Raw genomic sequence first — 57671 nt, 5'->3', positions numbered from 1 at the left:
GCGATGGAAAGGGCAAGGCCCTCCTGCGGCAGGTTGTGATCCTCCATCGCCACAAGGGGCGCCTGACCGGCATGAGCCGGCTGCAGGGCGGCATCCGCCGCGATGCCGTTGACCGACAGGGCTTCGATCTCGACACCGGCCTCGGCCAGCGCGGCGCCCGGAGCGCCCTGCGTCGTGGCGCGCAGGCGCACGAGTTCCGCGATCCGAAGGTCCAGCGGTTCGGTCAGCGTCACTTTCAGCACGAGGCCGGTCTCCGTTTCCGACATCTCAACCTGGGTCGAGCGCGGCAGGTCGGCTCCGAACATGACGTCGCGGATCGACACCGTGTCCGTGTCGTAGTGGATGGCGAGCACCATTTCCGAGAGGCCGCCGTCGCTTTCGATGACCAGCGGGATGTCGATCTCGTGGGTCGCGGCCGGATTGCCGGTGCCGGAACGCGGAAGCGCCACGAAGCCGAAGCCACCGAAGTTCGTCGTCTCGGTGGAAGACGTTCCGAAGGTTGTCGGGCTGGTGTCGCCGAAGCCCGAGGGTTCGAAAGAACCGGCGCCCAGCGGCTGGCCGAACCCGCCGAAACCGGATGTATCTTCGGCGGCGGCTCCGAAGCCGTTCGCGGGGTCGAAGCCGGCGAAACCGCCCGGGGCGCCGCCGACCGCTCCGAAGCCACCCAACGGGGTCTCCTCGACGCTTTCGGTCGGTTCGAAGAGGACGGGGTCAAAGGCGCTGAACGGGTCCGTGACCTCCAGCGCCGACGCGCCCGGATGGGACGCATCGAAAGTCACCGCGAGGTCCGGCACGTCCGGGATCGCGTCCACGTCGATGCCGAAGGCCTCCTGCCCGATCAGGCTGGCGTCGAAACCGGTGATCGCCCCGTCGCCATCGACGTCGCCGATCAGCAGCGGATCGATCCCGCCCTGCCAGGCGACAAGGGTGGTATACTGCCCCACGTGGAACTGGTTGGCGACGCCGAGATCGCTGAACGTCAGCATCGCGTCGCCATCGATATCGCCGATGTAGCCGACGAGCACGGTCATGGTCGCGACGTCGGAGGCGATCGCCACGCCGTCCACCTCGGTCACCTCCGCGGTGACGTCCTGCAGGCTGCCGTAGGGGGCGGCGTCGCGGACACGCAGCACCAGATCGGCGAGTTCGTAGGTGCCCGCCGCGATCGGGCTGGCAAGGGTGATGCGGAGCCGGTCCAGTCCCAGCAGCTCAACCGTGTCGCCGGTGCGGGCCCCGGCACCCGTCACGGCGCCGTCAATCTCGAACACATCGCCGTCGAGGCCGAGCGCGACGATGATCTGCGACACACCGGCATCGACCGTCAGCGACAGCGGCACGCCCGTGATCGCCGGTCCGGGCTCCTGCACGATCTGGCCGGGCCCGGCCACGACCGGGCCGGCCTGAAGGGCGACCGAGGCGGTGCGGTCGATGGTGTCGTCCAGAACGGTGACGATGAAGCTCAGCTCGGCCGAGCCGCCGGCATCGTCGCGGACGACCACGGTAAAGCCCTGTTCGCCGGAAAAGCCGGTGCTGTCCCAATCGAGGTCGCCGCTCTCGGGGTCGATTGTGGCGCCCTCCGGCGCCTCGCCGAGCGAGAAGGTCAGCCTATCCCCGGGGTCGGCGTCGGTGGCGGTGACGGTCAGCGCCAGCTGGTCCCCCGCGGTCAGCGTCCGGTCCGCGACATCGCCGATAAGGGGATCGTCGTTCACCGGGTTGACGGTGATCGAGACCGTGGCGGTGGCGCTTTCCAGCAGGCCGTCGTCCAGGCGATAGGTGAAACTGTCGGTGCCGTTGGCATCGGGATCGGGCGTGTAGGTATAGGTCCCGTCGGGCTGTGCGGTCAGCGTGCCGGCGGCGGGGCCCTCGATGATCTCGACGATCAGCGGATCGCCCTCGTCATCGGAGTCGTTCGCCAGCAGGTCGATCGCGACCGATACGTCCTCGTCGGTGGTGGCGGTGTCGTCGACCGCGATCGGAGCGGTGTTGGACCCGACCCCGAGCAGCCGCACGTCGTCGACCAGAACCGAGCTGTCGGCAGCCCCCAGGCCGATCAGGTCGAACCCCAGAAGCAGCGCGTCGGGACGCTCGGCCAGCTGGGAAAGATCGACGGTGACGATCAGGTCGCCGCCGGTCATGACATGGGTGACGCCTGCCGCCGCATGAATCGTGCCGTCCGGCTGGATGTTGAGAAGCGCGTCGGTATTGCTCAGCGCCGCGATCGGAGCCAGTACCGCGGCCCCGGTCCGGGCGTTCAGCAGCGCCACTTCCAGCGCGTCGGGCGCGGAGCCGTCGGACTGGTTCAGCGCGAGGTCGCGGAGCGTGAACTGCAGGCCGGTCGCTTCCGTCGGCAGGGCGAAGGTCTGGGCAAGGCCGGACATCGGCACCAGCGTCTCGCGCAGGGCGGCCGCGCCGTCCTGCGGCGTGACATCGCCGTAGGTTGTCCAGCCGGCGAGGCCGGTCGTGAAACGCCCGTTGGTGAACTGTTCGGGATCGCCGGTCAGCACGTCGTAGATCGGGCCCGTCGGTGTGGTCGTGTCCCCGTCTTCGCCCGTGGCGGTCTGCTGGACCGGCCCCGTCGGGTTCAGTTCCTCGGGGGTATCGGGCAGCGTGAAGTCGCGGATATCCGTGTTCGACGGCAGGCGCCGCAGATCCGTGGGCAGGATCGGGGTCATGGTGTAACCCGGCGCCGAGGGATCCTGGAGATCGTCGATCCCCATGGCATTGCCCATCTCGTGCAGCATGACCGTCAGCAGGTCGATCCGGTCTTCCGCCAGATCGCCGACCGTGGCAGTGAAGACGTGATCCTCGGCCCCCTGTTCGAATTCCTCGTTGTCCAGTGGCGTGGCGTCCACGAACCAGCCGTGCCCCGCGGCAGTCGCATCGAAGGTGACCCTGCTGCCCACCACGTGGGCCAGCGCGGTGCCATCCAGGTCGCCGACCGTGATTTCCAGGTCGTCGAGGTGGTGCAGAAGGCTCGGCACCAGTCCGCTGTCCGCCCAGATCCCCCTGGCGATCTCGGCCAGCGCCTCGGCCGCCTCGACGGTGAGGGCGACACCCCCGCCGGCGCCCTCGGCTTCGGCGTTCTGGAAGGCCGTGTCGCTCGAGAAACGGACGTTGTCGATCAGCATCATGGTCGAGAAGACATCCCCGAGCGAGGCGAACTCGTCGATCATGCGCAGCTGATCCTCGAGCCCGTTGGTCGGAGGCACCTCGGTCGTCAGACCGCTGTTCGAGATCGTCATGTTGGCGACCTTGCCGGCGAAGCCGCTCGGGATTGCGAAGCGCACCGTCTGGGAAGAGAAGATGCCCTCTTGCAGAACGGCCTGCGAGCTGCCGGTGTTGCCGTCGATGTCTTCGAAGGTGACGGTCATCGTCAGGTTGTCTTCGGTGTTCATCGGCAGGAAGGCGTCGAGCTCGACCGACTGCATGCCCGCGGGGATGTACATCCGGTTGTGCGTCACGCTTTCCGGTGCCGGCAGCGTATCGAGGATGCCCTTCACGATGTCCCTGAGCGACTTGTTCACCAGCGGCAGCGGCTCGGACGGCAGGACCCGTTCGATCAGGTTCACCAGCGTGGCCTTGGAGGCCATGATCAGCTTGAAGTCCGGCGCCGTGTCGATCCCGAACCAATGCGCCAGCATGACGTTCAGGTTCTTCGCGAGGAAGTTCGACGCATCGTCGATGGCCGCCTTGCGGGCTGCCTTGGCATCGTCGGAATTGTCCTCGGACGACAGGAGCGTGGCCAGCTTGCCGATGTTGTTGATGTTGCTGAACAGGCCGCCGTTGTCGACCGCCTTCAGATTGCTCTTGATCACCGGCACGTTGAGCATCGCGGTCAGCAGACCGTCGAAGAGCTGCGCCATCTTCAGCATCACGGTGCGTTCGTCGATGAAGGTGGTGACCCCCTGGGCGACCAGCGTGGTGAGATCGTCGGCCGAGATCAGGGTCTCGATCGTGCCGTCGTCGCGCGTCCGCCCGATCGAGCCGTCGGCCTGCTTGGTGCCGCCGAAGGCCTTGGCGAACTGACCTTCGAGATAGCTTCCCGTCTCGGTGGAATCCATCCCGATCGAGTTGGTCAGCTTCTCCTTGATCTTGTCGAACATCAGCTTGAACGCGGTCTCGAAGGCGAAGCCCGCGATGTCCATCAGGTTCCCGGTGAGCGACGTGTTCACGAGGAACAGGCCGGTCACGTCGACCGGGCCGCCGATGAAGGTGTTCTCGAAGATGTTGAAGGTGTAGGACCGGCCCTCGTCCTCGCCGGACAGGCCGCTCGGGCCTTCCTGGATGCCGCCGTGCATCGACCAGCCCGGCAACTCGTGGTTGAGCGGGAAGCGGCCAAGCTCGGGCGGCAGGTCGGGGATGAAGGCGTTGATGGCGTCGATACGCTGCGTGAAGCTCTTGGGCGGGGTGACGACCTCGGCCACGGCCTCGTCCAGGGGCACGTCCTCGGCCCGTCCGTAGCGGTCGATCAGCTTGCTCGCCGCGGACTTGATCAGCCAGCGCGCGTATTCCGACATGGCGTGCCGGGTGCCCTGCTGGAAGTCTCCGTTGAAGACCGAGGGGACGGCGGGATAGCTCTGGCCCGCCGGCAGTTTGGGCCGCGGCACCTCGGTATTGTCGAAATCCAGCTTGGTACGCGGCAGGCCCGGCGTGTCCGGCCGGAGTTCCGGCGCGCCGGCGACGGTCGAGAAATACCAGCCCGAGCCGATGGCCTCGGTCCGGGTCGAGGTCGTGACATTGCCGTCGACCGGCCCGCTGTTGGCCTTGCTGAAGTAGCTCTGGAAATGGGTTTTGACCGATCCCCAGGTGCCGCCGAATGCCACCGGATCGACGCCGTACCAGGGCTGCTTGGTGAACTCCTCGCCGAAGAGTTCGATGAGCGAGGCGAAGCCGCTCGGCTCGTCGGGCAGGTTCAGCGCGATACCCTCGTCCCCGAGGGACCGCGGGATCGCGGCGGAGCCCACGTAGAGCGAATTGACGTCCGCGGTGCCCATGTACCACGAGATCGGGCGCGAATGGGCGGTGGCGGCGAAATCGTCCTCGATGAAGCCGGGCACTCCGGCCGGCGTGAAGTGCAGTTCGATGTCCGGCACACCGGTCTGCAACGCCTGGCTGGCCGGGGTCGCGAAGGCGTCGTCCTTGATCGTCGGGATCTTGGTGCCGTTGGGGGTCGTGTCGGGGATCCAGTTGGCGTCGGGGTTCTGGAACAGGTCGACGGATTCGTTCGCGACCGACTGATAATAGTTGTCGGCGAAGGTGACGTTCTTCCAGACCTGGACGTTCGGGTCCTTGAAGTCCGCGAACGGCAGGACCCGGGTCTGGAGACCCACCAGATCCGCAAGCGTCTGCATCGTCTGGATGAAGGTGGACAGCCCGTTGAGCACGCGGATCGCCTTGGCCGCGACGGCCGGGTTGATCAGTGCCGAGGCATAGGCCACCGCTTTCGCCGCCGAGATCCAGTTCTCGACCAGAGACTGGAGCCGGACATTCAGCGACTTCTGATTGAAGTCATGCGGATCGAGCGAGGTCATGTGGATGTTCAGCGCCTGGCCGCCGGCATCCTTGGGCACGTGCACGCCGAGGCGCTGGATGATCTCGGAGTTCACCACCGTGCCGCGGCTGTGGCCGATGAAGTGCAGCGGGCTCTTGAAGATCGCGCCGCCCGTATCCCTGTCGAGGTTGTAGATCGAGGCAAAGAAAGCGTCCGCCGCCGCTTCGGCAAAGCCGCTGTCGGAGATGTTGCTCTCGCGGTACCAGTCGAGCACCAGCGTGATCGCCTTGCCCCGGTCCTCGGAGGTCGGCGTGTAGGCGATCTGCGAGATCTTGTTCCCGTCGGATTCGTTCTCGTCGTACTTGTGCCAGTTGCCGGTCTGGCGGTTGTAGACCAGCACGATCCCCCCGCCGGAGGCCTCGGTCAGGATATGGCCCATCTGGAGCCAGCTGGCGAGGTTGTCCTCGCTCAGCATGGTGTTGCCGTAATCTGGCGACAGGGCGAAGGGCTGGAACCCGTGCGTCACGACGTTCACGGCCGAGAACGGCAGGTTTTCCTCGACCACGGCGGGCGTGGTGAACGAGGCATCCTCGCGCAGGCCGACATCGGTGATGTCGACACCCCAGAAGTATTCCTGGCTGCCCGTCAGCGCCCGCGTCAGACCCTCCGAGGCCTTGATGATGACGGCGTGTTCGACCGGGGTTCCGTTGCTCACCTCCTCCTGGGTCAGCTTGCGCTCGACCGCGACCGTGCCGTCTTCCTTCAGCTCGTAGTAATAGCCCGAGCGGAAGGCGTTGCGCCCGATCTGGTCGACGCTGCTGATCAGGCGGTAGCGATGATAGTCGCTCTGCTCGCTCGGGTTGGAATGCGCCGAGAAGAAGCTGCGCGCCCGGTACGGATCGTCGGGGAAGAGACCGTGGCCCGGCTCCTGCGTGCTGACGTAGAGGTCCATCCTCCAGTAGGTCCGGTCGATCTTGCCCGGATCGAGATGCACCTCGAAGGTCAGCATGTCCTCGCGACCCTCGCCATTGACCTGCGTCTCGGTGATGGGGCGCACGAGGTCCAGTCCGGCCTCGTTCTGCACATCCAGCCCGCGGCCCCACGTCACGACATCGATGCCGGGATCGTAGAGGCCCTCGCGGATCTCGGGTGTGGCGAAGGGATTGAGCGGGTCCAGAAGCCCCGTATATTCAAGGTCGATCGGCAGCTCCCGCGTCTTGCTGAGATCGTCTAGCTCGACGAGGTCCTCGATCACCTCGTGCAGCTTTTCGGTGTTGAGCGTGACGAGCTGTCCGGTCTTGCGGAAATTGGCGAACAGCTGGGAGCCATCGGGCCGCAGGGCGATGTCCTGAAGGAACTGATCCGGGATCGGGGTGGTCGATGCCACATGCGCGGCACGACCCCATTCGGCGTCGATCCCCATCTCCTCGTATTCGCCGGTGGTCAGATCGAAGGGATTGCGGATGATGCCGATGTTGTTGCCGAGGTTGTGGCGGCGCTCGAGCTCGTAGGCGTAGACCGGGTCCCCGACGAGCAGATAGCGCGACAGGTCGTAATCCGCGACATAGGCGTAGGAGAGATCGCCGGCGATCGCGAGGCCGGCCGCGTTGCGGATGTCGAGGTCGTAGTCCTGGGAACTGATCTTGGCGTAGTCGTCGATCAGTATCGGCGCGTGGAAGTATGTGTTGAAGACAAATCCGGTGTACTTGACGCCGACCGCCCCCTCGTTCAGCTGCAGGGGCGCGCGCACGTCGCCCGGTTCGGACGAGGTCGAGCGCAGCGACCGGACGCTGGCCGAGTAGCTGCCCGCCGTGTCGCCGTTCGAGGACACGTCGATGATGTGGAAACCGTCGCGCAGCTCGCCGCGCGAGGTGAAGGCCAGCTTGGTCGGATCCGAGGTCGCCTCGATATCCCAGGGCTCGTTGAAGCCGTTGAGCTGGGCGATAACGGTGTGATAGCTCGAATTCGGCTCGGGTCCGTCCGGAGCGTTGGCGGGATTAACGTTGACCACGAAGATCTTGCCGTCCTTGCCGGGTCCGCGCGCCCAGCCGTCCTCGCCGAAGGACGAATTGTAGGGCACGGCGACATAGACCTTCTTGCCGTCCGGCGTCACCGCAAGATCGTTGACACGGCCCATCATGCGGGCCACGGCGTCCGCGTCGTTGATCGGCAGGCTGATGGCCATCGGCTGCAGATAACTTGCGGACCCGGGACGGTTGTCGATGACATAGAGCTTGCCCTGCCCGCCGGCGAACAGACGGTCGCGGGACGGGCTCAGGGCGATCGTGTCGACGCCGCCGGGGATGTTGATGATGTTGACGCCCGAAGCGTTTGGATCGGTGTCGAACTGCTGCAGCGTCAGCATGTCGACGATGGCGATGCCCTTGTTCGTCGCGACATAGGCCGCCGAGAGGTCAGGCGCCATCAGCACGTCGTTGGGCCAGGCCGTGAGCGGGTCGTCCCCGTCGAGCAGCATGACATCCGCCACCAGTTCCGCGACTTCGGGCGCGCCTCCCAGGCCGGAGCCGCCGTCGCCGGTCCCCTGCTCGAGATTGGCCGCGACCACATCGAAAATCTGCAACATGGTCTGGTTCGCGTCGCCGACGTATTTCGAGCCGCCGACGGCACCGTAGCCGCGGGTGTTCTTGACGTTGATCTTGCCCGATGTCGATCCGCCGGTCGGGGCGTACCAGCCGCCGGTCACCGCGGGATCGCCCGAGGTCGCGGGGCGGTTGCCCGGATCGGGGCGTTCGAAATAGATGTCCGCCTGCGTCAGCAGGACGTCGTTGGGAATTGCGACCTCGAGCGTGCCGCCCCGGGTGTCGCCGTTGTAGAGGAAGGTGTCGGCATATTCGGTGCCCATGATGTACCGGCTGCCGCCCGCGAACTGCAGGCGCAGGCGCGTGTGGATGATGTCGTTGCCGAAGGAGGCGCCGTTCGCGTCTTCCGGGCCGTAGTACATGTTGGCGCCCTCGATCCGCAGAACGAGGCTTCCATCGTCGCCGCGCACGACCTCGGCGCTGGTGATGCTGGGATCCTCGCCCGGCGCCGGGTGGGAGGGCGGTGTGGGATAGGTCGGCGTGATGTTGAGACGCCCGTCGAGGTTGTCGGGCGCGGTCGGAACGTCGGCAACGAAATGCTCCCACTTGGCCTGGAAGGCATCCTCGGCGGCGCCCCCGGATGCGCCGGTGTATTCCTCGATATACGAGGTATAGGTGTCGATCTTCTGGACGGCCGAATCCATCTTGAAGGCGAGGAACGTACCGAAGCCCGCGGCCGCGCCGCCCAGGGCCGCGCCGAGGGCCGCGCCCGCGACACCGCCCGTCGCCGCGCCGACGGCAAAGCCGATCGCCACACCCGCCGCGACCGCGTAGAAGCCGCGCGCGACATAGGGGATGGTCAGCGACCCGTCCAGCATCGGCCGGCTCATCTTGGTGACAAGGACGTTGCCCTTTTCGGTCAGGCCCGGATAGGGCGGCGAGGCCGTCCGCGCCACGCCCTGCGCATCCACGCGCCCGGTGTCGACAAGCCGCCAGATCTTGCCGTACTTGCCGCCCGAGGGAATGGTCAGGTCGTCCTGCACGAGGAAGGCGACCTCGTCGCCTTCCTGGGCGAGCGAGGGATCCACCTTGGCCCCGAACTGGACCGGGCCGTTTAGCTCTCCACCCTGGATGTCGAAACTGGCCGCCGCGAGGTATTCGAAATTGTCGGGAACCTCGACCTCCAGACCCGCCTCGTCGATGGTTTCCAGCGTCACCACCGGATTGTCGCCGGTGATCTGGCCCGCCCCGAAGGCGGCGCGGATGCCGTTCGGGTTGACGATGACCCCGCCCTCTTCGCCGATCTGCGCCGAGCTGGCCTCGACCGGGTCGGCCACCTTGACCGTCAGCACCTCTTCGGCGCCGCCGTAGATGACGGTGACCTTGGCCGCGCCCTGCCCGACCGCCTGGATCAGCCCCTCCGCATCGACGGTCACGATGTCGGTGTTGCCCGCGATATAGGTGACGCCGTCCGCGGCCCCTTCGAGGAAGATCTGCTGGTCGGTGCCCAGGGTGGTCACGATCTGGCGCGTCCCGCCATCCGCGACGATGGTGACCGTATCGGGATAGGCGTCGATGCCGAACATCTGCGCGATGGCGGCATAGTTCGTCGAGCCGTAGCCGACCGAGGCGGCGGTCGCCGCGGTGAGCGTCCCGCGCGAGGCGGTGACATAGGTCTCGCCCTGACCGACGCCGCCGATCAGTCCGTTCTGCGTGATCCGCACCACGTCCTCGTCCGCCGAGGCCACGGTGACGTAGTCGAAGGGCAGGATGACGTCGGCCTGATCCTCGAACTGCCCCACCACGACAAGCTCTCCCACCTCGCCGGGGGCGCCGAACCGGTACTGGCGCGTCAGGAAGGTGAGATCGGTGAGCGGCGCATCCGAGACCTCGACGTCGAGGGTGATTTCCCCGGATGTCGTAAAGCCGTCGTCGGCCACCACGGTGATCGTGCCGTAGCCGGAGAACCCGTCGTCGGGACGGATCCGCAGCGTCTCGCCGTCGGGGCTGAAGCTGGCGGTGACGTTTTCGGTCGAGACGATGCGGAAGAACATGCGGTCGCCTTCGGCGTCCTGCGCGATCTCGTCCAGCGCGACCTCGACCGGCAATTCGACATGGGTGAAGACCTCGGGCAGGGTCTCGACCTGCACCGGCGCGCTGTTGCGCATGAGGCCGTAGTTCACGTTCAGGACCTCACGGTCCGACCGGTCGGTCACGCCGTCGCCGGTCACGTCGGTGCCGGCGCCGCCCGCGCTCAGCGCGAGGCTGTCGTCGGCGTCCACGTCGCCGTCGAGGTCGATATCCCCCGCGACCGAGATGGACAGGGTCGTCGCCTGCGCCGCCTCGAGGTCCAGGCGATAGTAGCCGGCCCTGTCGAAGGAGTAGAGCGCGACCGTCCCGCCGCCGTCGCGTTCGAGGCCGAGCAGGCCGGCGCCGGCGATCTCGGGCACGGTCGATCCGTCGCCGAGTGCCACCCGGAGGATCAGGCGTCCGCCGGCCGCGGAGCGGATCTCGCTGTCGCGGAGCGTGAAGGCAAAGGCGGCCTCGCCCCCCTCCGGCGTCACGTCGAAGACCTGTCCGGTCATCTGGTTCAGACCGCCGAGGTCCGCGTCGATCTGTTTCCGCGTGACGGTGCCGTCGTCGCCATAGCTGATGCGGATTCCCGCCCCGCCGATATCGGCCAGCATGGTCAGCCGGCCCTCGGCATAGCCATAGCGCGCGCCCGAGCCGTCATCCAGCGCCCGCACGCCGTTCAGGTTGCCGGCCTCGTCATAGGTGTAGACCAGCGTCCGGCCCTCGGGCGTCGTGGCGCGGGTGATCCGGCCCTCGTCGTCGCGCAGGAAGCTGAGCACGTCGCCCGCCACGGTGCTGATGCCGCTGTCGCCGACGAAAATCCGCGCGCCGCCGGGCTTGCGGATCTCCTGCAGGTCGCCGCTGGTGTTGGCGATATAGGTGGTCCCGTCGGGACCGGTCAGCGCGAAGGGCTGCGCACCGCCGATCAGCGGGTCCGTGGGATTGTACGGCAGGCCGTCCTCCGAGGTGAAGAGGCGGTTGCCGGACTTGCGCAGCAGGATGTCGGTCGAGACAAGGGTCCAGCCGTCGAGATCCGACACCCATGCCGGACGGTGGAAGGTGAGATTGCCGACCTCTTCGTCGCTCGGCTGGAACGAGAAGCCGATCCGCGTGCCGTCGGGCGCGGTGAGGTAGAGCCGGTCGCCGTATTGCAGCGGGTTGTAGATGCCCTGCGCCTCGCGTCCGGTGGCGGGCACCTGGGTCTGGATCGCCATGTCGAACCCGGCGGACCAGTTGCCGAAGTCCGACTGTCCGGTCGAAATGCTGTCGTAGCGGCGGGTCAGTTCGAAGGTCTCGCCGTCGAGAATTACGACCAGATCGGTGCGCGTCTCCATCGCCTGACCGATCTTGTCGGCGGTCCGCAACTCGATGCCGACCTCCTGGCGCGTGTACCGGCCACCGATGTCGGCCGCGACGAGGCGCAGGGTGTAGAAGCCGTCGACATGGCGGCCCGCCTCGAAACTCGCGATACTGCCGTCGATCACGCCCTCGCCCTCGCCCAGCACCTCGACGACCTTGCCGTGCGGACCGTCGAGCAGCTCCAGCCGCCAGAAGTCGAGATTCTGATCGAAGATCGTGCCCTCGATATCGGTCGTGCCCTCGATCAGCGCGTTCTCGAGATCGGGGTCGAAGGCGACGACCGGCGCGGTCCGGTCCGCGGGATCGCGGACCTTGAGTGTCAGGGTCTCGGTGTTTTCGAAACCGTCGGCATCGACGGCATGGGCCACGACGTCCAGTTTGCCCGGGTGATCCGGTACGATGATCGCGCGGCCGAGCGCGTCGAGCAGGACCGGCTGGCCGTCGATTTCCAGCGTGATGCCGGTGATGTCGGCCAGGCTGTCCGCGACGACCGTCACCAACACCTCCTGTCCCGGAACCGCCGGGAAGGACGGGGTGAGCTCGATCCGGACGAGCGGCGGCACGGGCTCCAGCGTGGCGCGCATCACGATGGTCTGACGCGATGTCAGGTCGCCATCGTCGGCGAGGAAGGTGACGTAGTAATCGCCCGCCTGCCCCGGTCCCGGCGTCCATGTGACGATGCCGGTGCCCGCATCGAGCGTGGCGCCCTCGGGCAGGTTCAGGGCCCGGAATGTCAGCGGATTGCCGTCGGGATCGGTGCCCTCCAGCTGAAAGCTCTTTTCCTCGCCGATGAGGAAGGCCCGGTCCGAGGCAACCAGATCCGGCGCGCGGTTCACATCGGCGATGGACAGGTCGACCGTCATCGTATCGGTCAGGCCGCTCGCGTCCTGCACGCCAAAGGTGACCGAATACTCGCCGCTCTGATCGTATTGCGGGATCCAGGAGAACTGGCCCGTCTCCTCGTTGAAGTTCGCGCCCTCCGGCAGGCCGGACAGCACCGACATCTTGATCGCGTCGCCGTCGGGATCGTTGGCGATGACGGTGAACCGCATTTCGGCGCGGTCCCGGCCCAGCTGCGTGACCATCGGCACGAAGACGGGCGCGCGATTGGTCGGATCGATCTCGATCACGACCTCCTCCGTGCTTGTCCCGGCGCCGTCGGACACCTCGAGCGTGAACGAGAAGGTGCCGACCTGACGCGCGGTCGGCGTCCAGCTGAATTTGCCCGTTTCGCGGTCCAGCGTCGCGCCGACCGGAAGATCGCCGGCGGTGAAGGTGACGGCGTCGCCATCCGCGTCCGATGCCTCGAACCGCTCGGTGAGGGGCGCCCCGGCCTCGCCCGAGAGGGTACCGATCGGGTTGAGGACGGGGGCCACGTTGCCGGCCCTGACCGTGACACCGAACCGCAACTCGGTGACGGCCGGGTCGGTCAGCCCGTCCGCGCCGGTATCGGTGGCCGTGACCACGGCCTCGTACGTGCCGGCATCGCCGCCGGTCGGCGTCCAGGTCAGGACAGCACGGCCGTAGATCAGCGGATCCATGGTCAGAACCGCGCCCGACGGCAGCCCGGCAAGGCCGAAGGTCAGATCGTCGGCATCCAGATCCGTGGCGTCGAGTTCGATCGAGACCGTATTCCCGACCGGCGCGACGATATCGCTCTGATAGGCGAACTGCGGGGGTTCGTTGTCCGACAGGACGTCGATGACGAAGGTGTAGAGATCGCCACGCTGGATCCCCTGGCCGCCGCCGTCGTCGAACGCTACCAGGCGCACGGCGTGTTCGCCCCGGTCGCCTACCCCCGGTTCGATCCGGATGAGCCCGGTGCCGTCGCCGTTGTCGGTGAAGGTGATGAACTCGGGCAGCGGGAAGCCCGGCTGCTCGTTCTCCAGGATGAGCGTGATCGGATCGCCGTCGGGATCGAAGGCCGAGACCGGGATCTCCTGCACCTCTCCCCGGGCGATCTCGACGTTCTGCGGGTCGGTTAGAACGGGCGCGAGGTTGAGCTCGCGCACTTCGATCGTGACGGTTTCGGTCACCTCGAGCGGAACGCCGGTTCCGGCGCCGTCGTCCGTCGCCCTGAAGGTGATTTCGTAGGTGCCGGCCTGGCTCGCGCCCGGCGTCCAGGTCAGTTCCCAGGTCTCGGGATCGAAGGTCGCGCCCTCCGGCAGATCGCCGACCACCTCGATATCGACGGTCCTCTCCTGTCCCGGCAGGGCGACCACCTCGCCCTCGGCGTCGCGGAAGGGTGGCTCGTAGAACGGATTGTCGGGATCGCGGGCGAAGGCGCGGAGCATGAACAGCTGGCCTTCGTAGGTCTGCAGCCCGTCGAAACTGTCGAAGACCGGCGCGCCGTTCGCGGCGACCACCTCGATCTCGACCATCTGCATGGCGATGCCGTTGCCGTCGGAGACAGCGAACATCACCTCGTAGGTGCCGGCCTGGATGTAGTTCGGCGTCCAGTTGAATTCGCCGGTCTGCTGGTTCAGCGTCGCGCCGAACGGCAGGGTGTCGTTGAACACGCCGAACGAGAGGTCGGCCCCCGGCTCGGCTTCGGCCTCGAGCACGAAGCGGATGCGGTCGCCTTCCACCACGGTCCGGTTGCCCGGGTTCTTCAGGGCCACCGGGCGGGCCGCCGGCGCGACGAGGACGGTCAGGTTGGTCGCCACCTCGCGCAGCCCGTCCGAGGCGCGGACGACCAGATCGTAAGTCCCGGCCTGTTCGTATCCCACCTGCCAGCTCAGGATATTGCGGTTCGGATCGAAGCTCGCCCCTTCGGGCAGGTTGTCGATCCAGACGACCACCTGGTCCAGGTCGGGATCCGAGGCGATCAGCTCGACCTCGGAGAACTGGCCCTCGGTCAGGCGCATCTCGGACGGGGCCGACAGGAAGACGGGCGCGCGGTTGCCGCCCTCGACATCGAGAACGAGCCGCAGCAGACCGACGGCGCCGCGCGGGTCGAAGGCCTGGACGACGATGGGTGTCTTGTCGTTGGCGGACCCGCCCGGGGTCCAGACTATTTCACCGGTGGTCGGATCCAGCGTCATGCCCTCGGGCGCGGTGAGCAGGTTGTAGATGACGGTCTGACCGTCGGGGTCCACGGCATTGACGGTGAACCGAAGCTCTTCGCCGACGGTCGCCCCGCTCGGCACCTCGCCCTCGAATTTCGGGGCGAGGTTGGGGGCGAGTCCGCCGATGGCGCCGGTCGAGAAGAGAACGCGCTTGCGGTCCGGCGTGGCGACCGAGACCGTCTTGGCCGAGGACGTCTCACCGGCCATCAGCCGCCCGTTCGTCAGCGCGTCGGACAGGTCGATCAGCCAGAGGCCCTGGTCGCTCTGACCGGCGGTATCGAGGGGCAGCCCCTCGTAGCCGCGCTGCGGATCGAGCGTCAACAGCGCGGGCAGGATCAGGTCGGTATCCGACGCATTGGTGATCTCGACATCATAGGAGACGGTCCCGAGCGAGCGGTCGAACCGCGTCGAGACAAAGCGGATGTCCAGCAGGGCCGAGAGGTCCTCGATGCCGGTGAAGGTCGTCACATGATCATCGATCATGCGCATGCCGTTGGTCGAGGTCACCGACTTGCTGACGGTCATCGTATAGTCGCCGGCCAGCAGATTGCTGAACTTGACCAGCGCGGTCCGGGTCGTCGCGTCGTAGACCACGGCGACGGGCGAGACCTCGCCCTGGTTCTCGCCGACGAGGGTGTAGTTGTCGATGTTGACGACAGAGGCGCTCGAGCCGGGGTCGCCCGCGAACATGTCCTGGTCGTAGCGCACGGTCATGACCGACAGCGGCAGCGGGACGACCGCGTCCTCGGGCGGGTTGGTGGCCACGATGCTCGGGCTGAAGGCCGGGGCGATGACATCCACCTGGTTCGACTGCGAGATCAGCACCCGGCCATCGGTGGTGGTGATGACCACGTCACCGCGCGTCCCGCCCTCGGCCACGTCGATCCGGCGGCGCGTGGCCTGGTCGATCATGGTCAGCGCCGAGCCCTCGGCCACTTCGCCCGTGTCCGAGATCGCGCCGGTGTTGTGGCTGACGAAGATCAGGTCCTCGATCGCAGTGCCGAGCTGGCCGAAGGCCAGACTGTCGATCTCGCTGTCGAAGGTGTATTCGATCTCCGCCCGCTGGCGGTCGGTGAAGCTGACCACCTGCTTGCGGTCGGGCCAGGTCACCGCCCAGAGCTTGCCGTAGTTGTCGAAGGCCAGCGAGCCGACGCGCAGGTTCTCGTCCCGGCTCCACTGGGTAAATTCCTCGGTGTCCGGGTCGAAGGTGACGATGCCGGAGTTCTTGCCGACATAGATCAGTCCTGTCGATTCCTCGATGGCGAGCCCCATGGTGACGCCTTCGCCATAGGCTTCGATGACGCCGCCCGTGGCCATGTCGAGCTTGAGCAGCGCGCCGCCGCCGGTGGTCGCCCAGATGTTGCCGTCTGCATCCTCGGCGAGGTTGAAGATCGGCTGGTCGAGCTGCGCCAGCAACGTCGCCGGATCGTTCGCCGAACCGCCGTTTCCGTCGAAGACGTAGAGGCTGCCACGGTTGGCGCCGCCCGAGACGAGAATATCGCCGGTGCTGAGTTCCAAGAGCGCCATCGGCGCGATGCCGGCGTTCGACGCAGGGATATCTGTGGCAAAGCTGTTGGCCACGAAGGGCCGCAGCACGCTGTCGAATTCGGACGGCCGCGTGAGGGGATCCGCGCTCGGGATCAGTTCTTCGGAGATCGCGAACAACTCGTTCGACGAGGGTTCCAGCACCGGTTCCGGCGGGCGCCCGAAATTGGGCGGAGTCGTCCCGTCGACCGTCGCCGGCGCACCGAGGTTCACCGGCGCGCCGTCCGCCGTGACAGCCGAGCCGTCGCGCGGTTCCTCGCGGTTGCCCGCGACATCGGTGGCGAGCGCAAGGAACTCGTAGGTCTTGCCGGTCTCGCCCGCGAAGATCTCGATCCCGGAGGCGGATTCCACCCGTCGCTGCCAGATCTTGAAGTCGCCCCCGTCCTCGGAGACGTAGATCGTCACGTGTTTCACGCCCGATCCGGTCGCGTCGTCCTCGGCGCTCCAGCGGACCTCGACATCGTCTGTGCCCTCGATCGTGGCGGTCACGAGCGTGGTGGTCGGACCCGTCCCGTCGACGACCTGGACCAGTTCCATCGTCTCTTCCGGCGCGGCGCTGTCGAAGGAGACGACGGCGGAGGCGGAGATGCGGGTGCCGGTCGCCACGTCCTCGGCCGGACGAACGGTGTAGGAGACGAAGCCCTGCCCCTTCCCGCCGCTGTCGTTCGGCGGGAAGAGCCCGCGCGAGCCGTCCTGGATCTGTTCGCCGGTCAGCGGGTCGATGGCCTGGATCACCCACCTGGCAGCGGCGGGGTCCTGGTAGATGTCGATCCCGGCCGACACCCGGACGAGGAAACCGAGCGTGTCGGTAAAGTCGATCTCGTCCTGATAGAACCAGCGGCCGTCCGGCACGTCGATGGTGATGTCGCCGACCTTGATGTCGCCCAGCTCGAAACTGCGCGGGTCGAGATCGGTATCGAGCTGGGTGACCACCTCGATCCGGTTGGCGTGGCGGGTGCTTTCGGCGTCATTCTCGAACTTGACCGTATAGGGCAGCGGTTCGGTCGCGGGCAGCCAGCCCATGGTATCGAACGTCTGCGGCCCGACGAGCGAGGCGAGACGCCCGGAATTCTGCGGATCGGCGAAATAGTCCGAGAAATCCAGCGCCGAGAATCCTTCCCCGTCGACCGGGCCGGGGGCGCCGGAGATCAGGAAGTCCTCGGGGAGCGCCGCGCCGCGTTCCTCGAACGGGACCCAGGGGCTGTAGATGCGGACCGCCTCGAAATGCGTCTCGTTGGTGAGGCCGAGGTCGTAATCCTCGAACTCCGGCAGCGCCGCGAAGGGGATCTCGCCCGTGTAGCAGTCGCTCATCCGTTCTTCCCAGAACTCGATGTCGGCCATCAGCGTCTCGTCATGGCCGTAGAGCGTGCGCAGCTGCTCGAAAAAGCCCAGGATATCGGCGTCGCCGCGGATGTCCGTCCCCGCGGGGCCGAACAGCAGGCCCGAGGCGATCACCGACATCAGCGACAGGATCTCCTGGCGTTCGCGGATCGGCGGCGCCTCACCGTCGGGGCGGAGGATGCCCGCCTGCTCGAGCGCCGCGAGGTAGAGGTCGACCCATGTGTCGGCGTCGGCGGCCAGGGCCACAACACCGCCCGGCGCGTCATCCGCCGCAAGGATGGCGTCGCGCAGGTCGAGCGCCTCCTGCGTCTGGTGCGCCACGAATTCCTCGCGGGTCATCGAAGTCGAGGCCGCGAAGATGTGGAACCGGAACGGGATGAACGGGATCTCGCAATCGCCCGGCTTGGCGACGTTCTTGTTGTAGAGGTCCTCGAACGGGAAATTGGCCAGCGCGCCGCCCAGACCGGGATCGATCTCGGTGGCTTTCTCGACCACCGCGTCGAACCAGTCGCCGATGGCGCCTTCGCCGCCCTCTGCCAGGATCGGATCGAGATCGGGCAGGACATTGGCCATGCGCGCCCGGAAGGCGCCGAAGGCCTCGTCATGCAGGGCCTGCAGACCGGGATAGGTGGCGATGTTGAAGGTGAAGCCGGCGAAGCCGTCCGCCGGCAGGTCGAACAGATAGCCGCTGGTGGTCAGCTGACCGTCGGTATTGACGATGCTTTCCAGCCCCGCCCAGAACACGTCTTCATTCGGGGTGCCGGCGGCGCCGTCGGGGGTGCCGCGCACATTGGTGAAGAACTCCAGGAACGGCAGGCCGTAGACATAGGGGTTGAGGTGCAGCTCCGGCACACCGACCTCGAAGAAGGTATAGGGCGCGTCGGTGTTGTTGAGGTTGTGGAGCCCGACCGAATAGGTCTCGGTCTCGCCGGGGAGGATGACACGGCTGCCGCCGATGCCGATGGTCACGTCGCCCTCGATGGCGCGTTCCACGAGGAAACGGTAGGGCAGCACGGCCTGCGCGCCCGAGGGGTTGGTGACCTCGATGTCGTAGAGGCCCTTGGGGGCGTCGGACAGGTCCCAGACCGCGATGATCTCGGTCGAGTTGACCACGCGCCAGTCGACCGGCGCGAATTCGGCGATGTCGGGGCGGACCAGCTTGACGGTGGCGTTCTCGGCGAACTGGGCGCCCTTGATCGTCGTGGTGACGAACTGGCCGTCCCCGCCGCGGTCGCTTTCGACGCTCGTGATCACGAGCGGCAGCAACTCGGCCAGCAGCGTGATCTCGACGCCTTCGGGCGGGCCGGAGTAGTTGCGGACCGACACGTAGTAGACCCCCGGCTCGGTATCCGGGACGACGGCCACGAGGTCCGAGGACAGCGGCCCCTCGTAGGTGGCGTCGAAACTGTTCGGCGAGGGCAGCGCGTCGTGGCGCAGGAAGATCTCGTTGTTGGCGGTGTCGTCGGACGACACCAGCGTGACGCGCAGGGTTTCCTCGGGCGGGACCACGATCCGGTAGAGCCGTTCCTTGCCCAGCCCGAGGCTCGTGGTCAGCGGCGTGCCGATCAGCATCTCGTCCACGGCCACGTCGAGCACGTCCGCGCTGGCCGTCGTGTTGTTGGCCTCGTCGACATCCTCGAACACCTGGTCGAAGATGTCTGTCCGCACGATCACGCGGTACCCCCCCGGCGTCGAGGCCGGCATGGTCGTCTGCAGTTCAAGCGTATAGCTTTCGCCGGGGTTGAGGGCGCCGGACCGTTCCACGCGCCCGACGGGCCGGTCCCCGATATCCCATGTCCCGTCCGTCGACAGGAAGACGGAATCCGACCAGCGCCCTTCGGCGACGACCGAATCCGACCTGTTGGTCACGGTCCACTTGATGGTGATCGGCTCCCCTGCCCGGGCATTGGCCGGGATCTCGATGGACGAGACCTCGATATCCGTCGGCGGCGGAAGCTCGACGATCATCTGGACGTCCGAGCGGCGGTCGTTGTCGGCCTCGGCCTCGCCTTCGAAGACGGTGCCGCGGCCGCCGTAGCGGTTCGGGTCGGTCACGACGAAGACGTAATAGGCCTCGGTCGGGAGGTCGGTCGGAACGCCGAAGGTGCGTTCCACGTCATAACTCTCGCCCGCGTCCAGGCCGCCGGTATGGGTGATGCTGCCGAGGAAGCGGTCGGCCTTGAGGTCGAGGAAGGCGTCGCGGCTGAGGTACACCAGATCCGTCCAGCGGTGCTGCTGGAACGGCACGTCGCCGCCGGTGTTCGTGACGGTGTAGGCCACGTCGAAGTCCTGGCCGCGCACGGCCCGCAGGCTGGCGTCCAGCGCGGTGATCTCGAGGTTCGGCGGGACGTAGGGGCCGACCGTGACGGCCTCGAAGGTGGTGTTGTTGCCTTCGCCCTGGAATTCGCGCACCTCGCCGTCGGCCGCCCCCGCCAGTCCCGGCAGGCGCGACGAGATGGTCGAGCGGGCCCGCCCGCTGTCGCCCAGGTCGCTGTCGGCCACGGCCAGGACGTGGAAGTCGCCCTCGATCTCGAAAGGCAGGGTCACGGTGACCGTGGCGGTATAGCTCTCGCCCGGCTCGAGGATGCCCTCGCGCTGGTGAACCGCCTGGATTTCCCGGTTGCCTTCCTCGCGCCGGAGCAGGAAGTCGCCCTCGTCCAGCGAGGGATCGAGCGACAGGTAGACCCGGTCCACCCAGGCCTCCTCGCGCGTGGCGCGGTTGCCGACGTTGGTGACCTCGAAGGTGATGTCGACGGTCTGCCCGGCCTGCAGATCCGACGGCACCTGAAGGTCGGTCACCTGCAGATCGGGTTCGGCATAGACCACCGGCAGTTCGGCGCGCAGCATCGTGCCGGTCGGATCGTCGAAGGCGTAATTCCGCAACCCCTGGGTCTGGCCGGCGATGGAACCGTCGGTAAACGGCCAGCCCCGGTCCGCCTCTTCAAGGCCGCCTTCGGTGTTGGAGAAGACGTAGATGAAATAGTCGCCGTCGATTCCCGGCGGCAAGGTGCCTTCGATCGTCCGGGTATAGCTTTCGCCGGGCTGAAGCACGGTCGCGTTGGATATGATCTCGGTCCTGAGAAGGGTCGCACGCGACCGGACGAAGACCGGATCCTTCGACAGGTAGACCTCGTCGCGCCAGAACTTGGTGCCGTCCCAGATCGCCACCTCGCCCTGGTTCTCGACCGTGTAGCTGATTTCGAGCTTTTCGCCGGACATGGCGACTTCGGGCGGATTGACCGCCGTCACCACGAGGTTCTGATCGGGCGAATGGACATCCGTGGCCGCGACGTCCTGGTCGTTGCTGGGGTCCGTGTCCCGATGCAGGCTGACCTCGGCGATGATGTACTTGCCGTCCACTCCCGGCGGCAGGTCGAAAGTCTTGTTGAACGCCAGGGTGCCGCCCTCGGCCGTGATGGTCTCACCGCCGAAGCGCCCCAGAAGCCAGCGCTCCTGACCGCTGGCGTTCAGCGCCGGGGTCCCGGTCAGGTAAAGGTGGACCTGATAGCCCGAGGCCGGGCCGTCCCCGTTGTTGGTAAGCGTATAGCTGACCTCGAATTCGTCCTCGCCCGGTATGCCCGCCCGTGCCGAGGGCGTCACCGCGTCGATGACGATGCCCAGTTCGGGCGTCACGATCGGCGGCGGGTTGCCGATGATCTGGATCACGCTGCCGTGCTGGCCGATCACGTCCGAGCCGCCGGCCTTGTAGTTGTTCGAGTTGTTCTCGGTCGGATCGTCCTCGTTCACGTTCACCGCCAGCGTGTCTTCCAGCAGCGTCGCGTAGGGATCGACCCAGGGCGTGATGTAGTAGTTGCCCGAGACCAGCGTATCGGGCAGCGAGACGGTCAACTGGCGGTCGTAACCCGCGCCCACCTCGAGAATGCCGCCGGTATAGTCGAGCGTCTTGAGCAGGATGTCCCCCTGCCCCGGATGCGGCCGGTTCTTGTCGAGCGTCAGCCAGATCTGTTCCTTCCAGGCGCCCAGGTTCGTGTCCCCTGCCCCGCGGTTGGTGACGGTGTAGTTGACCGTCACCTCGTTGCCCTCGAAGGCCTGGAACGGCGTCACCACGTCATGGACGACGAGGTCGGCAAAGGGGATCGGCTCGACATAGAGTTCGTGCACGCCGAGGTTGTTGTTCTCGTTCGGCCATTCCGAGATGCGGTCCCCGCTGTCGGTATGGACCAGCAGATAGACGGTGCCGCGGAACCGTTCCGGAATCTTGTAGAAGACTTCCTGACTGCGGTACTGCTCGCCCGTTCCCAGGGCGGCCTCGTTCGAGAAGCTGCCGAGGCGGATGTCGTCGAAGGAGATCTTTTCGTCCAGCGACAGATAGACACTGTCGGTCCAGTTCGGGCCGGCCGCCTCGGGGCCCTGGTTGATGACCGTCCAGAACAGGCTGCCGGTGGCCCCGGCGGTGAGTTCCTCGGGCGCCTCGAACCCGGCGACCTGCAGGTCGGGACGCGGCAGGACCGAGACGAGGATCTGCGTGTCCGAGACGCTTTCGTTGTCGTCCTCGTCGGTGTGCTCGTAAACGTCGTCGTTGAAATCCGTGATGACGATCAGGTCGTAGCGGTCGTTGGTCTCGACCGGCAGGACGAGCTGTTCACGCCGCGTGTACGAGGTATTGGCCTGCAGGGGGCCGTTGAAGGTGTAACTGCCGACGAGGATGTCCCTCTCGTTCGCGGCGGTGTCGGCGTTGCGCAGATACAGGCGGTCGGTCCACGACCCCTCGGCCGGGCCGGTTCCGTCGTTCATCACGGTCCAGGTGACGTCGATGGCGGTTCCCTCGGGCGCGGTCGCGGGCGCGGTGACGTCGGTGACGATCAGATTGGGCGGCGGTGTCAGCGACACCTCGACCGCCTCCGAGGCGGCCGTGTTGTCCTCGCCGGTATAGATGAATTCGTAAGGGCCGGACCTGGCCGAGGAGGTGCCGGGGGTCTCGACGAAGAAATACGCCGGGCCGGTCCAGCCCTCGGGCAGGGTGACGCTGGCTTCGCGCGTGTACGAGGCGTCGGGCGCGAGGAAGCCGAGGTGGTCGAAATTCCCCATCAGGACGCGGCCGTCACCCTCGGGATTGTCGGCCAGGTACACCCGGTCGTGCCAGCGAGAGGTGTTGGTCAGGCCGATTCCGTCGTTGAGGACCGTCCAGGACAGCGTCATGGGCTGGCCAGACTGCGCGGTGGCCGGCACCGTGACGCCGGTCACCTTCATGTCCGCATAGGGGATCGGCGTGACGTCGAAGAACCCGGTAAGCGTCCTGGTGTTGTTGGCCTCCTGCCCGTTCTCGAAAACGGCGTCGGCGGAATCGGTGGTGACATACAGCGTGAACCGGCCGGTCAGTTCCGCCGGCAGATAGACGGATTCCGTGCGCTCATAGCTCTCGCCCGCGTCCAGCCCGCCGGTCCGGGCAAAACCGGAGAGCAGGATGTCGTCGCTGTCGCCCAGGATGTCGTCGCGCGAAATCCAGATCTGGTCCACCCAGTCGTCGGTGATCCCGCGGCCGGTGCCTACGTTCTCGACCGTCCAGGTGAATTCGACCCGGGCGGGATCGTCGACCACGAGACCCGGCGCGATGACGTCGGTCACGCGAAGGTCGGCATAGGGCGCCAGCGCGATCTGGAGGGGCGCGGCGGCAATGTTGTCGTCCTCGTTGCCGGTCTCGATCACCGTGTTCGTGGCGTCCGTCTGGACGAGGATGTACCAGTTGCCCGACAGCTCGATCGGCAGGTCGACCTCGAGCGTCCCCGGCGCCTCGGCGCCGATCCCGAAGGGCAGGTCCGCGTCACTGTCGCGCGACCCGAGCAGAACATCGCTGGCGTCGAGCACCTCGTCGCGGCTGAGCCAGACCCGGTCGGCCCAGCCGTCGGTCGCGGCGCCGGCGCCGTCGTTGGCGACCCCCCAGTCGACCCGGATCGTGTCACCCGACTGTACCGCATCCGCCGACAGGACCGGCGTCGAGACCGTCAGGTTCGGGTGGCGCAGCGACAGGGGATCGTCCGAGGCGCTGTTGTCTTCGCGCCCGCCCTCGAAGACGTCCGAGTACCGATCGGTCAGAACGGTGATCCGGTATTCCTCTTCGGCCACGTCCGGAATGGTGACGGTCCGGGTCACCTCGTAGCTCTGGCCGGCGGCCAGGTCGAAGACCCGGTCGATCCGGGCCAGCATCCGGCCGCTTCCCAGCCCCGGTCCGGTCAGCCGGATCTCGTCCGTCCATGGCGCGCGCGCCACCGCCTCGCCGGTGTTGGCGATCCGGAAGGTCACCTCGACCACCTCGCCCGGGACGATGCTGTCGGGGCCGTCGACGAGCGTCACCTCGAGATCCGGCGACGGGGCCGAGATCAGTTCGAAGCTTTCGGCGGTGGCGCGGACATTGTTGCCCGATACGCCGCGTTCGAAGACGGTGCCACCGGCATTGGTCTCGACGACGATGAAGAACGTGCCGACGAAGCCCGGCGGCATCGCGATGTCCTGAACCTGGCTGTAGCTCTGCCCGACGGCCAGTCCGGCGGTGCGGGTGTAGCTGCCCAGCGTCGCGACCGAGCCGGCCAGCGTGCCGTCGGTCGACAGATGGACCACATCGGCCCAACCACCCGCCGGCGCGACGAGCGCATCCGGCCCGTCGTTGACCACCCGCCACGAGATCCGGCCCACTTCGTTCGCGGTGACCGTTCCGGTCGGGCCGGTGAGCGTCTGGACCCGCAGATCGGAATAGGGCGAGCTGACACTCACCAGTTCGCGGTCGGTATTGTTGGCGAAGGTATCCGGTTCGATCACCGCCCGGTCGGCATCGGTGACGACCAGCAGATAGACATCGCCCTCGATCCCGACGGGCGAGGTCACATCGGCGCTGCCGGTATAGGTCTCGCCGACCCCCAGATCGCCGGTGCGGGCGAAGCTTCCGATCTCGGTATCGGTCTCGTCGAAGACCGTGTCGGTCGAGACGTAGATCCGGTCGGTCCATCCGCCCGTCGCCGTCGCGCGGTCGCCGATGTTCTCGACCTGCCAGCTCACGGCCGTCGGCGTCGCGCCGTCCAGGGCCGAGACGGTGCCGATGATGCTGGCCACGAGGTCGGGATAGGGTGTCGCGACCGAGGTGACGTCGACCGAGGCCGCGTTGTTGCCTTCGGCCTGGTTCGTGGTCAGGCCGGCGCGGGCCTCGTTCAGCGTGTCCTGGCCGTTCCGGCGCTGATCCGCGCGCACCTCGACCCGGATGGTGCCGACACCGGCATTGCCTTCGGGCAGGGTCAGCGTCAGCGTGCGCGTATGGTCCGCCCCCGCCACGAGGGGCATGTCGGCGTTCAGCACCTCGACATCGTGCAGCCATTGCCCGGTCGCGACATTGCGCACCAGAACACGGTCGTACCAGTCGCCGGCCGTGCCCGCCGCGCCCCGGTTGCTGACGGTCCAGTTGATCGTCAGCGGGCCGCCGGCGGTCGGCGCCGCCTGATCTAGCGTGATCTCGGAAACGACCAGGTCGGGCGCGGATGCGATGACCCGGCTCTCGCTGTTGTTGGTCTCGCCCGTGCCCTCGGGATTGCTCTCGAATTCCTCGCCCAGGGCATCGACCACCACGTCGAAGCGGAACTGGCCGGTGCTGTCGACGCCGGAGGGCCAGGCGAGGGCGATGAACCTCTCGCGCGCCTCGCCCGCCGCCATGTCGGTCTCCGCCTGCTCCCGCAGGTCCTGCGACAGCACGATGCGCCCGGTCGACTGGTTGGTGACGACCAGCCGCTCGGTCCAGGGGCTTGTCGCGGCGTGGGTGCCCGCGTTCGTGGTGGTCCAGCTGACCAGAACCCCCTGCCCCGGCGCCCAGCCCCCGGCGGGATCGACGGTGATGTCGCCGGCCACCAGATCGGTATAGGGGGCGAGTTCGGTGGTGATCGGCAGGTCGGCGGCGTTGTTCAGCTCGGCCGTGCCCTGCGGGTTCTGTTCGGCCACGTTGTTGTTGATGTCGATGCGCAGCGCCACGGTGAGATCGCCAACGGCCGCGCCGCCCTCGGGGAGGGTCAGGTTCGCGGTGCCGGAGATGGTACCGTCGGGCGCCACCCCGTTCGCGCCGGTCGCGTCGTAGGGCACGACCATGTCGGCCAGGACCAGACCGCTGTCGGCGCGGCGGATCGTGACGCGGGTGTTGAAGGCGGCATCGACCGGCGCGTCGCCGGCATTGCGCAGGGTCCAGCGCACGGGAACCGTGCCGCCGGAAAGAAGCGGGTCGGCCGTGTCGAGCGCGAACTCCTCGACGACGAGATCCGGGGCCGGTTCGCCATCGACCGCCAGTTCGACGGGCTCGGTGACCGGGTTCGCATAGACGTTGAACCCGAAGTTCTGGTTGCCGCCGACATGGACCCGGCCCTCGATCAGGATCGTGTAGGTGCCGGTCTCCTGCAGGACCGTCGTATCCAAATCGGTGGCGAAATAGGTCTCGTGCAGCTCGCGGCCGTAGGGATCGAGGATCCGCCAGAAGACATTGGAATTGCCCGAGGTCGCGTCGAAGAAATAGCGTTCGCCCGCCTGCGCCTCGAACTGGTAGATCTGGGTTTCCGTCGCGGGGGCGAGTTGACCGCTGACCGGCGTGCCGATGGTGATCTGCTGCGCGCCGCTCGCGTCCAGGACGGCCAGCGAATAGGTGCCCGTCCGGCCGCCGGTGGTCGTGACGTCCAGACTGTAGTCGCCCGGGACCAGTTCGAAGAACGGCGGATAGGAATTCGCATTGGCATCCGACTGGCCGAAGTTCCGGCTCGAGACCTGGCCGCGCGGGCCGGTCAGGGTCCAGCGCCAGTTGTTGTCGTTCGGCCCCTGGATGTCGACATAGATCCGCCGGGTCTCGGTCAGGGAGAAGGTATAGGCCGCTGTCTGGCCCGGCAGGTCGAGCGTTTCCTCGATCCGCTCGCCCAGGGTCAGCTCCTCGGTCGAGCCGGCCAGCGGGATCAGCCGGAACGAGTGGGTGCGCACGTCGGTATCGTAGACCTCGCCCTCGATCATCAGATAGAAGGTGCCGTCGGCGTTCAGCGTCACCGACTGAATGTCGCTGTAGACGTTGTCGTTGCCGTTGGTGACGAGCGAGCCGTACTGGTTCACGATCTTCCAGTGGCCGTCGAGGTTGCCGCCGGCGAAGTCGAGGTAGAACCGATCGCCCTTTTCGCCCGAGAAGGTGAAGATGCGGCTCATGGCGCCGGGGTCGTAGGTGGCGTCGACCTGTTCGCCGATGGTCAGCGGAACCGCATCGTTCAGAGACCGCACCACGAAGCCATAGCTGGTCGCGTTCGTGGAGGTCTCGTCCAACGTGATCCGATAGCTGCCCGCCTCGACCCAGATCACGGTCGAGTCGCTGCGGAACGTGCCGTCGGTGCGACGGATCTCGTTGTCGTAGAGCGTGCCCGAGGGGCCGGTCAGCCTCAGATCGAGCGAGCTGGAATTGGTGAAGCCGTCGATGTGGATGAACCCGGGCTCGGTCACCTCGAAGGTGTAGGTATCGCGGTCCCAGTACCGGTCGATCTCTCCCTCGACGACCTCTCCGAATGCGATGGCGGTATCCGCTCCGTAATCCGGGGCGAGGACGCGGAACCGATAGGCCGTCGCGTCCGAACGGTAGTAGCGCGGCTCGGCCAGCAGGGTGTAGGTGCCGGCCTGGGCGAGGGTGCCGGCCTCCCAGTTGTTGGAGCCGTAGAGACGCTGGAACACCGTCTCGCCGGTCGGAGAGATCAGCCGGTAATAGAAGTCGGCGCTTCCCGACTCGATGCCGGTGGCCATGTAGAACGGCTGATCGCCCGTCCAGTCGAACTGATAGATTTTGGTCCCGTTGAAGGGGGAGAAGGTATCCTCGATCAGCGTATCGAGTTCGATGGTTTGGGCCTCGGCCTCGACGTCGACAAGGCGGAACCCGTAGGAGCCGGTCGACGCGTTGCTGGTGTAGACCGCGAGGCGGTAGTCGCCCGCCTTGAGGACGGGAAGCACATCGCCCGTATCGTCGTAACTGTCGGTACTGGTGAAGCTTTGCGCCGAGATCGACGTCGGGCCGCTGAGGCTCCAGTACATGCGGCTGTTGTTGGTGAGGCTGTCGAAATAGACCCGCGTGTCCTCCGTCAGCGTGAACCGGTAATAGTCGGCGCCGTTGCCGGTCAGGATGTCGCCGGTGACCTCGTCCCCCAGGTCGAAGCTCAGCGGGGCCGCGGCCTCCTGCATGTCGATGGCGACGTTGTCGATGGTCAGGCCGGCCGTCTGCGAGGTGCTCTCGGCCATGATGGCAAAGCGCGCGTCGGCAAGGTCGAAGCCATCGGCCGGCGCATCCGTCACGATCTCGTGGCGGGTGCCGTCCACGATCAACGCGAGGGTGACCTGCATCCCGTTCTGGACGGAGGTGAACTCCATGTCGAACGAGACGGGGCCGTCGACGAGATCCTGGACCGTCAGGCCGGCGTCCGCCAGGTTGAAGGTGCCGCGGTTCGTCGTGTTGTGATAGAGCGAGATGTGCGGCGTGCCGGTCAGATCCAGCCCGGCGGAAAAGGCATTGTTGAAGGACGGATCGACACCGGCCCAGGGAATGGACCCGACCTTCCCGAACGACGCCGACCGCGCCAGCATGACGCTGAACCCGCGCCCCGGATCGCCCGAGGCCGGAGCCTCGAGATCGAAATCGAACCGGATGCGCGCGCTGTCGTAGGGGCCGGAGGCCGTCTGCCCGAAGGCGATGCCGCTTCGCGTGTTGGCCTTGAGCGGGTCGAGCAGCCGCAGGACCGTCTCTGCGCCCCGGACTTCTTCCGCCGGGGCATCGCCCGCGGCGCTGATCAGGGTATGGGCGATCGAGGACCCGGGGCCGAATTCCTCGCGCGTGTCGCCGGTCGCATCCGCCGCGGTCGGGCTGTGGAGCGTGAAGCGGAAGGGATTCGTGGTGGTGCCGTCCCGGCCGTTGCCTTCGACGAAGAACAGATAGTCGCCATCCTCCTGCAGAACGATGCCGGTCTCGTCCAGCAGGCGCCGGCCCGAGATGACCTGCGAGCCGGAGGCGCCGATCAGCCGCCAGCTCGTGTAGGTGTCGGGCCGTTCGATCACGTCGAGGTCGAAGCGCTGGAACCGTTCGCCCGAGAGCTTGTAGATCAGCGTCCCCAGCCCCTCGGCCGGAAGGACGCCCTGCGTCTCGTCGTTGAAGAACAGCTCGCGCGTGGCGGCCTCGGCATCGACATCGAGCAGCCGGAAGGTGAAATCGCCGGTGCGGTCGGTGGTGGTGTAGACGGTCAGGACATAGGTGCCCGGCCAGCCCTCCAGGATCGGGTTTCCGCTGTGCCGTTCCGCATCGGTCTGGTCAAAGCGGCGGTCGGACCCGGTCAGGTAGTTTCCACCCGGCCCCTGAAGCGCCCAATAGATGTCGGAGCCGTAGGCGCTCAGCCCGTCCATGACCAGGCGGGTTTGCTCCGTCAGATCGAATTCGAAGCGCCGGAAAGCGCCCGGCTCGTCGATCGAGGCGGTCGTGACCTGGCCGAGGACGAGGCCGATCCGCTCCGGTTCGCTCCGTTCGTGGATGCTGAAACTGTAGCGCGCGCGGCCCGCGTGATGAATGTCGCCCTCGACCATGAAGACATATCGGCCGGCGTAGGGCAGATCCAGCCGGGTCAGGTCGTTGGGCGAGGTGTCGTGCAGCAGTTCGCGCCCGTAGGGGTCGATGATCCGCCAATCGGTGTCGCCGGACTCCAGCAGTTCATTCACGAAGACCTGCGTCGCCTCGGTGATCTCGAAGCTGTAGATCGCCGTGGTGTTGGCAGAGTCCAGGTCACCGCTGACGATCGTGTCGAACCCGATCGGCGTGGCGTCGGCGAGATCGCGGAGCACGAGGTTGTAGTCGCCGGTGGAATCGCCGTCGGCTTGGATCAGCAGCCGATAGTCGCCGGCGTGCAGGTGCATGGCCGGGTTGTCGCTGCGGCTCGTGGCGTCGAGTTGCTGGAAATGCCGGTCGAGATAGGTGCCGTTCGGGCCGGTCAGCCGCATGCGGATGTCGGTGCGGTCGGTCAGGGAATCAAAATAGATCAGGCGGTCTTCGGCCAGGGTGAACGTATAGGTCCGCTCCTGCCCGACGGTCGAGATCGTGCCGGTTATCCCCTCCGCGGCAAAGTTGCCGATCGTGGCGTCCAGTCCGTTCGGCCCGGCGTCGGGCGTTGTGGCCCTCGCAGTCGATTGCAGCGGCAGGTAGAGCAGCAGGTCGTCCTCGTCGCCCAGCAGGGCGGACTGATAGGTATCGGCGATCTCGCCGGAGGTGCGCACGTCGCTCCAGGCACGGATATCCGCGATCTTGCCGGTATACATGCCGTAGCTCGTCGAGATCTCCTTGCTCCAGCCGACGAGGAACGGCGCGTCGGCGCCAAGGCTGGGGGCCGGCGTGGTGCCCGCGCTCTCGGACCGGACCTCGACACCGTTGACATAGATGCGCTGCTGGCCGGCGGTCTTGTCGAAGACGGCGGCAATATGGGCCCAGCTTCCCGGCACGATCTGGCCGCCACTGGTCTGCGCGGTGTCCGCCGTCGTGGTGCCGTCGCGAAGGGAGCCCATGTAGATCGAGCCGTTGCTGTTCAGCCAGACCGAATAGGTTCGGTCCGTGCCGTCCGATTTCTGGATCAGCGGCGTCCAGGTGTCGTCGAAGAAGTCGATGTTGACCCAGGCTTCGAGGGTCAGGTTGCCCGTGTGGTCGATCGCGGTATCGCCCGCGATTTCAAGATATTCCGCGCCGCGCAGGTCGATCGCACCGGTCAGCGAGCCCTCGGGATCGGGGCCCTCGACGATGGGGGCCGTGCCGCCGGGATTCTGGCCGCCGATGGTCACGGGCTGCGGCGTCGTGACGATCGGGTTGATCGCGAAACGATAGGTCAGTGCGTTCTGCACCTGGTTCTGCCGGTCGCCCTCGAGGATCAGCGTATAGGTCCCGTCGAGCGGCAGGTTCAGCCCGTCAACGTCCCCCGCGTCGACGGCGCCGTGGATCTGCTGCCCGTAGGGATCGAGCACGCGCCAGGTCGCCCCCGAGGTGCCGACGCTGATGCTCTGCATGTCGATGAAGATGCGGTCCCCCGCGCCGGCATCGAAGGTGAAGGCCCTGGCGCCGCGCTGCGTCGCGATCTCGCCTTCTATGACGGTGCCGTCCGCGGGGATGTGATCGGCCTGGGCGAGGTCCAGCAGCCGCAGGCCATAGGCGCCCTTGAAGGTGTTCCGGCCGTCGAACGTCAGGGTGTATTCGCCCGGCGGTGCTGTGAAGGCATAGTTGCCGTCGTAGTTGTGCGCGGCCGCGTCTTCCAGTTCGCGCGAGATGTTGACGCCGCCGGGGCCGCGCAGGGTCGCGATGATCTCGCTCTGATAGGCGTGGGTATCCCAGTAGAGCAGACGCTCTTCGGCCAGGGTGAAGGTGTAGACATCCACTTCGCCCGCCCTGTCGAGGCGGCCGGTGATCAGGCCGGGCGTGCCGTCCGACATGTCCTCGACCGTGACCGAGACGTCCAGCGGGCCGACATCCGCCGGATCGGTCACGTAATCGCCCTCGGCGCCCCCGTCCCGCATCGGCAGGTCGATCAGCTTGTTCACCGCGACCGCGTCGCCCGCGAAGACCGAGGCCGCCTGCGCATCGTCCAGAGCCCCGTCCCAGTAGACGAAATCGCTCAGCGCGCCTTCGAATCCGGTAGCGCCGTTGCCGCCGATGTAGAGCGGCCCGGTGCCCGAGGGGGCGTTGCCGTTGATCCCCGTCGTCGCGCGCAGGACGCCGTTGACGTAGGTGCGGATCTCGCCGTTCGTGCGGTCGAAGACGGCCACCGCGTGGTTCCAGTCGTCGAAGGTGATCGACCCCGAGGGCGTGTTCGAGAAATTCTGACTGACGGAGGTGTAGCTCTTGGTGGTGTGCAGATAGGCGCTGTCCTCGATCCAGAGCGAATATTCCCGCCCGTAGTCGAGATCGGCGTCCGCGCGGAAGATCAGCGGCGTCCAGGCCTTGCGCACGGTGTCCGGCTTGAACCAGATCGAGACCGAGAAATCGCCGTCGTTCTGCAGTGCGGGGTTTTCGACCCTGATCCGTTCGAAGCCGGTATGTCCGAGGGCCGTGTCGCCCTCGCCCCCGCGCCCCTCGACCACGGTAAGGCCGGACTGTGTATCCGCGGACCAGAGATCGACATCGAAGTGCTGGACGTCGCTGTTCTCCAGCGTGACGTCGTACGAGATCGTGCCCGCGCCCTCATAGACCCGGCCCTCGATCAGCAGATAATAGGTCCCGGTGCGGGCGAAGGTATGGATCTCGCGATCCTGCAGGTAGGTCGGCGAAATCTCGTTGGCGCCCCGGGGGTCGATCAGGCGCCAGTAGACGCCGTTGCTCGAATTGGCGACGCTCGCCACGTCCATGAGGAAGGATTGCCCCGCCTCGGCTTCGATCCGGTAGATGTCGGTGATCTGCTTGGGATCGAGCACTCCGGTGATGCGGTCGCCCAGCTCGACGTCGGTCGCCTCATCGGCAAGGTCGCGGAAGGCGAATTTGTAGCCGCCGGTTCGGGACCCCTCGATATAGACCGTGATCGTGTAGGTGCCGGGCAGGACCTCGATCGTGACGTCGCCGGTGTTGTCGATGGAGTCCGAGTTGCGCGCCCGGTAGTTGCGATCGATGCCGCCGGGCCCCTGGATGCGGATGCGTTCGGAGTGATCGTTGACGAAGTTGTCGAGGTAGAGGGTCGTCGCCTCGGCGACCTCCATCGTCATCACATGGATTTGGCCGACCTTGCCGACCGTCCCCTCCACCACGTCGCCGACCGCGACCGCGCGGGGTTCCGGGTGCTGCGGGTCCTGCAGCGTGAACCCGTAGGTGATGGTGTTCGCCGGGTTCTCGTGGGGGTATGCCTCGATCATCACCGTGTAGGTGCCGGATCTCGGGACGGTGAACTGATCGCGGGCGGCCAGACGATGAGAGTCGATAAGCTGACCGCCAAAGGGATCGACCAGCCGGAAATAGGCGTTGTAGCTGCCTCCGGTGTTGGTGACATCGGTGATCGCGAAGACCTGGCCGGCCTCGAGGTCGATCTGGTAGAGGTCGGTTTCGGTTCCCGGGTTCAACGTGCCCGAGACCGCCTCGTCCCGTGCGATGACCGTCGCGTTGGCCGCGACGTCGATGAACCGGAATTCGAAGGCGGGCGCCTGATTGCCGTTGTTCGAGGTAACGCGGACCGTGTAGTCGCCCGCCGGCAGCGACACCAGCGGCGGGCTGCTGTTGAACGTGCCGTCGACGGTGCGGAAGGTGTTGGAATAGCTGAAGCCCGCCGGCCCGTCGATCGTGAAGCTCGCATAGGAGCTGTAGAGCAGGGAATCCAGCGCCACCAGCTTGGCCTCGGTCAGCGAGAAGGTGTAGCTCGCGCTGTCGTAGGGCGTCGCGAGAGAGCCGGAGACGGGCGTGTCCAAGGTCATCGTCTCTGTCGTGTCCGAGGTCGAGCGCAGGTTCAGCGTGTAGTTCACCGTGCGGCCGGCCGGATCGTAGATGCGCCCTTCGACCAGAAGCGTGTAGCTTCCGGCGCCGAGGCTGAGAGGCGTTCCGCTTGAGATGTCCTGCGGCGACCGGACCTGCCGGCCCCACTGGTCGAGGATCCGGTAGTGGAGCGAATAATATTCCCCGCTCACGCCGACCTCGTCCAGGAAGACGCGGGTCTGTTCCGTCAATTCGAAATCGTAAAGATGGGTTTCGTGGCTCGGGGACAGCTCACCGGAAAAATCGCTGTCCACCGTCAGTGTTATGGTGTCGGCGAGGTTCAGAAGCCGGAAGGCGTAGTCGCCGGTATTGTTGCCGTTCCTCTCGATGCGGAGGCGGTAGGTTCCGGCGGGCAGGTCGATCGCGGGGGAACTGGACAAGTCCAGTGCGTCCGAATTGAAGAAATTTCGTTTGGTGATCAGCTCGCCCTGCGGACCGGCCAGCGACCAGTAGGTCGGGTTCGACGGCGTGTAGAGCGCGTCGAAACAGATGCGGGCGTCCTCGGTCAGCGTGAACAGGTAGTCGTCGACCTCCTGCGCCTCGGCGATCGTGCCGGTGACCGTGTCGCCGACGACATAGGGCAGCCCTTCGAGCGGCGCGGGCGGGGTCGATCCGCTCTTGATCAGATTGAACGCGAAGGTCTGGGCGCCGGTCGGCGAGGCCGAGTTGAACCCCTCGACAAGGAACAGGTATTCGCCGTCGGTCGCCAGGGTCCTTGTGCCGAACTGCGACTGATAGCCTTCGAACAGTTCGATGCCGGCGGGAGAGATCAGCCGCCCATAGGCGTTGCCGGTGATCCGCTGGATCTGGATCTCGTCGCCCGCCTCGCCGGTGAACACATAGGCCGCGGTCGCGTTGCCCGGATCGAGCGTGACTTCCACCGTGTCGCCGTCATCCTCGGGATCGTCATAGGCGATCGCGGTCGCCGTCGCGGTATCGAACAGGCGGAAGGCGAAATCGCCGGTGGTCGACCCAGAACCATCGACGATGAGCGTGTAGTCGCCCGCGATCAGGTCGATGATCGGAAACGAGATCGACGAACTGTCGGACTGGTCGAACCTGCGTCCCGACACTTCGGTGCCGCGCGGTCCGACGAGCGTCCAGGTGAGGGTCGAGCGGCCGGTGAGAACGTCGAAATAAAGGCTCGCATCCTGGGCGAGGCTGAAGGAATAGGCCTTGCGCTCGCCCAGCACGTCAAGCGACCCTTCGGTCGGCTCGCCCACCACGAGATCGAGCGCGTCGGTGCTTTCGGGCACGAAGAGCAGCGAATAGCTTTCCGCATCCGCCTCCTGGCCATAGCCCTCGATCAGGATCGTGTATTCGCCGTCGTCGGGAATGACGAGCCCGTCGATATCGGCCATGTTCTGCGAAGCGCGGAACGTGCTGCCGTTCGGAGCCAGGATGCGCATCCGGACACTGCCGGTGTCGCTCGCCGCGACGACCATGCGGTCGCCGGCATTGGCGTCCAGCTTGTAGATGTGGGTGCCCGTGGCCGGACCGGGCTGGAACTGCGCTTCGGGACCGCCGGCCACTCGGTTGACCAGGCCCGCGTCGGCGGTCTCGTCGAAACCCAGGTTGACCAGCAGGCCCTCCTCGTCCCCGGCCAGCTTGGCCCCCAGGGCGCCGGCGATCTCGGCCTGCGTGCGGACGTCGGACCAGAGTCGGAACTCGTCCATGTAGCCGCGATAGCTGTAGCTCGAGAAATGCCCCCCGAGCTCGAGGAACCGGTCGGCATGGTTCACGTCCTCGGTGATCGCGTTCTCGCCGACCAGTTCCCCGTCGAGGTACAGCTTCATCATGCCGGATTCGTAGGTCGCGGCGATGTGGGTCCATTCGTCGTTCGGCAGCGGTGCCGCGATGCGGACGTCGGGGTCGTAATACCGGTTGATGAAGAAGACGAGGTTGCCCGACCCGTCGAGGTAGAGCCCGTAACCGTCGTTCCAGCCGGTGCTCGACGACCGCATGGCCAGCACGTCCCATTGGCCGTGCGCCCTGGGCTGAACCCAGCCTTCCAGCGTGAAGGCGTCGGAATTCAGCGCGGCGTCGTTGGCCACTTGGACGGTGGCGCCGCCGTTGAGGAAATTGGCGGATCCGCCCGTCCCGTCCTCCAGCGGGGCAGAGTGGTCCGACCGGATGCTATAGGTCTCGAACCCGGCATCGTCGAGCACGCGGGTGACCTGCTCGCCGACCGCCAGAGCCCGGGCCGAGGCATCCGTGAGGATCTGGAACCCGTAGATGCTCCTGTTGTCCGAGGTCCCGCCGATGGTCAGCGTATAGTCGCCGGCCACGAGGTTCATCACCGGGGACCGGTTCGCCCAGTCGGCGTAACGCAGATCGACGTTGGAGAAGACCGCGCCCTGCGGCCCCGTCAGGCTGACCCGCAGGTCGTCGAAGACGCCCAGCATGTCGAAATAGGCCTGCGTATCCTCGGTCAGCGAGAATTCGTAGATGTGCCGCTGTCCCGCCTGGCCGATGGTGTCGAACACGGGGCTGTCCAGTTCGAGCGTCGCGGTCTGATCGACCACCTGTTCCACCGTGAAGGCATAGGTCGTGTCCGAACTGTTGCGTATGTAACCTTCCAGCAGGAGGGTATAGGTCCCGGTCTTGCCGATCGTCAGACGCGCGGGATCGGCGTTGGTGTGGAAGTTCACGTTGCTGAAGACGGCCGATCCTTCGGGGTCGATCAGCGACCAGTAGGCGGTGCCGGAGGAATACTGCTGCGCGTCGAAGAAGAGTTCGGTGCCCTCGACGGCATGGAACTGGAACAGGTCCGTCTCGCGTCCGGCACTTTCCAGGGTGCCCGTGACCTGCGTCCCGAAGTCGACGGGATCGGCGTTGGACAGGTTCAGCAGGCGGAACTGGTAGTCGCCGGTATGGTCGCCGTTGCCGTCCACGGTGAGGGTATATGTGCCGGCATCCAGCGCCAGGATCGATCCACCCTGGGCCCCGTCCGCACCGGTGAGGGACTGGGCCGAGACGACCGAACCGCCGGTACCTTCGAGCGACCAGGTGAAGTTGCCGTCGGGGGTGAGCGCATCGAAAACGACCTGGCGCTCTTCGGCAAGTTCGAAGGTGTAGTAGTCGGTCTCGCCCGGCACTTCGATCGTGCCGGCGACCGGCATGAGGTCGGCGGAGAGCAGGATCCGCGGCTCGAGCGTTTCCACGTGCAGACCGCGATTGAGCGAGGTCGATCGCCGCAGCCGGCTTTTGCGGCTGTCAAAGCGACGATCGTCCAGATCATCCGCGATGCCCAAGGCTTTCGCCCAGGCGGAATCACCTATCAAAATACCCATCTCGTTCCCCCCGAAACGAAAAAGACGTATGTAAAAAACTTTAAACAGTACAAAGACTGGCCTCTTCAGAGTACCAAACAGGGGTGCCACCGAGCAATGATTTGCTGATTGCCCGGGTCCTTTTCAGCGTCAGGGTGGGGACGGAGATGACCTTACGGAAGGTGCCGCAATGAGTATGCGGATGAAATCAAAAGCGGAATTTCGCTCACTCGCCTTGCCGCTTACTGTCGTTGCGCTAGCGCTACCTCATCCTGCGGTTGCGCTGGATCCCGTCCGATGCCTGATCGAAGCCGACGATCTGATCGAATTGTCCACGCCCGTGGCGGGAATCATTGCCGAGGTGACCGTCGGGCGGGGCGACAGGGTCGAGGCCGGTCAGGTGGTGGCCCGCATGGACAGCCGCGCCGAAGAGGCCAGCCTTAAACTGGCCGAGGCGCAGGCCGCGGACACGACGGCCATAGACGCCGCGCGGGTCCGGCTCGAGTTCCTCGAAACGCAGGCCGATCGCGCCGCGACCCTTGCCGCGCGCAACGCCGTCTCCGAGACGATCGCCAACGAGGCGCGTCAGGAGGCCGAGATCGCGCGCCAGTCGCTGCGCGAGGCCGAGTTCAACAAGCAGCTCGCCACCATCGAAGCCGAACGCGCGCGGGTCCAGCTGGATCAGAAAACGCTGCGGTCGCCGGTCTCGGGGGTGGTGACCGAACGGCTTCTCAGTCCGGGCGAATACCAGGCGGGAGAGACGCAGATCGTGACGGTGGCCAAGCTGGACGTTCTGAGGGTCGAGGCCTTCGCGCCGCTGGACTACTACCAGCACCTGGCGCCGGGTCAGACGGCCCTCATCCGGCCCGAGCCGCCGTTCGACACGCCGCACGAGGCGCGGATCACCGTGATCGACAACGTCTTCGACGCCTCGACCGCGACGTTCGGCATCCGGCTGAACCTGCCCAACGAGGATCTCGCCCTGCCCGCGGGACTGCGGTGCACCGTCGAGTTCCCCGGCGGCTGAAGCCCGTCCGTTCCGGTGCCCGAGGTGACCGGTCATCGGCACGAGCGCAGCACCCGGGGGTGGCGCGGTTGCCGCCGGGCGGTCACCGTGGCGTGGAGCAGTCTCGCGGGCAGCGATGCGGACATGCCTGGGCGGCCCGCGTCCCCTTTCCGGCCCCTGCCTCGACCGGGCGGGGATCGGTCCAGGGCGCCCCTGCCCCTGCCCCTTCGCGGCCAGCGGAAAGCGGCACCTGGGCTATGTCAGATCCCGGTCGCCCAGCCCAAGCCCCCGGCCGATGATCTCCTTCATGATCTCGGACGTGCCGGCATAGATCCGGGCGATCCGGGCATCGCGGAACATGTGGCTGATCTCGTATTCGTCCATGTAGCCCGCACCGCCGTGCAGCTGCAGCCCGGCATCCACCACATCGCCCTGCACCTCGGAGCACAGCAGCTTGGCCGCCGCCGCGTCCTCGGGCGTGAGCCGCTCGTCGTTCGCCAGCACGACGCATTGATCGAGATAGGCCTGCGCCGCATCCAGCCGCGCCCGCAGGTCGGCCATGACGAACCGGGTGTTCTGGAAGGCGCCGACCGGCTTGCCGAAGGCGCGCCGCTCCTTGACGAATTCCAGCGTGATGTCGAAGGCCGCCTGCGCGTGCGACAGAGAGGAAATCGCGCTCATCGTTCGTTCCACGGCGAGGCATTCGGCCATATAAGCAAAACCCATGCCCGGATCGCCCAGCAGGTTCTCCTTTGGCACGCGCACGTCGTCGAACCGGATCTCGGCGGTGTCCTGGACCGGCAGCCCCATCTTCTTCAGATGCCGCCCGAGGGAAAAGCCCTCCATCCCCGCCATCACGACAAAGAGGCCGATCCGGCCCCGCTTCTCGCCCGTCCTGGCGGCGACGACGAAGAGGTCACCGATCACGCCGTTCGAGATATAGGTCTTCGATCCGTTCAGCAGGTAGTGATCGCCCCTGTCCTCGGCCCGCGTGCGGATCGCGGCGAGGTCGGATCCGGTGTCGGGTTCGGTCATGGCGATGGCCATGATCGTCTCGCCGCTGACGGCGCCGGGCAGAAACCGCGCCTTCTGTTCGGACGTGGCGAAACGGTCGAGATAGGGCCCGACCAGCATGGAATGCGCATTGTGGAAAAAGCCGATGTCGGTCCAGCGGATCGTCTCCTCCTGCAGGACCTGATCATAGCGGATGTCGCGGATGGCGGGTCCGCCGTATTCCTCTCCGGCCCAGAGGCAGAGCCAGCCGTTCGCGCCGAAGGCCGTGAAATCCTCGCGGTCGACATGGCCCTGCGTCCGCCAGTGCGGGACCTTGGCCTGCATGTGCGCCTTGAGGTAGCGGCGGACCTGGTCGCGGAACATCTCGTGTTCGGGTTCGAGGTGCGTGCGGGGGAAGGGCATGGCGTATCCTCAGTGCGGGATGAGCGGCGGGATCGGGGGCTTTGCCCCCGTCGCCTGCGGCGACTCCCCCAGGATATTTTGCAGACCAAAGAAGGCCATGGGATCCGCAATCCGGGAGCGGCGCGCGCGCGGCGGCGGGGCGATCCCGAAACCCGGCATCAGTTCCGCTGCCGGTCGTCGAGGCCGAGGCCCCGGCCGATGATCTCGCGCATGATCTCGGAGGTGCCGGCGTAGATCCGGCTGATCCGGGCGTCGCGATAGAGCCGCGAGATCTCGTATTCGTCCATGTAGCCCGCGCCGCCGTGCAGCTGGAGGCATTCGTCCACCACGCGCCCCTCGACCTCGGAGGTGTAGAGCTTGGCCTCGGCCGCCATCTCGGCGCTCAGGCGGCCCGCCATGTGTTCGCGCACGCAGTGGTCGGTCAGCGCCCAGGCCGCATCCAGTTCGGTCCGGCACGAGGCCATCTTGAAACGGGAGTTCTGGAAGGTGCCGATGGCCTTTCCGAAGGCGCGACGCTCCATGATGTAATCCATGGTGATGTCGAAGGCGTGCTCGGCCCGCGCGACGAAGCCGACCGCGCCGATCAGGCGTTCCTCGGCGAGGTTCATCATCATCGTCTTGAAGCCGCCCCTCGGATCGCCCAGCACGTTTGCCTTGGGCACCTTCACGTCATCGAAGAAGAGCTCGGCCGTGTCCTGGCTCTCCAGCCCGACCTTCTTGAGGTTCCGGCCCCGGTCGAACCCGGGCGTTCCGTTCTCGACCCAGAAGAGACCGACCTCGTGGCTGGCCTCCGGGTTGGTCTTGGCCGCGACCAGGACCAGATCGGTCAGGAATCCGTTGGAGATGTAGGTCTTGGAGCCGTTGAGGATCCAGTGATCCTCGTGCTCCACCGCGCGCGTCTTGATGCCGGCCAGGTCGGACCCCGTGCCCGGTTCCGTCATGGCGATGGCGAGGATCGTGTCGCCCGACACCACGCCGGGCATGTATTTCTCGCGCTGCGCGTCGCTGGCGAAGTTCTGCAGGTAGGGCCCGACGATGCGGTTGTGCAGGCCGATGAAGAGGCCCGGCTCGCGCGGGCCGATCTCTTCCGTCAGGATCATGTCGTAGCGGAAGTCCGTGAGGCCGAGGCCGCCGTATTTCTCGTCAGCATACATGCAGAGAAAGCCCTGTTCCCCGGCGCTCTTCCAGATCTCGCGGCTGACGCAGCCGTCCTCACGCCACTGCTCGCCGTGGGGAAAGACCTCCTTCTCGGCCCAGGCCCGGACGGACTTGCGGAAAATCTCGTGTTCTTCGTCATAGATCGTGCGGTTCAGCATCGGTCGCTCTCTCGGTTGTCTGCGCGCAAGCCTCCACGTGCCCCGGCCTGGCGCCGGGGCCGCATGTCGGTTCAGGCGGAAGGGGGGGCCCCGGCGCGAGGCCGGGGCGCCGGGTCATGTCACTCGATCGTCTGGACCAGGACCCAGGACCCGTTCTCGATCCGGTTCACGAAGATCTCGTCCGCGCCCTCATGGTCCTCCGCGCTGAAATCGACGTGGTTCCCGGCGATCTTGTCCTCGTAGTCGAGCGTCTCCATCGCGGCGATGAAGCTTTCGCGGGTGAGGTCCGGTCCCGCCGCTTCCAGGGCGGCGGTCAGGATGCCCGCGCCCGACCGGCCGAGCAGGGCGCCGGTGCCGGGATAATCCTCGCCGGTCGCCTCCTTGAACTGCGCGACCCATTCGGCGACCTCGGGTTCACCCAGCCGCGCCTCGAGGTCCTGCCAGCCGGCGGCGGAATAGACCCCGTCCATCACGCCCTGCTGGGCCAGGCCCTTGGCGACCACGGTGTGGAAACCGGCGCTGGACAGCATGAACTTCAGGTCTTCCATCCCCAGCTTGCGGGCGGTGGCGATGGCGTTGATCATCTGGCTGATGCCGAGCGCCATGCCGACCGTGTCGCAGCCGGACTCCCTGACGCGGCCGAGCGCCCCGGTAAAGTCGCTCTCGTCCGGCTTGTGGCCGATCTCGGCCCCCAGTTCGATACTGCCCGCCTCGGCGAGGTCATGAACGGCGGCCTCGATCTCCTTGCCGAAGTCCGTGGGCAGGATCATCAGGCAGACCTTCTCGGTCCCCTCGTTCTCCTGCATGTAGGCGATGGCCGCCTTGACCGCGTCGTAATAGGAGGATGTGCCGGCGAACTTCCAGGGCTCGAAGGGTTCGACCATCTGACGGGCGGCGGTGATGGGCGAGATGTTGGGCACGCCCTGCGGCCCCATCAGCTGGAACATGGCCAGGTTGTGCGGCGTGCCGAGGTTCAGCAGCATCGCGAAGACCCCGTCGCGGTTGATCAGCTTGTTCGCGGCCTGCGCGGCGCGCGGCACCTGATAGCCGTGGTCCTCGACGATATAGGTGATCTTGCGGCCATGGATGCCGCCATTGGCGTTGATCTCGTCGAAATGGGCCTTGGCGGCCGCGACGGCGGGGACCGAGAAGGGCGCGAAGATGCCGCTCAGGTCATGCGCGCCGCCGATCCTGATCTCGTCATCCGTCACGCCCGGCGTCTGCGCCAGCAGAGGCGAGGCGGCGAGCGTCGCGGCCGCAGCCAGAGATTTGAGGTATTTCATTCTTTTCCTCCCTTGATGGACCCCTGGGGGTCAGTACATCTCGTCTATCAGCGCCGCGTGACGCTGGTTCACGAAATTCCGTTTCAGCTTCATCGTCGGCGTCAGCTCCTCGTCCTCGGCCGTCAGAAGGATGTCGATCAGGCGGAAATCCTTGATCTGTTCCACCTGCGCGAACTGCCGGTTCGCCTCGGCCACGACGCCGCCTATCAGGTCCCGCACCTCGGGCGCGCGGGTGAGCGAGGCGAAATCGGAGAAGGGGATCTGCCGGTCCTGCGCGAATTTCTCGACATTCTCCTGGTCGATCATGATGAGGCAGGTCAGGTATTTCCGCCGGTCGCCGATCACCACGGCATCCGAGACGTAGGGCGAGAACTTGAGCTTCGACTCGATCTCGGCGGGGGTGATGTTCTTGCCGCCGGCGGTGATGATGATGTCCTTGAGCCGTCCGGTGATGGTCAGCGCGCCATCGTTGCCGATCCGGCCGACGTCACCGGTGCGCAGCCAGCCGTCCTCGGTCATGGTCTCGGCCGTCTTCTCGGGCTTGTTCCAGTAGCCGCCGAAGACGCAGGGACCGCCGATCAGCAGCTCTCCGGTCTCGTCGATGCGCATCTCGACGCCGGGTATGGCGGTTCCCACGGTGCCGATGCGGTTGTCCTCGACCGTGTTGACGGTTGCGATGCCGGCGGTCTCGGTCATGCCGTAGCCCTCGATCAGGGGCACGCCCAGGGCGCCGAACCAATGGATCAGGTCGGGCGAGATCGGCGCCGCGCCCGAGGTCACCCGCCGCGCATTGGCGAGACCCAGCATCCGGCGCAGGTTCGCAAGGACCGTGAAGTCCGCGACCGCATGGGCCAGCCGCAGGCCCGCACCCGGGTTTTCCGCCTGCGCGTAACGGTGCCCGACGGCCAGCGCCCAGTCGAAGGCCCTGGCGCCGATCGGCCCGGCCTCGGAGCGCAGGATCATCACGCGGGAGTAGATCTTCTCCCAGATGCGCGGCACGCCCGAGAAGCTGTCGGGGCTGACCTCCTGCAGGTTGTCGAAGACCGTCTCGGGGCTTTCGGCGAAATTGACGATGCAGCCGTTGGCGATCGGCGCCTCGACCGAGACGATGCGCTCGAGCACGTGGCAGAGTGGCAGGAAACACAGCAGGTTGTCGCTCTCGAGGAATTCCAGGCACTCGCTCCCGGACCGCATCTGGAAGATCATGTTGCGATGCGTGATCATCGCGCCCTTGGGCGGGCCGGTGGTGCCGGAGGTATAGATCAGCATGCGCGGATCCTCCGGCCGGACAGCCTTGATCGCCTCTTCGAACAGTCCCGGTTCGCGGGTCTCCTCGGTTTCGCCCATGGCGTAGAGTTCGTCGAGGAACATGACCTTCGGATCGGAGAAGGAGGCGAGCCCCTCGCGCTCCATCACCACGACCTTCTGGATGCCCTCCATCCGGTCCCGCGCCTCGAGATACTTGTCGAGCTGTTCGTCATTCTCCACGAAGAGCACCCGCGCCCCGCTGTCATTGGCCAGATAGGCCAGCTGCGCGGCGCTGTCGGTGGTGTAGACCCCCGCCGGGATCGCCCCGATCGAAGCCGAGGCAAGGTCGATGTAGAGCCATTCGCGCCGGTCCTCGGCGAGGATCAGCACCGGCTCGCCCTTCTTGACGCCGAGCGCCATCAGCGCGCGGCCGATCTTGCGCGCGCAATCGTAGTAGTCGCGCCAGGAATAGGCCTGCCAGATGCCCAGTTCCTTCTCGCGGTGCGCGACGCGGTCGCCGTACCTGGCGCAACGGTCGGCCCAGAGGCTGGTGATCGTCTCGTGCCCGTCGAAGCTGAGGTACTGCGAGGTATCCACGCGGCTCATCTCCATGTCTTGCGCCTCTTCCAGCGTTTCTGGTCGCGCTGCGTCTCGCCCGTGCGGCCGAGATAGAATTCCTGGATATCGTCCGAGGCGCGCAGTTTCTCGGTGCTACCGGCCATCACGATCCGGCCCATTTCCAGCACGTATCCCTTATGCGCGGTCGCCAGCGCGATATGGGCGTTCTGTTCCACCAGCAGCATGGTCACGCCCTGCTCGGCGTTCAGCCGCGCGATGATCCCGAAGATCTCCTGCGTCAGCAGGGGCGAGAGGCCGAGCGAGGGCTCGTCCAGCATCATGAGCCGGGGTCGCGCCATCAGACCGCGCCCGATGGCCAGCATCTGCTGCTGCCCGCCCGAAAGGAAGCCCGCGGCCTGGCGGCGCCGCTCCTTCAGGATGGGGAAATATTCATAGACCAGGTCGAGGTCGTCGGCGCTGCTGTCGCGGCGGGTATAGGCGCCGAGCCTGAGGTTCTCCTCGATCGTGAGGTAGGGAAAGACCTCGCGGCCCTCGGGAACCAGCGCGATGCCCTTCTGCACGACGCGGTCGGGGTCGAGCCCGGCGATCTGGTCGCCCATGAAGTCGATGGTGCCCTTTTCGGGGTCCATCAGCCCCGCGATGGTCTTCATCAGGGTCGTCTTGCCGGCGCCGTTGGCTCCGAGGATGGTGACGATCTCGCCCTGGTCGACATCGATCGAGACGCCGCGCAGGGCCATGATCGCGCCGTAGAAGGTTTCGAGGTTGCGGGTGGAAAGGACGGTCATGCGTTGCCCCCCCGCGCGACATGCCCCGGCCCCCGCGCCGGGGCCTCCCGACCGTTCCTGTTGCCCGAACCGCCCTTCTGTTCAGCGGGGTCCCGGCCCAAAAACCGGGGGGGCGCAAAGCGCTGCGCCTTGTGCCGGCGGCCCCGGCGCGGGGGCCGGGGCGCGTCGGGGACGACCACGACGCCGCTCATGCCGCCGCCCCCGTTCCCAGGTAGGCCGCCTGCACATCCGGGTGCGCCTGCACCTCGGCCGGGGACCCAAGCGCCAGCGGCTGACCGTTGGCCATCGCCAGCACCCGGTCCGACACCTGGTTCACCAGGCTCATGTCATGTTCCACCATCAGCACCGTCAGCCCCATGTCGCGGCGCATGTCCTCGATCCAGAAGGCCACGTCGCGGGTCTCCTCGACGGACAGGCCCGAGGCCGGTTCGTCCAGCAGGATCAGCTTGGGTCCGATGGCCAGCGCGCGGCCGATCTCGACCACCTTGCGGACGCCGTAGGGCAGCCCCGCGATCATCTTCTTGCGGTAGGCCTCGAGCTCCAGCAACTCGATCACCTGCTCGACCCGGCGGCGGTGCTCGCGCTCTTCCTGCCGGACCTTGGGCAGGAACAGGATGTCCTGCACGAAATTCGTTCCCCGGTGCGTGTGCCGCCCCATCAGCAGGTTGTCGAGCACGGTGGAATGATCGAAGAGTTCGATGTTCTGGAACGTCCTCGCGATCCCGAGGCCCGCGATGTCGTGCGCCTTCAGCCCGGTGATGTCCCGCCCGTCGAACCGGATCGTGCCCCGCGTCGGCGGATAGACCCGGCTGATCAGGTTGAAGATCGTCGACTTGCCGGCGCCGTTCGGGCCGATGATGGCAAAGACCTCGCCCTGCTCGACGCTGAACGACACGCCGTCCACGGCCTTCACCCCGCCGAAATGGATGGCCAGGTCCTCGACTTGCAGCAGGCTCATTTCATCCGCTCCGTCTTGAGATAGGATTTCTGGCGGCGGAACATGTCCTTGCGCGCCAGCGGGAAGATCTCGAACCAGGTCCGGATCTTCAGCCAGCGGCCATATAGCCCCGTCGGTTCGTAGATGATGAAGCCGATCAGGATCAGCGAGAAGATCATCGTGTCGAGCCCGGGGATGCCGCTCAGGTCGATGCCGATCCCGACGAGATTGTCGCGCAGGATCGAGATCAGCTGCGGCACCGCGGTGATCAGGATTGCCCCCAGGAACGCGCCCTGGATGAAGCCCAGCCCCCCGATGGTGACCACCAGCAGCAGGTTGATCGAGATGAAGATCGAGAAGAGCTCGTAGTTGAAGAAGCCGATGTAATGCCCCATCAGCGCGCCCGCCAGGCCCGTGACGCCCGAGGACAGGCCGAAGGCCAGCGCCCGTGTCCGCGTCACGTTGATGCCGAGCGCGCGGGCCGATACCTCGCTGTCGCGCACCGCCAGGAACGACCGCCCCGTGGGCGAGCGCATCAGGTTCGCATAGCCCCAGGTCACGACCGCCACGACAGCCAGGCACAGCCAGTAGAAGTTCGGCAGCGCCGCGTAGCGGTCGAAGCTGATCCCGAGGATCGTGACCGAGGGCGCCATGATGCCGCCCACGCCACCGGTGATCGGCTCCAGCAGGATGACCATTTCCTCGACGATGACGAAGACGGCCAGCGTGGCGATGGCCAGGTAGATGCCGGACATCCGCACCGCCGGCACCGCGATGATCGCGCCGAAGAGCCCGGTGATCAGGCCCGCGACGGGGAAGCTGACGAGGAAGGGCAGACCCGCGTTCATCAGGGCAGAGTCCGCATAGGCGCCGATGGCGAGGAAGGCCGCGTGGCCCAGGCTCACCTGCCCGGTATGTCCCACGGCCACCATCAGCCCCATGCCGGCCAGTGCCCAGATCAGCGTGTTGGCCGCCTCGGCCAGGTAGTAGTCGCCCACAAGGAAGGGCAGCGCCACCATGATCGCCAGAAGAACGGCGATCTTGGCCCGGCTCTGACCGTGCTCGTGCAGGTCGATGTCGCGATCGTAGCTTGTCTTGAAGACCACCCGCATCCGCCTAGACCTTCTTCATCTGGATCTGGCTGAAAAGGCCCCCCGGACGGGTCACGAGGACGATCAGCATGATGATGTAGGGCGACATCTTGGCCAGTTCGCCCGGGGCGTAGCGACCCGCCACCGGCTCGACGACGCCGATGATCAGCCCGCCAAGCAGCGCCCCCGGCAGCGACCCGAGCCCGCCGATCACCGCCGCCGCGAAGGCCTTGATCCCCAGCAGACCGATGTTCGGGTCGATCGCCCCGCGCGTCGCATAGAGCACGCCGGCCACCGTCGCGACGGCCCCCGAGAGCCCCCAGATCAGCGAATTCACCCGCATCACCGGCACGCCGACGATATAGGCGGCCATCTGGTTCTGGGATGCGGCCTGCGCCGCCAGACCGATCCGCGTGAAGGCGAAGAAGGCCCAGAGCGCCAGCGTCAGCACCAGCGTCACCCCGATGGTCACGAGGTCGGCAAGCGAAATGACGATGCCGCCCGACCGCAGGTTCTGGCCCGCGAAGGGCGTCTCGAGCACCAGCGGCGTGTAGCCCCAGATCGACCCGGCGACGAAGCGGAAGACGAAGCCGAGCGCGATGGTCAGGATGACGAGGGCGAACTGCGGCTGGCCGAAGATCTGGCGGACGACCACCCTCTCGACCCCCCAGCCGATCCCGAACATCAGCACCATGGCCAGCAACACCGCCACGCCGAAGGGCAGCCCCATCTGGTCCGTATTGCCGAAGCCGAGCGCGATGAACGCACCCAGCATCATCATGTCGCCCTGGGCGAAATTCACGCCTTCGCTGGCCTTGTAGATCATGACGAAGCCAAGCGCGACGAGGCCGTAGATGCAGCCGTTCGCCAGTCCGCCGATCATGAGTTGCAGAAGCTCCATCAGCGGAACCTCGGGCGCGCCGCGCCCGGTCTATTCGTCTTCATGCCGTCTCCTCCCGTTCGGCAATGAACGCTGTTGACACGATTTAAACACTCGTGTTCAATTTCAGTCAACACTCATTTTCAAAGTCCCACCAGAACGATGAACACGGCCGCGCTTCGCATCCATCATGCTGCCCTCCGCCTCTTCGCCGAGAACGGCGGAACGACCGTCGCGGTCAGCGAGCTCGCGCGGGAAGCGGGCCTTTCGCGCGGGACGATCTACAACAATCTTGCCGATCCGAACGGCCTCTTCACCTCGGTCTGCCAGACCGTGGCCGAGGAATTCGGCGACTCGATCGGCCAAGCCACGCGGAGGATGCAGGACCCGGCGGAACGTATCTCGGCGGCCATCCGGCTGTGCGTGCGTCGTGTTCACGAGGATCCGCACTGGGGCCGCTTCATCGCGCGCTATGCGATGCTCGAGCCGACGCTGGGCAGTTTCTGGGGCAAGATGCCGGCCGAGGAACTGCGGCGCGGCCTGATCTCGGGCCGCTTCGACTTTCACCGTGACCAGATCGCCTCGATCACCGCCTCGGCGGGCGGCGCCACCTTCGGGGCGATGACCCTGGTGCTGGACGGCTATCGCACCTGGCGGCAGGCGGGCACGGACACGGCGGAAATCATCTTGCGCGGGATCGGCATCGACAGGGCCGAAGCGCGCGACATCACCCAACAGGAACTGGACCCCCTGCCCCGCATGACCGTGTTCGACGCGGCCTGAGAGCAGGATCTTCAAGGGAGGACGACCATGGCAGAAGCTGCCTATATCTACGATGCGATCCGCACGCCGCGATCCAGGGGCAAGGCGGACGGAACGCTGCACGAGGTGAAACCGATCAACCTCGTCACGACGCTGCTTGGCGAGATGCAGCAGCGCCATGACCTGGATACCTCGCGCGTCGACGACGTGATGCTGGGCTGCGTGGCCCCGGTGATGGAGCAGGGCGCCGTCCTGCCCAAGATCGCGCTGCAGAAGGCCGGCTGGGATGAAACCGTGCCCGGCGCGCAGGTGAACCGCTTCTGCGCCTCGGGGCTCGACACGTTCAACACCGCCGCGGCCAAGGTCGCCTCCGGCTGGGAGGACCTGGTCTGCGCGGGCGGTTTCGAATCCATGTCGCGCGTGCCCATGGGCGCGGATGGCGGCCCCTTCGCCGAGGACCCGGAGACCGCGATCAACACCGGTTTCGTGCCCCAGGGCATCGGCGCCGACCTGATCGCCACGATCGAGGGCTGGAGCCGCGACGACGTGGACGCCTTCGCGCTGGAAAGCCAGAAGCGCGCGGCCCATGCCCGCGACAGCGGCTGGTTCGACCGCTCGGTCGTGCCAGTGCGCGACGAGAACGGGATCGTGGTCCTCGAACGGGACGACTTCATCAAGCCGGACACCGACATGCAGAAGCTGGGCGCGCTGAAGGCCAGTTTCGAGATGCCCGGTTCCATGGGCTTCGACGCGGTGGCGCTGGCCAAGTACCCGCAGGTCGAGCGGATCAATCACGTGCACACCCCCGGCAACTCGTCGGGCATCGTGGACGGCGCCTCGCTCGTCATGGTCGGCAACGAGAAGGTCGGCCGCGACATCGGCCTCGACCCGCGCGGGCGGGTCGTCTCGATCGCGCTGACGGCGACCGATCCCACGATCATGTTGACCGGGCCCGGACCTGCGTCGCAAAAGGCGCTGGCCAAGGCCGGCCTGACCATCGACGACATCGACCTGGTCGAGATAAACGAGGCATTTGCAAGCGTTGCCTTGCGGTTGCAGCGTGACCTTGATGTTCCGGATGAAAAGCTGAACGTGGTCGGCGGCGCCATCGCCATGGGCCATCCGCTCGGCGCGACGGGCGGCTGCCTCGTCTCGACCATGCTGGACGAACTGGAACGGCGGAACCAGAAGCGCGCGCTGATCTGCATGTGCGTCGGCGGCGGCATGGGCATCGCGTCCATCATCGAACGCCTGTGACGGCTCCGGGAGAGGATCGAATGGAAGATTTCATCTACGAGAAGGATGCCGAGGGCATCGTCACCGTGACCCTCGACATGCAGGGTCAGAACGCCAACACCATGAACGAACGGTTCGAGCCGGGGATGCGCGGGGTCTGCGACCGGCTGGAGGCCGAAGAAGGCCTCACCGGTGTCGTCTTCGCCTCGGCCAAGTCCACCTTCTTCGCGGGTGGCGACCTGAACAACATCCTCGCCACGACCGAGGCGACGGAAGCCGAGTTCACCATGATCGAAGCCAGCAAGGCGACCTACCGCCGGCTGGAAAAGCTGCCCGTCCCGGTCGTCGCCGCGATCAACGGCGCGGCCCTCGGCGGCGGCTACGAACTGTGCCTCAGCTGCAACCATCGGATCGTGCTGAATTCACTCAAGGCCGTCGTCGGCCTGCCCGAGGTCACGCTCGGCCTTCTGCCGGGTGCCGGCGGCGTCGTGCGCCTGACCGCGTTGCTCGGCCTGGAAAAGGCGATGCCCTATCTGTTGGAGGGCCGTCAGGCGCAACCGGCCGAGGCGCTCAAGGTCGGCATGGTCGACGAGATCGTCGAAACCAAGGACGAGTTGATCCCCGCCGCCAAGGCATGGATCAAGTCCAACCCCGAGGCCGCCGTTCAGCCCTGGGACCGGAAGGGTTTCCGCTATCCCGGCGGTGACGCGATCCACCCCAAGGTCCGCCAGATGATCCAGGTCTCGTCGGCGATGCTCTACCAGAAGACCCGCGGCCTGCTGCCCGCGCCCGAGAAGATCCTCGACGTGGCGGTCAACTCCATGCGGATGAACTTCGACGCGGCCTTGCGGATGGAGACGCGGCGCTTCATCGGCCTGATGGCCAGCAAGGAGGCGAAGGCGGCGATCTCCACCTTCTTCTTCGGCATGCAGGCGATCAAGTCCGGCAAGGTCCGCCCCGAGGGCGCGCACTGGAAAGCCGGCAATGCCGTTGTCCTGGGCGCGGGAATGATGGGCTCGGGCATCGCCTATGCCCATGCCAAGCGCGGGCTCGCCACACAGCTGAAGGACACCGAGATGGCCAATGCCGAGAAGGGCAAGGGCTATTCCGAAAAGCTCTGCGACAAGGCGATCGGGAAGGGCCGGCTGGACGACGCCGGCAAGGCCGCGCTGCTCGACCGGATCACGCCCGTGACCGAGAACGCGGCGCCGGGCAGCGTCGACATCATCATCGAGGCCGTGTTCGAGGATATCGACCTGAAGGACAAGGTCATCGCCGACACCTGGCCGATGCTGTCCGATGACGGGATCTACGGGTCGAACACCTCGACCCTGCCGATCTCGATCCTCGCCGAGTCGTGCCCCGATCCGACCCGCTTCATCGGGCTGCACTTCTTCAGCCCGGTGGACAAGATGAAGGTGGTCGAGATCATCATCGGCGAGAAGACGTCGCAGGAGACGCTGCGCAAGGCCTACGACTATGTCCAGCAGATCGGCTACATGCCGATCGTGGTGAACGACAGCCGCGGCTTCTTCACCTCCCGCGTCTTCGGCACCTTCATGGACGAGGGCTGCCAGCTTCTGGTCGACGGCATGGCCCCGACGGCCATCGAACGTGCCGCCTGGCTGGCGGGGATGCCGGTCGGCCCGCTTCAGGTCTTCGACGAGGTGTCGCTGATCCTGGGCCAGAAGGTCCGCAGGACGCACGAGGCGCTGGACCAGCGCCTGGGCGTGCAGTCGGATTTCGGCCACCACAACACTGCCACCGTCGAGGTCACCGACAGGATGATCGAGATGGGCCGCGGCGGGCGCCAGTACGGCGGCGGCTTCTACGACTACGACAGCGCCGGCAAGCGCACCCTCTGGCCCGAGCTTGGTCAATTCGCGCGGGGCAATGCCGACGTGCCGCTGCAGGATGCCATCGACCGCATCCTCTATCGCCAGGCAATCGAGACCCTGCGCTGCCTGGACGAAGGCGTGCTGAACACCGAGGTCGAGGCGAACCTCGGCGGCATCTTCGCCATCGGCTTCCCGGCGCACACCGGCGGCGCGATCCAGTTCATCCGCGGCGAGGGGGTCGACAGGTTCCGGGCGCGCGCCCGGGAACTGGCCGATGCCTATGGCGAACGCTTTGCCGTGCCGGACACGATCTACGACCGGCTGCGCGACGACAGGGCCAGGGCGGCATGAGCGGGCCTCTCGCGGGACTGCGGGTCGTCGAAATGCAGGGGATCGGCCCCGCGCCGCTGGCGGGCCAGTTCCTTGCCGACCTCGGCGCCGAGGTGACGCTGATCGCCCGCGCCTCGGGGCGGACCGATCCGGCGGACATCAACAGCCGGGGCAAGCGCTCGGTGGCGCTGAACCTCAAGACGGCCGAGGGGGTCGAAATCGCCCTGTCGCTGATCGCCCGGGCCGATGTGCTGATCGAGGGGTTCCGCCCCGGCGTCATGGAGCGGATGGGCCTGGGTCCCGAGGCCTGCCATGCCGAGAACCCCGGGCTGATCTACGGCCGGATGACCGGCTGGGGTCAGGAGGGGCCTCTGGCGCAGACCGCCGGGCATGACATCAACTATCTCGGCCTGACCGGGTTTCTGCATGCCATCGGCCGGGCGGATGACGTGCCGACCCCGCCGCTCAATATCGGCGCGGATTACGGCGGCGGCACGATGTTCCTGCTGTTCGGGATCATGGCCGCGCTGTACGAACGGCAGCGATCGGGCGCGGGCCAGGTGGTGGACGCAGCCATGGTCGACGGCGCCTCGGCCCTCATGGGCTTGATCCACGGCATGATCGCGCGCGGCCACTGGTCCGAAACGCGCGAGGCGAACCTGCTGGACGGGGGTGCGCCGTTCTACCGGACCTACGAATGCGCCGACGGCCTGTTCCTCGCGGTCGGTCCGATCGAACCGCAGTTCTTCGCCGAACTGGTCCGGCTGGCGGGCCTGCCCGAGGACCATCGCGCCACGCAGATGGACGCGCGCGACTGGCCCGCCCGGCGCGCGGCCTATGCCGAGGTCTTCCGGCAGAAGACCCGCGACGAGTGGACGGCGATCTTCGACGGAACGGATGCCTGCGCGACCCCGGTGCTGAGTTGGTCGGAAGCCCCCGCGCACCCCCACCTCGCCGCGCGCGGCACCTTCGTGAGCCCCGGCGGCGTGACCCAGGCGGCCCCGGCGCCCAGGTTCAGCCGCACCGCCACCGCGCCCGTCAGCGCCCCGCACGCCCCCGGAGAGGACACCGATCCCATTCTCGCCGAACTGGGATACGACGCCGAAACGATCGTGCGGCTGCGGGCGGAAAAGGTCCTGACCTGACCGGCCCCGCAATTGCGGCGGCAATCGGCGCGGCCAATCCGCGGGCCGATTGTCGTCGCCGCGCGGGGTCGCGTTAACATCGGTTCAATTCTTTTCCCGCACGATGGCCCTGCGGTCGGAACAGGCGGCGTGTCGAAAAAGGCGCAAGACCCCCCCCGTGGTGCGCCTTCGAAATCAGCGCTCGTTGCCGGAGCGCGAATTCCGGCATATCTTGGGGGAATAATGTATCTGCAATGTTGGGCACCGGCCATTCGTCGGCCGGAGGCCCGGGATCGGAAACAGGCGTGAGCTTTCAGGCGAAATTGGATATTCCACCGGAATTCCGGTCATACGAGGCGAAGGACATCCGGACCCAATACGCCGCGTTGTGCTATCGCGTGGTAAACGACAAGACGCGCATCCTGCTGATCACGAGCCGTGGCACGAAGCGCTGGATCGTGCCCAAGGGCTGGCCGATGACGGGGAAAGAGCCGCACCAGGCGGCGCTGCAGGAAGCCGCGGAAGAGGCCGGGGTGATCGGCCGCGCCGCGCCCGAACCGCTCGGCCGGTACAGCTACATGAAACTGCTCGACTCCGGGGTGGAAGCCCCCTGCATCGGGCTGCTGTTCGCCGTGCGGGTCCACCTGCTCCGCGCCGAGTACCCGGAGGCGAACGAACGCGACCGCAGGTGGTTCAGCCGGAAGAAGGCCGCCAGACGGGTGAGCGAACCCGATCTGGCCAGGCTGATCCGCGGTTTCGACCCTGCCATCCCGCGCTGAGGCGCCTTGCATCGGGCGGGGCCGCCGCTATGTATTGTGTCAGTTTTGCAACCGGGCCCGTCATGATCCAGTTCAGCCTCAAATGCGACCGCGACCACCAGTTCGACAGCTGGTTCCAGTCCGCCGGCGCCTTCGACACGCTCAAGGCGCAGGGCCTGGTGACCTGCGCGGTCTGCGGGTCCGAGGCGGTGGAAAAGGCGGTGATGGCGCCGCGCGTCTCGACGACACGCTCCAGCCCGGCGAACCTGTCGCAACCCGCCAGCCCGGCCGAACAGGCCCTGGCCGAGTTGCGCCGCAAGATCGAGACCGGGTCGGATTACGTCGGCAACCGCTTCGCAGAAGAGGCCCGCCGCATCCACGAGGGCGAGGCCGACGCGCGGTCGATCCACGGCGAGGCGCGCCTCGACGATGCCAGGAAGCTGATCGATGACGGCATCCCGGTGGTCCCCCTGCCCTTCATGAGCAACCGCAAGGCGAACTGAGCCATGCGGGTCGTCATCACCGGAGCGAGCCGCGGGATCGGCGCCGCACTTGCCGCCGCCTATGACGAGCGCGGCGATACGGTCGTCGGCACCTCGCGCAGCGGTGGCGCGGGACTTGTTCCGCTGGATTTCGACGCCGCCCCGGACTTTGCGCCCCTGCGGGACGAGGTCGGCGCGGGCGCCGTGGACATCCTCGTCTGCAATGCCGGCATCTATCCCGACAAGGGCCAGCCGCTGGCCGACGGCTATCCGCCCGAGATGTGGTCCCGGGGGCTTTTCGTGAACGTCGCGGGGCCTTTCCTGACGATCCAGGCGCTGCTGCCGGCCCTGCGCCGGTCGAGCGCGCCGCGCATCGCCATCGTGTCCTCGGCCATGGGCAGCCAGGATCGCGCGCCCGGCGGCTCGTATATCTACCGCGCCTCCAAGGCGGCGGCGGTGAACCTGGCGCGAAACCTCGCGCGGGATCTGGCACCGGACAGCATCGCCGTGGGGGCCTATCATCCGGGCTGGGTCCGCACCGAGATGGGCGGTGCGGGCGCCGATATCGACGCCGCCACCTCGGCCGGCGGGCTGGTGTCGCGCATCGACCGTCTGACGCCGGAGACCACCGGCGTCTTCGAGACCTGGGACGGTCAGCCCATCCCCTTCTGACGCCGCGTCCCCGGCGCCTATTGCGCTTTTGCCCGCACCTGCTTAAACCGCCGCGGAACCAGGTCAGGGACAGTTCATGCCCGTTCTCGTGATGAAATTCGGCGGCACCTCGGTCGCCACGCTGGACCGCATCCGCCGCGCCGCCAAACGGGTCGGCGTCGAGGTGGCCAAAGGCTATGACGTGATCGTCATCGTCTCGGCCATGGCGGGCAAGACCAACGAACTCGTCGGCTGGGTCGGCGAGACGTCTAAATTCTACGACGCGCGCGAATACGACGCCGTCGTCTCGTCGGGCGAGAACGTGACCGCCGGGCTGATGGCGCTGACGCTGCAGGAAATGGACGTGCCGGCGCGGTCCTGGCAGGGCTGGCAGGTGCCGCTCAGGACCAACTCCGCCCATTCCTCGGCCCGGATCGAGGAGATCCCTACCGAGAACATCGCGGGCAAGTTCGCCGAGGGGATGAAGGTGGCCGTGGTCGCGGGGTTCCAGGGCGTCTCGCCCGAGGGACGGATCACCACGCTCGGCCGTGGCGGTTCTGACACCACCGCCGTCGCCTTCGCCGCCGCCTTCGGTGCCGAGCGCTGCGACATCTACACCGACGTGGACGGCGTCTACACGACCGACCCCCGGGTCAGCGGCAAGGCGCGCAAGCTCGACCGGATCGCCTTCGAGGAGATGCTCGAGCTTGCCTCGCTCGGCGCCAAGGTGCTGCAGACCCGGTCCGTGGAACTCGCCATGCGGTTCGGCGTGCGTCTGCGGGTGCTGTCGTCCTTCGAGGAACAATCTGATGAAGCCGGCACCATCGTCTGTGCCGAGGAGGATATCATGGAAAATCGCCCGGTCTCCGGCATCGCCTATTCCCGCGAGGAAGCCAAGATGACGCTGATCTCGGTCGCGGACCGCCCCGGCATCGCCGCCGCGATCTTCGGACCGCTCGCCGAGGCGGGGATCAACGTGGACATGATCGTCCAGAACATCTCGGAAGAGGGGCGGACCGACATGACCTTCTCCTGCCCCGTCGATCAGGTCGCGCGGGCGGACAAGGCGCTGAACGCGGCAAAGGACCGGGGCGACATCAATTTCCACGATCTGGTGGCGGATACCGATGTCGCCAAGGTCTCCGCCGTCGGCATCGGCATGCGGTCGCAGTCGGGCGTCGCGGCGCAGATGTTCAAGACGCTCTCGGACGAGGGCATCAACATTAAGGTGATCGCGACCTCCGAGATCAAGATCTCGGTGCTGATCGACCGCAAGTACATGGAACTGGCGGTCCAGGCCCTGCACGACGCGTTCGAGCTGGAAAAGGCCTGAAGCAGGGGCGCTACGCCGGACCCTCGTGATACTCTTCCGGGGAATCACACCCGAGGAGTCTTCCGATGCTGCGACATTTCCTTCTGGCCTCGGCACTTGCCGGTGTCGCCACGCTGGCCGGCGCCAACGACCTCGACGTGCCGATCACCGAAAATCCCTACCGCGACTGCGAGGCCGCCTGGTACTCGATCGGGCAGGTGCAGGGCCTGAACCCCGATGGCGACGGGTTCCTTTCGGTCCGGTCCGGCCCCGGGTCGCATTTCCGCAAACTCGACGAGGTCTACAACGGCGACAGGCTGACGATCTACGAGGCGCGGGGCGACTGGTTCGGCGTCGTCTATCGCGACGACGGCAGCGATTTCGGCTGTTCGACCACGCCGCGCCCCCTGCCCTACCGGTTCAAGGGCTGGGTCCACCGGAACTGGGTCAGGGTGCTCGACATCGGCTGATCGCGGGATCGGCCCGGTTCGGTCAGACAGCGGGCAGGCGCCGGCCGTGACCGCCCTCCGAGGCCGCCGGCGGGACATCGGCGACAGAAAAGTCGTTTCCGATTGGCGTCTGCTGTGGTCTAGTCGGGTCCGGCAGACGCTGAAGGGATTCCCGCGCCGACATGAGTGATGATTTCCAGACCGACAGTCAGCAGATGCTGGCCCGGCTCCGTGTCGCCATGGCCGAAGAGGCCGCCGGGCAGGAACGCCTGGACAAGATCACGCATCTGATCGCCGATTCCATGCGGACCGAGGTCTGCTCGGTCTATCTCTTCCGCGATTTCGACACGCTCGAACTCTGCGCGACCGAAGGGCTCAAGGCCGAAGCCGTCCACCAGACGCGGATGCGGCTGGGCGAGGGGCTCGTCGGCCGGGTCGGCCGGACCGGACGGATCATCAACACCCCCGACGCGCCGAGCGAGCCGGGCTTCCGCTACATGCCCGAGACGGGCGAGGAGATCTATTCCTCCTTCGCCGGCGTCCCGATCCAGCGTCTAGGCGAGAAACTCGGCGTGCTCGTGGTCCAGTCCAAGGTGGCCCGCCGCTATGCCGAGGACGAGATCACCGCACTCGAGGTCGTGGCGATGGTGCTGGCCGAGATGGCCGAACTGGGCGCCTTCGTCGGAGAGGGCGCCGCGCTGACGGCCCTGCACACCAAGCCCGTGGTGTTCCGCGGCGCGACCGCGCAGGAGGGCTCGGCCGAGGGGCACGTCTGGCTGCACGAACCGCGCGTCGTCATCACCAACCCCATCGCCGAGGATCCGCACCGCGAACGCGAACGGCTGGCCGCGGCCGTCGACCAGCTGCGCGATTCCGTCGACGCGATGGTGCTGGGCATCGCGGACGACGACAAGGAACAGCTCGAGATCCTCGAGGCCTACCGGATGTTCGCCAATTCCAAGGGCTGGCTGCGCCGGATGGAAGAGGACATCGCCCGCGGACTCTCGGCCGAGGCGGCGGTCGAAAAGGAACAGTCCCAGGCGCGCGCCCGGATGGAGTCCATCACCGACCCCTACCTGCGCGGCCGTCTGCACGACCTCGACGACCTGTCGAACCGCCTGCTGCGCATCCTCTCGGGACAGGGCAAGGAGACCGGCGCCGACATGCCCGCCGACCCGATCCTCGTCGCCCGCAACATCGGCCCGGCCGAACTGCTCGACTACGGCCGGTCGCTCAAGGGCATCGTGCTCGAGGAAGGCTCCGTCGGCTCGCATGCCGCCATTGTCGCCCGCGCCCTCGCCATCCCCCTGATCATCCACGCCGACAGGATCACCACCGAGGCACTGAACCGCGACCACATCCTCGTCGACGGCGATTCCGGCCTCGCCCATCTGCGGCCCGAGGAAACCGTCATCACCGCCTTCCGCGACAAGATGGCGATGCAGGCCAAGGCGCAGGAGCGCTATGCCTCGATCCGCGACCTGCCGGCGGTCACCATGTGCGGCGAACGGCTCCACCTGGCGATGAACGCGGGGCTCATGGCCGACCTGCCCTCGCTCGCCGGTTCGGGAGCCGAGGGGGTCGGCCTGTTCCGGACCGAGCTGCAGTTCCTCATCCGCAACCAGATGCCGCGCCGGTCGGAACTCTCGGCGCTCTACGCGCGCGTGATGGATGCCGCCGAAGGGCGCAAGGTCGTGTTCCGCACGCTCGACATCGGGTCCGACAAGGTCCTGTCCTACATGAAGCCGACCGAGGAACCGAACCCGGCGCTCGGCTGGCGGGCGATCCGGGTCGGGCTGGACAAGCCCGGCGTCATGCGGATGCAGCTGCAGGCGTTGATCCGCGCGGCGAACGGCCGGCCGCTGACGGTGATGTTTCCCTTCGTCGCGCAATACGAGGAATATCGCGCCGCCTGCGCGGAGATGGACAAGGCACTGGACCGCGAGCGCATCCTCGGCCATCCAATTCCCGAACCGCTCGAGGTCGGCGCCATGCTCGAGACGCCCTCGCTGGCCTTCGCCCCCCGCCGG

At 66.7% G+C, this 57671-nt stretch carries 20 protein-coding genes (2 of these 20 cut by a window edge); 11 read left to right on the top strand and 9 right to left on the bottom strand.

The window, feature by feature from the left end:
• Nucleotides 1-36179 carry the 5' portion of a CARDB domain-containing protein gene (locus OB2597_RS19845; RefSeq protein ID WP_084658899.1) on the bottom strand. 418 nt of this gene lie to the left of the window's left edge, so 36179 of the gene's 36597 nt are visible here — the first part of the coding sequence; the start codon lies at nt 36177-36179; its stop codon lies beyond the left edge, outside the window.
• A gap of 181 nt (nt 36180-36360) precedes the next feature.
• On the opposite strand from OB2597_RS19845, the gene OB2597_RS19840 reads away from it, so the two are divergent.
• The gene (locus OB2597_RS19840) at nt 36361-37185 is read left to right on the top strand and encodes an efflux RND transporter periplasmic adaptor subunit (RefSeq protein WP_161601049.1); all 825 of its coding nucleotides are present in this window, start codon (nt 36361-36363) and stop codon (nt 37183-37185) included.
• A 234-nt stretch (nt 37186-37419) separates the two neighbouring features.
• Here OB2597_RS19840 and OB2597_RS19835 read toward each other — a convergent pair whose 3' ends face one another.
• The 8 genes from OB2597_RS19835 to OB2597_RS19800 form a co-directional block, all read right to left on the bottom strand.
• Nucleotides 37420-38580: an acyl-CoA dehydrogenase family protein gene (locus tag OB2597_RS19835; protein ID WP_009807413.1), complete on the bottom strand. Its 1161-nt coding sequence runs from the start codon at nt 38578-38580 to the stop codon at nt 37420-37422.
• A 158-nt stretch (nt 38581-38738) separates the two neighbouring features.
• Nucleotides 38739-39896, bottom strand: coding sequence for an acyl-CoA dehydrogenase family protein (locus OB2597_RS19830; protein ID WP_009807411.1), 1158 nt, complete (start codon nt 39894-39896; stop codon nt 38739-38741).
• Between the two features lie 119 nt (nt 39897-40015).
• A complete protein-coding gene (locus OB2597_RS19825; RefSeq protein ID WP_009807410.1) occupies nt 40016-41179 on the bottom strand; it encodes an ABC transporter substrate-binding protein in 1164 nt (387 codons plus the stop codon).
• 30 nt (nt 41180-41209) lie between these two features.
• Complete coding sequence (locus OB2597_RS19820; RefSeq protein WP_009807409.1) at nt 41210-43039, bottom strand: AMP-dependent synthetase/ligase; 1830 nt, start codon at nt 43037-43039, stop codon at nt 41210-41212.
• Nucleotides 43030-43791, bottom strand: coding sequence for an ABC transporter ATP-binding protein (locus OB2597_RS19815; protein ID WP_009807408.1), 762 nt, complete (start codon nt 43789-43791; stop codon nt 43030-43032). Before OB2597_RS19815 ends, OB2597_RS19820 begins: the two co-directional genes overlap by 10 nt.
• Before the next feature lie 187 nt (nt 43792-43978).
• Nucleotides 43979-44749, bottom strand: coding sequence for an ABC transporter ATP-binding protein (locus tag OB2597_RS19810; protein WP_009807407.1), 771 nt, complete (start codon nt 44747-44749; stop codon nt 43979-43981).
• A complete protein-coding gene (locus OB2597_RS19805) occupies nt 44746-45840 on the bottom strand; it encodes a branched-chain amino acid ABC transporter permease (RefSeq protein ID WP_009807406.1) in 1095 nt (364 codons plus the stop codon). The genes OB2597_RS19810 and OB2597_RS19805 overlap by 4 nt, the downstream gene beginning before the upstream one ends.
• Nucleotides 45841-45844: 4 nt before the next feature.
• The gene (locus OB2597_RS19800; RefSeq protein ID WP_009807405.1) at nt 45845-46720 is read right to left on the bottom strand and encodes a branched-chain amino acid ABC transporter permease; all 876 of its coding nucleotides are present in this window, start codon (nt 46718-46720) and stop codon (nt 45845-45847) included.
• Between the two features lie 141 nt (nt 46721-46861).
• Between OB2597_RS19800 and OB2597_RS19795 the strand changes: the two genes are divergently transcribed.
• From OB2597_RS19795 to ptsP, 10 genes are all read left to right on the top strand, one after another.
• Nucleotides 46862-47482: a TetR/AcrR family transcriptional regulator gene (locus tag OB2597_RS19795; protein ID WP_009807404.1), complete on the top strand. Its 621-nt coding sequence runs from the start codon at nt 46862-46864 to the stop codon at nt 47480-47482.
• Between the two features lie 27 nt (nt 47483-47509).
• Nucleotides 47510-48718 (top strand): acetyl-CoA C-acetyltransferase, encoded by a 1209-nt coding sequence (locus OB2597_RS19790; protein ID WP_009807403.1) that lies wholly within the window; start codon nt 47510-47512, stop codon nt 48716-48718.
• A 20-nt stretch (nt 48719-48738) separates the two neighbouring features.
• The gene (locus OB2597_RS19785) at nt 48739-50886 is read left to right on the top strand and encodes a 3-hydroxyacyl-CoA dehydrogenase NAD-binding domain-containing protein (RefSeq protein WP_009807402.1); all 2148 of its coding nucleotides are present in this window, start codon (nt 48739-48741) and stop codon (nt 50884-50886) included.
• Nucleotides 50883-52010 (top strand): CaiB/BaiF CoA transferase family protein, encoded by a 1128-nt coding sequence (locus OB2597_RS19780; protein WP_009807401.1) that lies wholly within the window; start codon nt 50883-50885, stop codon nt 52008-52010. Before OB2597_RS19785 ends, OB2597_RS19780 begins: the two co-directional genes overlap by 4 nt.
• A gap of 233 nt (nt 52011-52243) precedes the next feature.
• Complete coding sequence (locus tag OB2597_RS19775) at nt 52244-52768, top strand: NUDIX hydrolase (RefSeq protein WP_009807400.1); 525 nt, start codon at nt 52244-52246, stop codon at nt 52766-52768.
• 62 nt (nt 52769-52830) lie between these two features.
• Nucleotides 52831-53250, top strand: coding sequence for a DUF1178 family protein (locus OB2597_RS19770; RefSeq protein WP_009807399.1), 420 nt, complete (start codon nt 52831-52833; stop codon nt 53248-53250).
• Between the two features lie 3 nt (nt 53251-53253).
• Nucleotides 53254-53901 carry an SDR family oxidoreductase gene (locus OB2597_RS19765; protein WP_009807398.1) on the top strand — a complete coding sequence of 216 codons (648 nt, stop codon included), beginning with the start codon at nt 53254-53256 and terminating at the stop codon, nt 53899-53901.
• Between the two features lie 76 nt (nt 53902-53977).
• Nucleotides 53978-55213, top strand: coding sequence for an aspartate kinase (locus OB2597_RS19760; protein ID WP_009807397.1), 1236 nt, complete (start codon nt 53978-53980; stop codon nt 55211-55213).
• Between the two features lie 65 nt (nt 55214-55278).
• On the top strand, nt 55279-55662 hold the full coding sequence (locus OB2597_RS19755) for an SH3 domain-containing protein (protein ID WP_009807396.1): 384 nt from the start codon (nt 55279-55281) through the stop codon (nt 55660-55662).
• 161 nt (nt 55663-55823) lie between these two features.
• On the top strand, nt 55824-57671 hold the 5' portion of the coding sequence (gene ptsP, locus OB2597_RS19750) for a phosphoenolpyruvate--protein phosphotransferase (protein WP_009807395.1). Its footprint extends 396 nt past the window's final position; the window shows 1848 of its 2244 coding nt (coding positions 1-1848); its start codon is at nt 55824-55826; the stop codon falls past the right edge of the window.

The organism is Pseudooceanicola batsensis HTCC2597, assembly GCF_000152725.1.
In the GTDB taxonomy this organism is placed as follows: Bacteria; Pseudomonadota; Alphaproteobacteria; order Rhodobacterales; family Rhodobacteraceae; genus Pseudooceanicola; species Pseudooceanicola batsensis.
Note: the sequence above shows the minus strand (reverse complement) of the source record. Positions and strands in the feature narration are given on the sequence as shown.

Excerpts from the sequence above, each read along its gene's own strand:
- OB2597_RS19840 (WP_161601049.1), top strand. The coding sequence starts at position 36,361 with ATGAAATCAAAAGCGGAATTTCGCTCACTCGCCTTGCCGCTTACTGTC.
- OB2597_RS19835 (WP_009807413.1), bottom strand. The coding sequence starts at position 38,580 with ATGCCCTTCCCCCGCACGCACCTCGAACCCGAACACGAGATGTTCCGC.
- OB2597_RS19830 (WP_009807411.1), bottom strand. The coding sequence starts at position 39,896 with ATGCTGAACCGCACGATCTATGACGAAGAACACGAGATTTTCCGCAAG.
- OB2597_RS19825 (WP_009807410.1), bottom strand. The coding sequence starts at position 41,179 with ATGAAATACCTCAAATCTCTGGCTGCGGCCGCGACGCTCGCCGCCTCG.
- OB2597_RS19820 (WP_009807409.1), bottom strand. The coding sequence starts at position 43,039 with ATGGAGATGAGCCGCGTGGATACCTCGCAGTACCTCAGCTTCGACGGG.
- OB2597_RS19815 (WP_009807408.1), bottom strand. The coding sequence starts at position 43,791 with ATGACCGTCCTTTCCACCCGCAACCTCGAAACCTTCTACGGCGCGATC.
- OB2597_RS19810 (WP_009807407.1), bottom strand. The coding sequence starts at position 44,749 with ATGAGCCTGCTGCAAGTCGAGGACCTGGCCATCCATTTCGGCGGGGTG.
- OB2597_RS19805 (WP_009807406.1), bottom strand. The coding sequence starts at position 45,840 with ATGCGGGTGGTCTTCAAGACAAGCTACGATCGCGACATCGACCTGCAC.
- OB2597_RS19800 (WP_009807405.1), bottom strand. The coding sequence starts at position 46,720 with ATGGAGCTTCTGCAACTCATGATCGGCGGACTGGCGAACGGCTGCATC.
- OB2597_RS19795 (WP_009807404.1), top strand. The coding sequence starts at position 46,862 with ATGAACACGGCCGCGCTTCGCATCCATCATGCTGCCCTCCGCCTCTTC.
- OB2597_RS19790 (WP_009807403.1), top strand. The coding sequence starts at position 47,510 with ATGGCAGAAGCTGCCTATATCTACGATGCGATCCGCACGCCGCGATCC.
- OB2597_RS19785 (WP_009807402.1), top strand. The coding sequence starts at position 48,739 with ATGGAAGATTTCATCTACGAGAAGGATGCCGAGGGCATCGTCACCGTG.
- OB2597_RS19780 (WP_009807401.1), top strand. The coding sequence starts at position 50,883 with ATGAGCGGGCCTCTCGCGGGACTGCGGGTCGTCGAAATGCAGGGGATC.
- OB2597_RS19775 (WP_009807400.1), top strand. The coding sequence starts at position 52,244 with ATGTTGGGCACCGGCCATTCGTCGGCCGGAGGCCCGGGATCGGAAACA.
- OB2597_RS19770 (WP_009807399.1), top strand. The coding sequence starts at position 52,831 with ATGATCCAGTTCAGCCTCAAATGCGACCGCGACCACCAGTTCGACAGC.
- OB2597_RS19765 (WP_009807398.1), top strand. The coding sequence starts at position 53,254 with ATGCGGGTCGTCATCACCGGAGCGAGCCGCGGGATCGGCGCCGCACTT.
- OB2597_RS19760 (WP_009807397.1), top strand. The coding sequence starts at position 53,978 with ATGCCCGTTCTCGTGATGAAATTCGGCGGCACCTCGGTCGCCACGCTG.
- OB2597_RS19755 (WP_009807396.1), top strand. The coding sequence starts at position 55,279 with ATGCTGCGACATTTCCTTCTGGCCTCGGCACTTGCCGGTGTCGCCACG.